Raw genomic sequence first — 57,671 nt, forward strand, 5'->3', positions numbered from 1 at the left:
CGCTGTTAAAGTACCTGATGGACTTGATCCAATGGAAGCATCATCAATTACTTGTGCTGGAGTGACCATGTATAAGTCATTGAAGGTTGGAGAAACGAAGCCAGGGCAATGGGTTTCTGTTGTCGGAGCTGGTGGACTAGGTAATTTGGCAATTCAATATGCACATAACGTGTTTGGAGCCCGTGTTGTAGCGGTGGATGGAAATCCGGAAAAATTGGAAGCTGCTCGTGAAAACGGGGCCGAATTGTTGATTAACCGTAAGACGGAAGATGTGCCTGCAATTATTCAAGCGAAAACAGGTGGTGTCCACAATGCTCAGGTGACGGCCGTAAATGCCCAAGCTTTTAATCAAGCAGTAGAATCACTACGTCCAATGGGGAAGTTGGTAGCGGTGGCTTTGCCACAAGGTAACATGGATTTGAATATCGTGAAGACTGTATTGGATGGTATCACGGTTAGTGGATCATTGGTGGGAACGCGTACAGATCTAGCGGAAGCCTTTGAATTCGGAGCGCAAAAGAAAGTTAAGCCAATTGTACAACGTGCGGATATTCGTGATATTAATGATGTTATCGATGAAATGCACAACAATAAGATTACTGGGCGTATGGTCTTTGACTTTACATCATTGTAATGGCGTAAGTTTTAAGCGATAGTGAAAACTATCGGCTTTTTTGTTGACAAAATAATCTAGGTATAATATTATTCTTTGTATAGTATATAGTGTATCGGATATAACATTTAAGAAAAGATATTTTGGAGGATGTATCATGGCTAAGATTATTAAGTTTATTGCAATTGTTGGTGTGCTAGCGGCTGGAGTAGCTGGTGGTATGTATTACAAAGACACGTACATGGGGCAAGCGTACTACACGCAAGTTTCAACAAATGTGCAACCAACTACGATGAAGGATAATTCTGGAAAGTCTATGGGTGAAGTCTTTACTTATAATGAAAAAGCCTTTAATGATAAAGGGGAAGCCCGTGATCTAGAATGGAATGCATTTGAAGATAAGGCGTTTCCTGTTGGTACATGGGTGAAAGTAGACGCAAGTAAGAAGCGTACAATTGGATATAAGGTTATTAAGCAAAACGAAGTTCCTGAAAAGGCACAAAAAGCACTAGGTGCGTAGAAGTAAATAGAAAAAGCCGTAGTTACTTAAGTAACTACGGCTTTTTTCATATTAAGCGATGTTAATTAACCTTCAAATACCCAAGTAGCATTGTCCTTGGCCAAAAATTCATCTGACGCAGCAGGTCCCATTGAACCTGAAACGTAGTTAGGGAATTCAGCGTGTGAATTGTCCCAAGCTTCTTGTACGGCATCAACGAACTTCCAAGCAACGGCAACACCGTTCCAGTCAGCGAAGTTAGAACCGTTTCCGTCCATCGCATCGTGAATCATACGTTCGTATGGTTCAGGAGTGATAGCCTTGTCTTCTGCAGGTACTTGCCATTCCAATGTAACTGGACGTAGGGCGAAGTCTTCAGCAACCTTCTTAGCGTTCATCGTGAATTCAACCTTACCAACTGGGTCGATTAGAATTGACAAAACAGGGTTTACCAAAGCATCACCGGCCATACCGAAGATGTTAGCATCCTTCTTGAAGACAACGTCAACACGTGTTTGCTTAGCAGCTAGACGCTTTCCTGAACGGATGAAGAAAGGAACACCTTCCCAACGATCCATATCGAATTGTAGCTTACCAGCAACGAATGTGTTGTTTTGTGATTCAGCAGGTACGTCAGGTTCGTCCAAGTAACGACGTTGGCTACCATCGGCTGATTCACCGTATTGACCACGAACGAAGTTTTCAGCAACTTCATCTGCTGAGTAAATCTTCAATGCGTTAAAGGCAGCGTTCTTAGCAGCACGGATATCTGTATCAGTAAATGATGCAGGCTTTTCCATGGCTAGCCAACCAATGATTTGCATTGTGTGGTTTTGGATCATGTCGCGCAAAGCACCAGATGTATCGTAGTAACCAGCACGTTCTTCAACACCAAGTACTTCTGACAAAGTAACTTGGATGTTGTCGATGTAATCCTTGTTCCATGCAGCATCGATCAAGTTGTTTCCAAAACGAAGTGGTGCAATGTTTTGAACCATTTCCTTACCTAGGTAGTGGTCGATACGGAAGATTTGATCGTCATCAAATGCAGCAGACAATTCTGCTTGCAATTCTTCGGCTGTCGCGTATGATACACCGAATGGCTTTTCAATCATCAAACGGTTGTATTCACCGTTTTCAGTCAACAAACCTTCTGACTTCAAGTACTTAGCAATTGTACCGAAGAAACGAGGTGCCACAGACATGTAGAAGATACGGTTACCCTTCAAGTTGTACTTGGCATCCAATTCGTTGTTCAAGTCAAGCATTGGCTTGTAAGCCGCAGGGTCTGTAATATCTTGATGTACGTAGTAGAAATGTGAAATGAATGCTTCAGCATTTGCTTCGTCTTCTACGAAATCAGCGATTGATTCGCGGACCATTTGGTGGAATTCTTCAGTCGTTAAGTCTTGGCGCGCAGCACCGACTACGGCGAAGTGTTCTTGAAGGAAGCCCTTCTTGTATAGGTTGTAAACTGAAGGGTATAGCTTACGCTTAGCAAGGTCTCCAGTTCCACCGAAAAATGTTAATAATGTTGTAATTTCTTCAGGCACGATAACGACTCCTTTGTTAACAAAAAAATAATGATTCCCATAACCAAATCGTCCAATGTTAAATTGGGCATTTACATTGTCTATTATAAACTTTTTTTGATGTAAACGCTATCTTAAAATTAGCGATAAAACTGATAGATATAGGGTTATTTTGATACATTTTGATGGATAAAAGAAAAAAGAGAACAACATCTGTTGTTCTCTTTTTAAATGTCTGTGTTTAATCATGGAAAGCACGCGTCGTGTTGATAGCCTTATGCCATCCTTTACGTAAGCGATCACGCTTTTCTGTTGTCATGTTAGGCACGAATTGGCGTCCTTGTTCTAGGTACTGTTCCATATCGGCAAGGTTGTGCCAGAAACCAATTGTACGACCGGCTAAAAAGGCGGCGCCAAGTGCAGTTGCGTCTTCATCCATGGCACGATTGATTTGAATATCTGCAATGTCTGCTTGGAATTGCATCAAATATGGATTTCGAGAGACGGAACCGTCCGCTAATAATGATTTTAATTCAATTTCTGAATCCAAAGTCATGGTTTTTAAAATGTCCGCAGTACTGTAGGCGATAGATTGTAGTGTTGCTTTAACAAAATCATCTTTTGTTGTGCCTAAAGTTAGACCTAATGCTGTGCCTTGAGCGTGTGGATCCCAGTAAGGGGCACCTAATCCATTAAAAGCTGGTACAACATACACTTCATCTTGGTTTTCTGAACGTTCGGCTGCGCGCCACGCATCAACTTGCGTATCAATAAGACCGAGTTGATCATTTAACCATTGTAGTGCTGTTCCGGCAGAAAAGATTGATCCTTCTAAAGCATGTACAGGATGGTCGCCAACATGATAAGCGATGGTAGAAACCAAACCGTGCTTAGAATGAATAGACTTATTACCAGTGTTCATCATCAAAAAGGCACCAGCACCATACGTTGCTTTAACATCACCATCTGATAACCCTAATTGACCGACAAGTGAGGCGTTTTGGTCCCCAATCAAACTAGCAATAGGGATTTTCGTGCCGAAAAATTGAACAGGGCTTGTTTCACCCACGATTTCACTACTTGTTCGGATTTCTGGTAACAGGCTGCGAGGAATATTGAATAGCTCTAATAATTCATCATCCCACGTCAATGTTTCTAAATTCATTAACATTGTTCGGGATGCATTAGTTGTGTCTGTTACGTGAGTGGTTCCACCAGTTAGTTGCCAGGTTAGCCAAGTGTCGACCGTTCCAAATGCAAGTTCTCCCGCTTCAGCCGCAGCTTGTGCGCCAGGTACGTGGTCTAAAATCCAACGAATTTTAGTCGCTGAAAAGTAAGGGCTAACCGGTAGCCCTGTTCGTTCTTGAATGAAATCATGATGACCGTTTTGAATTAATTCTTCAGCAATATCTTTGGTTTGTACGGATGCCCAAGAAATTGCGTTATAGATTGGTTGGCCGGTTTGGCGATTCCAAATCATTGTGGTTTCGCGTTGGCTAGCGATAGCGATAGCTTTAATTTCCGTTGCGCGGATACCGGAATTAATCAAGGCATCAGCGATAGCGGTTTGGACTGATCCCCAGATGTCCATGGGGCGTTGTTCTTGCCAACCAGCCTTCGGCACGATTGGTGTTAAAGAAACTGATGTGTTTACGACGCGTCGGGCGTTTTGATTGAATAGGGCGGCGCGTGTTCCGGTCGTCCCTTGGTCGATTGTTAAAATGAGTTCAGGGCGTTCGATTGCCATGGTTGTTTCTCCATCCCAGTACATGTACTTTTTAATTTATAGAACTCAGTATACCAAATGAAAGGGTTTTCACATAATCTAATTTAAATTCAGGGGTGTTGGGGCTGGTTGAGAGGTGATTAAGTGCGAATTATCAGCCTATTTTTCGTGTTTTGCTTATAAAACAGATGATTAAATGAACGGATATGCTATAATTAGACCACTTATTATAAAAATAACCGAACGTTCGAGGAGCAACAAAATGAAAACAAGTCGCAGTGGTCGCTTAGTCGACATGACATATTATTTATTGGAACGTCCTCGCACACTTGTGTCGCTATCATACTTTTCTGATCGATACGACAGTGCGAAGTCATCCATTTCTGAAGATTTAACAATTCTAAAAAAGACGTTTGAAGAACGTGGAATTGGATTGTTGGAAACAATCTCTGGTGCCGCTGGTGGTGCTCGTTTTACACCATATATGTTGCGTGAAGAAGCTGATGAATTTATTTCATCTATGACCAATGCAATTGATGATGACACACGTGTCTTGCCAGGTGGATATGTTTATTTGTCAGACTTGTTAGGTGATCCACGCATGTTGAATCATATCGGTCGCTTGATTGCGACGCAATATTTGCGTGAACCTATTGATGCAGTTATGACAGCTGCTACAAAGGGTGTGCCGGTTGCACAAGCTGTTGCTAATGAATTGAATGTGCCATTTGTTATTGTTCGTGACGACACGAAAGTGACGGAAGGACCTACCATGTCAGTTAATTATGTAACTGGACAATCACAGCGACTAGAAAAGTTGGAACTATCACGTCGCTCATTGCCAATGGGATCACGTGTTTTGATTGTGGATGACTTTATGAAGGCTGGAGGAACTATTCGTGGAATGGCTTCTTTGGTTAAGGAATTTGAAGGACAAGTTGTCGGGACAGCTGTTGTCGCAGAAGGTTACGCTGAGAGTCGTGTGATTGATAAGTACACATCATTGGTCCGTGTCGATGCAAACCAAGAAAATGGTGGTGTGACGGTAGCGCCTGGGAATTATGCAACTGAAATTTACATTGGTAATGAACCAATTGGATTGCGTAACGTGTAGTGACCTCAACTAGGAAACAGAAAAAAGGGGAGAAAATAATATGGAACGTCATGTCATTATTTTAGCTGCGGGTAAGGGAACTCGTATGAAGTCAGACTTACCAAAAGTTTTGCACCAAGTAGGTGGAAAGCCAATGGTAGAACTAGTGTTGGAAACAAGTCAAAAAGCCGGTGTTTCAGAAATTGTAACGGTTGTTGGTCATGGCGCTGAACAAGTTGAAGCGGTTATCGGTGACCGTAGCGCCATTGCACTACAAGCAGAACAATTAGGAACAGGGCATGCCATTTTAATGGCAGAACCACAATTGGGTGGTAAAGAAGGGATGACATTGATTGCGTCTGGGGATGCGCCTTTGTTTACTATTGATACATTTGAAGCTTTGTTTGCAAGTCATGCGGCTTCTGGTAATGCGGTGACTGTATTGACAGCGGATGCACCAAATCCAACAGGATACGGACGTATTATCCGTGACGAATCTGGTAATGTTTTGCGCATTGTAGAACAAAAAGATGCCAATGCGGCTGAACAAGCAGTTCATGAAGTAAACACAGGGGTTTATGTGTTTGATAATAAGCTTTTGTTTGAAAGTTTGCATGAAGTGACAAATGACAATGCGCAAGGTGAATACTACCTACCAGATACATTGGAAATTTTGCGTAAGCAAGGCCAAACGGTTGGTGCTTTCCAAATGGATGATTTTGATGAATCAATGGGTGTAAATGATCGTGTTGCCTTGGCGCAAGCAAACCGTGTTTTGCGTGATCGTATCAACACGATGCACATGCGTAATGGTGTTACATTGACTGACCCAAGTACGACTTACATTGAAGGTGATGTTGTTATCGGACAAGATACAATCATTGAACCAAATGTTATGTTGCAAGGAAATACAACGATTGGTAGCCGTGTTGTCTTAACAGCGGGCACAAAGATTGTTGATTCTGTTGTTGAATCAGAGGTTCGTATTGACTCATCTTACATTGAGTCTTCAGTAGTAAAGTCTCACGCAACGATTGGACCTTACGCACACTTGCGTCCTAAGTCAACAATTGAAGAGTCAGCCCATGTTGGAAACTTCGTAGAAGTGAAGAATGCGACATTAGGTGTTAACTCTAAGATGGGTCATTTGACATATCTTGGGGATGCGACCGTCGGTGAAGACGTAAATATCGGAGCCGGAACAATTTTTGTTAACTACGATGGTCTACACAAGGCCCATGCTACTGTAGGGGACCGTGTATTTATTGGTTCTAACACAAAGATTGTGGCACCAGTAACGATTGGAGACGAGGCGGTTACGGCTGCAGGGTCAACAATTACTGACGATGTACCATCTCATGCAATGGGGATTGCGCGTACGCGTCAAACAACTAAAGAAGATTATTGGAAGCGTACACCGTTATTTGAAAAATTCGGTCAATCTGAACAATAATTACAAAAAGTTCAAGTCGAATAGCTGACTTGAACTTTTTTATTATTCTCATACTAAAATCAGATTGAAGAAATGTGCGAAAGAGGTTAAAATAAAAAGTGACAAAGAACGTATAAATCACATAATTTATGGAGGCAGATATGGCGACCTATGGCGACGCTCATTTGAAAATTTTTTCATTAGGCAGTAATCGGCCGTTAGCTGAGAAGATTGCTGAATCAGTTGGCGTGGAGTTATCTGAAATTAACTTGGCGCGTTTTAGCGATAATGAAATTCAAGTTAACATCGATGAATCTGTACGAGGGGACAATGTGTACATCGTACAACCTACATCAGCTCCTGTTAACGACAATTTGATGGAGTTGATGATTACCATCGATGCTTTGCGTCGTGCAAGCGCAAAGTCAATTAACGTTGTTATGCCTTATTACGGGTATGCACGTCAAGATCGTAAGGCACGTTCACGTGAACCAATCACGGCGAAGTTAGTTGCAAACATGCTACAAATGGCAGGTGCAACACGTGTTCTTGCATTGGATTTGCACGCAGCGCAAATTCAAGGATTCTTTGATATTCCAGTTGATCACATGTTAGCCTCACCATTGTTGGCAGAATATTTGGTGACGTCTGGAATTGCTAATAACAACACAGTTGTTGTGTCACCGGACCACGGTGGTGTAACACGTGCACGTGCATTAGCAGAATTGATCGGTTCAGAAGAACCGATTGCGATTATCGATAAGCGTCGTCCTAAGGCGAATGTTGCTAAGATCATGAACATCATTGGTGATGTTAAGGGCAAGCGTGCCATCATGATTGATGACATGATTGATACTGGTGGAACTATTTCACAAGGTGCTCAAAAGCTTATTGATGAAGGTGCGTCAGAAGTGTATGTTGTTGCAACACACGCTATTTTCTCTGGAAATGCACCTAAGATTTTGGAAGAATCAGCGTTTGAAAAGGTTATCGTAACTGATTCAATCTTCTTGCCTGAAGAACGCCACTTCGGTAAGTTGGTACAAGTAAGTACTGCTGGTTTGATTGGTGAAGCGATTAAGCGTATCAACGAAAATCGTGCCGTTTCACCGTTGTTTAAGACGCGTTTCCATGATGAAAACGCAGAATTTACAACAGGAAAGCAATAATCTTTGAAAACCTGAAATTAGGCAACTGATTTTCAGGTTTTTTTGTATCCATTTTTTATAAATGAAATGAGGAATTTCTGATGTTTAAAGATACTGATTTTAATGTGTTTGATGACCCAACCTTAGACGGGCGTATGGATAAAATTCGTACAATCATTGACCCGACGTTTGAAGAATTCGCAGCAGCGGCATTGCCAATGCTGTTAGCTGACGGGCAAGAATGGTATGCGCATGTCGCAAAACACATTATGCGTAAGACGAACCCGGTTGATAACACTTGGGTGGCTTTTGCACCTAATAAGCGTGGTTATAAAATGATGCCTCATTTCGAAATGGGGATGTGGGCAGATCATATCTACCTATATATTGCCGTTGAAGAAAACATGAAACCAAAGCAAACGGCAGAAATTGTACCTAAGTTACAGGCTGTCGCACCGTTGGTTGCTGAATTACCATCGGCGTTTTCAATCAGTCAACAACACATGATTAATGCAAATGTACCATTAGAAGAGTATGCGGCAACTTTGGCACGATTTGAAAAGGTGAAGTCTGCTGAGGTCTTGGTTGGAGTGCGTATTGATCGTGGAGATGACCGTTTTGGGACTGAAAAATTGCAAGAAGACCTTCTGTCTGCGCTACAAGCGTTGTTGCCTATTTATGAAGGGTTAAAGTAAGCGTGTACTTTGTGTTTTTACAAAAAACACGCTTGCTAATTCTTGTAAAAATGTGTAAACTTATCTTCTGTGAGTATCGGTGAATTGTCACTGTGCTCCTTGCTGGCTCATGAGAGTCAGCCATAGACCAAAAGGAGGATTATATAATGGCATACGAATTAACGTACATCATTCGCCCTGACATGGACGCAGACGCTAAGAAGGCGTTGGTTGAGCGTTTTGACAAGATTTTGGCGGATAACGGCGCAACGGTGGCTGAGTCTAAGGACTGGTCATCACGTCGCTTTGCATACGAAATTGATGGTTACCGTGAGGGAACTTACCACATCGTCAACTTCACTGCTGAAGATTCAGCTGCACTTAACGAATTTGATCGTTTGGCCAAGATCTCAGAAGACATCTTGCGTCACATGATCGTTAAGCGCGATCTTGCTGAAGCTTAATTTAAATTAAGCAATTAATGCTTTTGAACAAATCTAGAAAGGAACTTTCCGATGATTAATCGTGTTGTATTAGTAGGGCGTTTGACGCGTGATGTTGAATTACGCTATACAACTTCAGGTGCAGCGGTTGGTACATTCTCATTGGCGGTTAACCGTCAATTTACGAATGCCAACGGTGAACGTGAAGCGGATTTTATTAACTGTGTTATCTGGCGCAAGTCAGCAGAGAATTTTGCTAACTTTACTTCAAAGGGATCTCAGGTCGCTGTTGAAGGACGACTACAAACACGTAATTACGAGAATCAACAAGGACAACGTGTCTATGTGACTGAAGTTGTTGTTGATAACTTCTCATTGTTGGAAAGTCGTGCTGAAAGCGAGCAACGTCGTGCTTCTACTGGAAACACAGCGCCTGCTGGTAATCAAAACAATAACTTTGGTGGTCAACAAAACGCCAATGCACAACAAAACCCATTTGGTGCACCTGCATCAAACGGCGGAAATGTGTTTAACGCGTCTAGTTCATCAAATGATCCTTTCGGTGGTGGTCAAGAGATTGATATCTCTGATGATGATCTACCGTTCTAAGCGAAACTTGTCTAACGACAACAGTCTATATATAGGAGGAATCAATCATGGCACAACAACAACGTCGTAGCGGTGGACCTCGTCGTCGCCGTAAGGTTGACTTTATTGCAGCCAACCACATCGAATACGTGGATTACAAGAACACTGAATTGTTGGAACGTTTCATTTCTGACAATGGTAAGATCTTGCCACGCCGTGTAACTGGTACATCAGCTAAGAACCAACGTAAGGTGACTGCTGCTGTTAAGCGCGCACGTATTATGGGTCTTTTGCCTTTCGTTGCAGAAAACTAACATAAATTAAAACACCAAGTCTTCGGACTTGGTGTTTTTTTGTTGGATTTAATAGATAGGTGATGTTGAAGTATTGCAAGTGTATCGCGAGTCTCTTGTTAGATGTCGTGAAACGGCGTAGTAGACGCTGTGAGAGGGTTTTGTATCATTAGTGAGAGAAGAGAAGAGAAGAGAAGAGAAGAGAAGAGAAGAGAAGAGAAGAGAAGAGAAGAGAAGAGAAGAGAAGAGAAGAGAAGAGAAGAGAAGAGGTAAATGTTTTGAAAGCACAAAAAAACCACCAACCGAAGTTGATGGTTTAAAGGATGGACAAGCTGGGGCTCGAACCCAGGACCCACGGATTAAGAGTCCGTTGCTCTACCAGCTGAGCTACTTGTCCAAAACGTTTGTTGTTTTAACAACAGATATTAATATATCACCTTTTAAGCTTGATGGCAAGCTTTTTTTAAAGGTTTTTACAAAAATAATTTTTGAAGTAATCTCGGTTATTTTTGAATGGACAAGCTGGGGCTCGAACCCAGGACCCACGGATTAAGAGTCCGTTGCTCTACCAGCTGAGCTACTTGTCCAAAACGTTTTGTTGTTTTAACAACAGATAATAATATACAATTTTTTGAGCGTGTTGACAACCCTTTTTTTGAAAAAAATTCAAAATTTCTTAAATTGGCTCATATTGGCCCATGATGATATAATATGAACAAACACACCGACCGTCTGGGAGGACTTAAATATGACAAAAATTTTAGTAGTTGATGACGAGAAGCCAATCTCGGACATTATTAAATTTAACTTGAGTAAAGAAGGCTATGACGTTGTTGTAGCAATGGATGGTAAAGAAGCTTTGGAAGTATTCGAAGTGGAATCACCTGACTTAATTTTATTGGATCAAATGTTACCTGAAGTAGAAGGAACAGAAGTATTGCGTCAAATTCGAACAACTTCTCAAGTTCCTATCATTATGGTGACGGCTAAGGACTCTGAAATCGACAAAGTTCTAGGATTAGAGATGGGGGCAGATGATTATGTCACCAAGCCATTCTCAAATCGTGAATTGTTGGCCCGTGTAAAAGCGAACTTACGTCGACAGGCTCCAATGGCAGTTGCAGTAGATGAAGTAGAAGCTGGAGATATCAAGATTGGTTCATTGATTATTCATCCAGATGCATATATGGTTGCTAAAGATGGTGAAGACATTGAATTGACTCACCGTGAGTTTGAATTGTTGCACCATTTGGCAAAGCACATTGGTCAAGTGATGACCCGTGATGATTTGCTACAAACGGTTTGGGGATTTGATTACTTTGGAGATGTCCGTACAGTAGACGTTACCGTACGTCGAATTCGTGAAAAGATTGAAGAAGCACCAAGTCATCCACAAATTTTGATGACGCGACGTGGTGTCGGATACTACCTCAAGGTGGCTGAAGACGCTTAAGGCGTGCGAAGTTGATAACGAGCGCTTTGCATTTAGCAAGCGCTCGTTTTTAGATATAGGGGTTAGTTATGAAACGGAAATGGAAAGGTTGGAATTGGCATCGGATTTTTTCGTCAATCTATGTCAAAATCGCAGTAGTATTCACATTGACGCTATTGGTGACGTTAGAAGTTATCGGTACGTTTTTTGTTAAGCAATTAGAAAATCAAAATTTAGAACAACTGCGTACGCAGATTGCGTTAAAACCATATGTAACCGATTCGTTGACTGAAGATTTGTCGGAGAATAATGACGAGGCGATGCAACGAATGTTGACGTCTATTAATAATCCGGCTATTACTGAAATTTTGGTTATTGACTCAAGTGGTATTATTCGTGCGACTAATAATGTTAATAGCCAAGATCGTATTGGTAAGAAAACAACACATACAGATGTTAAAGCAGCTTTGGCAGGGAGTGATTACAATCGCACGCCGATTGAATTACGAGGCGATGAACGTTACCAATTGACAATCCGTCCGTTAATTCATGCATCTAATGGGCAGAATCGAACGGTTGGTGTGGTTGTTGTTCGTGCTAATCTAAAAAGTGTTTACGATAACTTGAATAATATTTCGATGATTTTCCTTTCGGCGTCTATTTTGGCGATTGTATTGGGATTTGTTATGGCGATTATTATTTCACGCAGTTTGGCGCGTCCAATTACAGAAATTAATGATCGAACCGTTCGTATTGCGCGTGGTGACTATTCAGGAACTATTGAAGTTCGTACGAATGACGAAATTGGTCAATTAGCACAAAATGTTAATACTTTGGCATCTCGTATTGAAGAAACCACTAACTCTATTGATTTTGAACGCCGTCGATTAGACTCCGTTTTGGAATACATGACAGATGGTGTCTTAGCTACTGATCGACGTGGAAATATCAATATGATTAATTCTATGGCGGTTCGTATGCTGGGAGTCGAAGACGGGAATGATGCAATTGGTAAGTCTATCCTGTCATTGTTGGGGATTGAAGACGAATACACTTTGCGTGATTTACTAGGTGAGCAACAAGAATTGATGCTAGATTTGAGTGATGCGTCAACGACTTTGTATCTAAAAGCGTACTTTAGCTTGATTCAACGTTCATCTGGATTTATATCTGGGTTAGTAATCGTGCTGCATGACGTTACTGAGCAATACAAGATTGAAACAGAACGACGTCAATTCGTTTCGAATGTGTCGCATGAATTGCGTACCCCGCTAACGTCCGTGAAATCATATGTTGATGCTTTGCAAGAAGGTGCCATAGAAGACGAAGAGTTATCTCGCAACTTCTTGAGTGTTGTTGAAGACGAAACGTCACGTATGATCCGAATGATTAATGACTTGTTGGAATTGTCTCGTATGGATTCCTCAACGCTAAAGTTGGATTCAGAATATGTCAATATTGGTGAATTATTTAATTATATTTTAGACCGATTTGATATGATCATCGCGAATGATGAACAACCAGAAAAACGTTATACCATTTCGCGTGACATTTCATCTGTACCTATTTGGGTAGAACTTGATCCTTCGAAATTTACACAAGTGGTTGATAATGTGATGAATAATGCGATTAAGTATTCTCCTGATGGTGGGGTTATTAGCGTTGAGATGGTGGATCATGGTAATCGTGTTGTGCTGAGTGTGAATGACCAAGGATTGGGAATTCCAGCAGCAGATTTGAAGCATGTCTTTGACCGATTCTTCCGTGTTGATAAAGCACGTTCTCGTGCCCAAGGAGGAAGTGGATTAGGGTTGGCTATTTCAAAGGAAATTATCGAACGTTTTGGTGGTCGCATCTGGGTGGAATCTGTTGAAGGACGTGGGTCAACATTCTATATTTCATTGCCGTATGAAGCGTACGATTTAGGCGAGGATGACTGGGATGAATAGGCGTAAATGGCGTGCTTTATTAAAACAATATTTGTTGATTGTGGTACTGATGATTTTAGTGGCCGTGAGTTTGATGTTGTCATTTGGTATCTGGAGTTCTCTAGGGGACCGACCATTATACATTGCGCCTAGTGAATCAGCGGATTCAGATAAGCGATTGGTGTCGGAAAAAGACATCGTGTCCGTCTATGACTTTGATAATGTTGTGGTTAATCAAAAGGGTAAACAACAACTCGTGATGAACTCGCGTAGTATTACGCGTGAAGTTTTAGCGGTAATGGGTGACTGGCAGATTAATACGGTTACTGCGGAAAAGTTAGATGAAAAGCAATATCTAAAATTGATGAACGAAAAAAATACTGTCTTATTGGGATATCCTGACCAAGTTGTAGGTAGTTTAGTCGAATCACGATTAAACTTGGGGATTGGATTGACAGATGATGATCGTGTTGACCGTGTGCAATTGCCACTGAGTGGTAAGGGACAAGTTCGTTTCTTTAACGACCGAACACGTGATGTTTACACGGCTTCTATCATGACGCCTGGAACGTCGTTGGACGACATTAAATGGCCTAAAAATATGACAGATGTCAATTTTGAATGGCGCCAAAATCGTTTGCGTATGAACTATTTATCTGAAACGAAATTGAAGACAAAGAGTTATTTGTTAGATGAATCTAAACGAGCTGATGTTGTGGCTACTGCCTTTAAATCCGCGCGTGTTACACCGTATTTGGTAGATACGCCGGATGATAAGGTTGAATATACTGATGGTGATACGCGACGTTTGGTGTTGAATAAACAGTCTGGAAATGTTGAAATGACGGAATACGATAGTAAGACAATGCCACGTGCGATGAGTAGTAATATGACTCATGCATATGACACGTTGGTTGCGTTGAAACAAGTTCCGGAAAACATGTATTACTTTGAAGAGTTAGAGGACGGAATGAAATTGTCATATCGTCTCTACGTTGAAGGGTTGCCGATGTTTATGTCAGAGAATTTTGATTTTGGAACAATTTCGGTTACGTATGAATCCAATCGTCAAACTGTAGATTATTCTGTTTATGGTATTCAGGTGCCGTTACCTGATAAAAATGAAAAGACGATTACGTTAGATAATACTGAAACGGTGATGGAGAAGTTAACTGATGCTGGTGTTGATACGAAAAAAGTTCAAGGGTTAACGATGGGTTATAGTTGGCTTGAAAACGACGAAGAAGGTTATATCACATTGCAGCCAGCTTGGTTTGTACAAATGAAGGATGAGTGGCTACCTGTGACATTCTATACAGGAGCTGTTTAATATATGGAATAAGTGGGGAGGAAAGCAAATGAATATCAGAAAAATGTTGTGGACCTTTCTATATTTGTTTCTAATTGTGGATGGCATTTTGTTGTATCAATGGGTCAGCGTCAATGACACGGTAGTGGACCCAGCATCTGCGAAAAATATTCAACAAGAAATCCGTATGGATGGTATTTCATTTGATTCGCTAGATGCACATGTACCATCAGGAGCCTATTACTCAGGTGAAGATGGTGGTTCGTATTTGAATAAACAAAAAAATCAAATTTCAGATGATTGGCGAGTGAATGTATCTGGTGAGAAGTTACGTGCGACGCCTAAAGAGCCTGTTGACTTAGGTGACAGCATGAATAGTGCGAAAGAAACCTTGGAGAAATTAGTGTCGGATGAACGGAATGTCATTTCCGGTGAAGATTATGTGTATGATCCTGAATTAAGTAGTAATGATAATCAAGATGGTTTGCGTGTGATCGTTTTTTCTCAGAAAATAGGACAAGAAACTTTTGTATCATCCCGTGGACAAATTCAGTTCAGTTTTGATGAATATTTCAATCTAAAAAGTTATACACAGACATATGTGACGGGAATTCAGCTTTTGAGTGAAGTGCCCGCAATTTTGTCGGAACGTAGTGCCTTTTTTAATGCGTATCAATTTAATGAAATTCCAAATAACTCGACATTGGATTGGCGAAAGCCGGGATATGCAACTTTGATGGATGTCCGTGGTGAAACAATTTATATTCCTGTTTGGACGTTTTCATTAACAAATGCGGCAGGTGAGAAAACGATGGTTCGCATTAATGCGTTAAATGGTTCGTTGATAAAGAATTAGCAGTATAGAGAAGAGGTTGAATGTAGTGAGTGATTTTAAAGCCTCGATGTTAGCGTCGAGTAGTACGGGTAATGTGACGTACGTAGAAACCCCAGGGCGAAAAGTTTTATTAGACGCTGGTTTATCTGGTAAAAAAATTGAGGGGTTAATGCAAGAGGTGGATCGTTCATTGGCGGATGTAGATTCTATTTTTGTCAGTCATGAACATTCAGATCATATTGCGGGAGTTGGTATCTTGTCGCGTAAATATGACATGGATATTTATGCGAATGAGGAAACCTGGGCTGCTATGGCACCTAAGATTGGTAAGATTGCGCCGGAACATATTAAAATCTGTCGTCCTGGTGAGGTTATTGACTTGGGTGACTTGGAAGTTGAAAGTTACTCCGTATCGCATGATGCGGCTAATCCACAATTTTATTCTTTTCACCACGCAAATAAGACGTTTGCAGCGTTGACAGATACTGGGTATGTCAATGACCGTATGTTGTCATCATTACGCAATGCAGATGCGTTGTTGTTTGAATCTAATCATGATTATGAAATGCTACGCATGGGGAGTTATGCTTGGTCTTTAAAACAACGTATTTTAGGTGATAAAGGCCACTTGTCTAATGAAGATGGTGCGTTGGCGTTGGCTGAAGTTATTGGTTCTAGGACGAAGAATGTCTTTTTGGGGCATTTGAGTCAGGAAAATAACCAACAAGAATTGGCGTATTTGACGGTTAAAGGGATTTTGGAAGCGAAAGACTTTGCGGTTAATCACGACTTCTTGATGCATAACACAGAACCTCTGTCTGCATCAAGATTAATTGATATTTAATAAGCCGTTTTAAAATTTTAAGATTAATTTGAAAAATGTATGCTTTTTAGCTTGTTACCCAAATTAAGGTATGCTACAATAAATCTTGGGAACGGGAAGTTTTATCAATATGAGTAGTCCTTACGAAATTAAGTAAGGGTTAAAAATCGGGAGCATCAAGAAATTGGTGCTTTTTATTTTAAATAATAAGGATCTGCCACTGATTGTGGCAGGTCCTTTTTTTGTTAAGCCAGCTTAAAGGGAATCGACCTACCATGAACTCATACGAAACGAAGGGGAGTGGAAGTGACATGAAAAAAACGATGAAGACAGTCGTTATTGCGCTGTTGGCTGGATTGATTGGTGGTGGACTTTCTGTAGGGCTTGGTGCTTATTATGGTGTCTTTGAACCTAAAACAGAAAAAGTAGTTAATTCATCAGATACGAAAGTAGCAGATACAGCAGTGAAAGATGATTCGAAAGCAACGCAAGCCTTTAAATCGGTGTCTGGTGCAATTGTGTCAGTTATCAATCTCCAAGGTAGCCAAAATAGTGATGAGTTGTTAGAGACGGCGTCAGAGGGGTCAGGGGTTATTTATAAGAGCTCTGGTCGTGATGCGTATGTCGTGACGAATAATCACGTTGTAGATGGATCTAAGAAAATACAAATCTTAATGCAAGATGGAACGAAAGAACCGGCCGAATTAGTTGGGACAGATGTTGAAACTGATTTGGCGGTGTTGAAGATTTCGAATAAAGCGGTGAAAGATGTCGCTAAATTTGCAAATTCTGATCAATTGCAACCTGGTGAAACAGCATTGGCGATTGGGTCTCCATTAGGATCGGAATACGCTACTTCTGTGACGGAAGGAATTATTTCTGCGCCAAAACGTGAAATTGAAACGCAAGCACCGAATGGACAACGTCTAGGAAAAACAACGGTTATTCAAACTGACGCAGCGATTAACCCAGGAAACTCTGGTGGTGCATTGGTTAATCTGGCGGGGCAAGTTGTTGGGATTAATTCAATGAAGTTGTCAACGTCACAATCCGGAACGGCAGTTGAAGGAATGGGATTTGCGATTCCAGCGAATACGGTTGTGAAAATTATTGAAGCATTAGAAAAAGATGGTAAAGTCACACGACCAAGTTTGGGTGTTTCTTTGTATGATTTGAGTAATATTTCTTCGGTCGATCAAGCGGATGTATTAAAATTGCCAACGAAAGTGAAGACTGGAGTTGTTGTGATCAAGACGACCCGCGATGGTTCAGCTGAAAAGGCTGGGCTGAAAAAGTTTGATGTCATTACGAAGTTGAATGATATTTCAGTTTCTGATGCAAATGACTTACGTAATGCGTTATATAAGTTCGATGTGAATGAAAAAATCACCGTAACATATTATCGTGATGGTAAAGAACAGACGGTTCAATTGCAGTTACAGTCGAATTAATACACAGACTCACATAAGTTTTAAAAAATAAGTTGGTTCGGCTTTTGGATAAACGTTATACTTAATGTTGTCAACGATAGTTGAACACCATTACTCCCCGAGGTAATGTAACAATTATGTGGTCCCCACCACATAATTATAGTTAGGTTGTCCCCGAAAACGACCTAACAGATATTGTGGCCACAACCCCCTTGTGGTCATGAAAAAGAAAAAACCTAGCCCAATTGGACTAGGTTTTTTCTTTTTGTGCAATTTTATACAGTTGTGTAGTTTAAAGCGAAATCGTAGTGACCAATAAGGTCGTCGCCTGACTTAAGAGCGTAGGCGACATGGCATGTACCATCGGTTGTGTTGATTGATAATGCGCTTGTGTGAATATCAAATACGAAGTTACCGACTGCAGTGCGGTAGTGAGTTGTTGTAGGTTGTGTTAAATCAAACGTTAAGCGTGCGTTCGCAGCACCTGAACGACGAATTTGCAATGTGTTATCGTCTGCAAGTTTGATGGTCACGTTTGTCTGTAAAGTGGTGTCATCAACAGAGGTTTCTTCAATGTAACGGATGTAGGTTGCGTTGGCCATCTCGGTAGCAGTTCCTGAGGTAACTGTTTCGATGGTTTCGCTTTGGTTTTCTTGTGTGATTTTACTGATGGCAGTTAGGGCGATGGCAGTTTCTTGCGGCATGGTGAGCTCCTTGGTGTGAATATTATAGAGTTTATTATACGCTCGTAGCCGATGAATAGTAAGGTATGGTTGGTGATAAAGCCAGACAAGGAAGTGGGGATGATGATATAATAAGGCTTTAAGAAGCGTTTTAATGTTTATTACATAGTAATTGCGATGAAAAAGGAGGCAGACAATGGCAGAAGTTAATAAAGAAACAATTTTTCGTGACCCAGTTCTGAACTCAGTTGTCGTCAAAGATCAACTTATTTTAGATTTAATCGGCACAACTGAATTTCAACGTCTACGCCGAATTAAGCAATTAGGCAGTGCAAATTCTGTTTTCCACGGTGCGGAACATTCTCGTTTTTCCCATTCGCTAGGTGTATACGAAATTGCCCGTCGTTTTTCAGAACAATTAGCAGAATTTCACGCGACTAAAGTCCCTGGTGATGGTTTGTGGGACCCGAATGAGCGTATTGTGTTATTGAGTGCAGCGTTGCTGCATGACTTAGGTCACGGACCATACTCACATACATTTGAGCATATTTTTGGTACAAATCATGAAGATTATACACGCGCAATTATTACTGAGCCAGGAACTCAGATTAATACGGTGTTGAAAGCATATGATCCTGAACTACCGCAAAAAGTGGCAGATGTGATTAATAAGACATATGCCAACCGTCAAGTGGTGCAATTGATTTCTAGTCAAATTGATGCGGATCGAATGGATTATTTGTTGCGAGATGCGTATTATACCGGTGCGACCTATGGTGAATTTGATTTAAGTCGAATTATTCAGATGGTGCGCCCTTACGAGGGTGGAATTGCGTTTGAAGAAAAAGGATTGTATGCCATAGAAGATTACGTTGTTTCACGTTATCAAATGTATGTACAAGTGTACTTCCATCCGGTTTCTCGTTCGTTGGAGATATTATTGACGCATTTATTAGAGCGTGCGCAATATCTCTTTGAGGAAGATGCCAAATCAACACGTATTGATAAGAATTTTATTTCGCCTGCTTTACAAGTCGCGTTTAAGCACCAGGATGCAATTCCGGTGTCAGAATACCTGCGTTTAGATGACAATGTCTTGTTAGCTGACATCAGCCAATGGCGATTCCATTCAGATGCGGTGTTAGCAGACTTGGCGACTCGTTTTATTGATCGTCATCCGTTGAAGTCAATTGAAGTGACTGATGAGACCCGTCATTTGTTACCTACGTTACGAGCGTTGATTAACGACGCGGGGTTTGAACCGCGTTACTACACGGCTGAGAATGATAGTTTTGATCAACCGTATAGCGATCATCAACTCCAAGGGAAGAGTCCAAAGACGCAAATTGAGTTGATTGCACAAGATGGTACCCTGACTGATCTATCAAATGGTAGTGCAGTTGTCTCTACCTTGATGGGGCGAGCTTTTGGGGATGCACGTTTCTTCTTCCCTAAGGAAATGTTACAAACGGATGCAACGGGTGATTTGATGGCGGATGTCTACACTGATTTTCAGCGATATGTCCGTAATGGACGCCTAGTTGTGCCAACTGATAAGTAATAATTATTAATGAAATAGAGGGTTTTGGGATGATTAAATTAGTAACAATTGATATTGATGACACATTGGTAAATTCTGCCAAAGAAATCACGCCTCGTGTTAAGGCTGCGGTTCAAGCAGCAACTGCAGCTGGTGTGAAGATCGTTTTGACAACAGGTCGTCCCATTACAGGTGTGCAAGCATACCTGGATGAATTGGGATTGAACAATTTGGAAGACCAATATGTGGTGACATATAACGGTGCTATGATTCAAACGACAGCAGGGACAACAATTGGTGGAAATCCTTTGAATCATGCGGCCTATGTTAAGTTAGCTGACTGGGCTGTTGAACATGACTACTATATTCAAGTTGAGAGTTCAGCAGAAGCATTTACGCCAAGTCGTAAGGTGAACCCAGCAGCGAGTGGTGAAAATTACATGATTAACATGCCATTGAACATCGTTGATGTGGCAGATATGGACCCAGAATTAGCCTATGTTAAGTTTATGTTCATTGAACCTGCTGCGCGTTTGCAAGAAGTTCGTGCTGATTTAGATAAGACTGATTTTGCACAAGAATTTACATTTGTACAATCAAGTACACAATTCTTGGAAGTTTTGAACCAAGCCGCAAGTAAGGGTAATGCATTGCGTACCTTGGCTGGACACTTGAATGTAGATATTTCAGAAACAATGGCTATTGGGGACCAAGCTAATGACCTAACAATGATTGAAGCTGCTGGTTTGGGTGTTGCCATGGGTAATGCGGTGCCTGCTATTAAGGCAGCTGCGCAAGAAGAAACAACAACGCAAAACGAAGATGGTGTCGGGGTTGCGTTGGAAAAGTTTGTTTTAGCATAAAGAGAATGCTTGACTAATTGTTGGTTGAGTGTTGCTCAAATGTGTGAGATATTGTATTATTAGACATTGAGTAAAACTGCGAAAGGACGTGCTTGATTTGGCGATTACACAATTTGAAGGTCAAAATAAGTCAGAATTATCAATGATTGAAGTGGCGCGGGCAATTTTGTCTGACCGTCACGAAACAATGGCGTTTTCTGATTTGTTAAATGAAGTTCAATCATTTACGGGAAAGACGGATGATGAAATCCGCGCCCGTTTGGCACAATTCTATACTGATTTAAATATTGACGGGTCATTTATCTCATTGGGAGATAATGTTTGGGGGCTACGTTCATGGTATCCTATCGATTCTATTGACGAAGCTGTCCACTTGGACCTTGAAGAAGAAGAAGCAACAGCAAAGCCTAAGAAGAAGCGTAAGAAGATTAACGCCTTCTTGGCCGACGTTGCGGATGATGACGATGTGATCGACTACAATGATGACGATCCTGAAGATGATGACTTTGGTGCGGTTGAAACGTCAAAGAATGAAGATGAAGACGCTGAAGCAGCGGATGATGATTCAGATGACGATTCAGACGACGACTTTGATGAAGTTGCGGGTGGTATCGGTGAAGAAATTGGTGGAATTGCACCAGTTGATGACGATTACGGCTCAGGTGACATCGAAAAGTAAAGTTATGAAGAATTTCTATGTTGACAAAACAGAACTTTATCTGTATTATTAAGTTCCGGGCTCTTGTATTTGATTACAAGCCATTTCAACTGTAGAAAAACAGCTCCCAAAGCATTTATGCGTTGGGAGCTTTTATTATTTATAAACAGACGGAGGAAAATTTAATGGCAACTAAATATATTTTCGTTACAGGTGGGGTTGTTTCATCTCTAGGTAAGGGTATTGTCGCAGCGTCACTAGGACGTTTGTTGAAGAATCGTGGATTTAAGATTGCGGTACAAAAGTTTGATCCGTACATCAACATCGATCCAGGAACTATGTCACCATACCAACACGGTGAAACTTTCGTAACGTACGATGGTTTGGAAACTGACTTGGACTTGGGTCACTACGAACGTTTTATTGACATCGCGGTTAACCGCTACTCAAACTTCACTGCTGGACGTATCTATTCTGAAGTTTTGGAAAAGGAACGTCATGGTGATTACGAAGGAGCAACTGTACAAGTTATTCCTCACATCACGAACATGTTGAAGGAAAAGATGATGATGGCTGGTAAGACAACTGACGCCGACATCGTTATTACTGAAGTTGGTGGAACAGTGGGTGATATCGAATCATTGCCATTCGTTGAAGCTTTGCGTCAAATGAAGCGTGAAGTTGGTGAAGAAAATGTATTCTACATCCACACATCATTGATTCCGTTCTTGCGTGCGGCTGGTGAAGCGAAGACAAAGCCTACACAACATTCAGTTTCTGAATTGCGTTCACTAGGTATTCAACCAGACATGTTGGTTGTGCGTACTGAAAACCCAATTTCACAAGACATGCGTGATAAGTTGGCATTGTTTACAGACGTTGCGCCAGAAGCTGTTATCGAATCATTGGACGTTGATATCTTGTATCAAGTTGTTTTGAACATGCAAGAACAAGGTATGGATGATGTTGTGTTGAAGGGATTGCATTTGGATGCACCAACAGCCGACATGACTGACTGGACAAACATGGTTGATGGTATCCGTAACTTGTCAAACAAGGTTAAGGTTGCGTTGGTTGGAAAGTATGCTGATTTGCAAGATGCATATATCTCAGTTAACGAAGCTTTGCGTGCGGGTGGATATGCCATTGATACAGCTGTTGAAATCAATGCGATTAATTCAGAATTGATTACAGATGAAAACGTTGAAGAATACCTAGGGGATGCTGATGCTGTGATGGTTCCTGGTGGATTTGGAACACGTGGAACTGAAGGTAAGCTAGCAGCTATCAAGTATGCTCGTGTAAACAACGTACCATTCCTTGGTGTATGTTTGGGTATGCAACTAGCAACTGTTGAATATGCTCGAAACGTACTTGGATACGAAGGGGCTAACTCAATTGAATTAGATCCAGAAACAAGCCACCCAATTATTGCATTGATGAATGATCAAAAGGCAGTAACAAACATTGGTGGAACACTACGTTTGGGATTGTACTCAGAAATGATCAAGGAAGGTACGAAGGCGTTCGAACTTTACGGACAACAAGAAGTTCAACACCGTCACCGTCACCGTTATGAATTTAACATTAACTTCAAGGATGTCTTTGAAGAAGCAGGAATGGTGTTCTCAGCAACATCACCTGATGGTACTTTGATGGAAATGATTGAATTGCCAGAAAATGATTTCTTCATGGCTGCGCAAGCGCATCCTGAATTCCAATCACGTCCAAACCATGCAGAACCATTGTATGCTGGTTTGATTAAGGCTGCTTTGGACCAAAAGATGGCTAAAAACTAATTCACATGAAAGTTGGTAGAGAAATCTACCAACTTTTTTTGTGTATTTATTAAGTATTCAATTTTCTCTTAAATTTTAGGTGAAAATAAGGTACACTAGTAGAAGTGCCTAGTGAAAATTAATTCATTTATTAATGATAATGTCTGAGATTGTGACATTTAGATAATGAATGCCTTTTCGTCTTATATCTAGAGTGCACAGAATTATAGAACAAATAAAAATGAAAGCCTAATCGGCGCGGGCGTAATGTCTGCATTTAAGAGGATACACACAATGAAGAAGCTAGTTATTCGTGGGGGCCGCCCTTTGAGCGGTGAAGTCACAATTGGTGGAGCGAAAAACTCAACAGTTGCCTTGATCCCAGCGGCAATTTTGTCAGAAGATCCAGTTCGTTTTGATAACGTGCCTGATATCTTGGATGTTTACAACCTACAAGTTATTTTGGAATCAATGAACGTGAAGTCTGACTTTACGGATGGTGTCTTGACGATTGATCCAACACAAATCGTTGAAGCTGAATTGCCATCAACAGCAATCAAGAGTTTGCGTGCCTCATACTACTTCATGGGATCATTGTTGGGACGTTTTGGACGTGCGACAGTGACTTTCCCAGGTGGAGATAACATCGGACCTCGTCCAATTGATCAACACATTAAGGGATTTGAAGCCTTGGGTGCGACTGTTACTGAAGAAAATGACACAGTACATATCGTTGCTGAAAATGGTTTGAAGGGTGCACGTATCTTCTTGGACATGGTCTCAGTTGGTGCAACAATGAACATCATTTTGGCCGCTGTTCATGCCGAAGGAACAACAATTCTAGAAAACGCTGCTAAGGAACCAGAAATTATTGATTTGGCAATGTTCTTGAATAACATGGGTGCTGATGTGCGTGGTGCGGGAACAGATGTTATCCGTATTGCAGGAGTTGAACATCTTGGTTCACAAGCAACACACACAATTATTCCTGACCGTATTGAAGCTGGGACATACCTTTCAATTGCGGCTGCGCAAGGTGAAGGTGTCTTGGTTAAGAACGTGATTCCTGAACATATGGAAGCCTTCATTTCAAAGATGATTGAAATGGGAGTTGAACTTGATGTTCGTGATGACAGTATTTATGTGCCTGCTTCAAAGGACTTGAAGCCAATCACAGTGAAGACTGCACCATACCCAAGTTTCGCGACTGACTTGCAACAACCAATCACACCATTGTTGAGCCGTGCACAAGGTGAAAGTAAGATTGTTGAAACAATCTACCCAGCTCGTACACGTCACGTGCCTGAACTAAATAGTTTGGGGATGGTTATCGAATCAAATGAATCAGGATTGATTACAATTGGTCACACTGACAAGATGGAAGGAGCTGTTGTTAAGGCTGCTGAAATTCGCGCCGGAGCAGCTTTGGTGATCGCTGGATTGATGTCTGATGGTGAAACAATCGTTGAAGATGCAGAACACGTTTTGCGTGGATATGACCACATCATCACTAAGTTGACTAACTTGAATGCAGATATTGAAATAGTAGAAGACTAATTTAAATATGTGGTAAAAATCTCAAATCATAGGGTTTGAGATTTTTATTTTGCTTTGTTTATATTAGCCCTTGCAAAATGATGGATATAACGATAGACTAGACAAGTTACAAAAAAATCGTAAAACAACTAAGCGCATCACGGGCACCGGATTGTGCCTAGCTTGGATTGTTTAAAAACAATGTAGGACAATACACCCGGTATTGTCATCGGAGGAAAAATTTTGAAGTTTTCAGAGTTGGGTCTAACAAAAGACCTATTAACAGCCATTGAAAAGCATGGTTATGAAGAAGCAACACCTATCCAAGAAAAGACAATTCCATTGACTTTGGATGGAAAAGACGTCATTGGTCAAGCCCAAACAGGTACTGGTAAGACAGCTGCCTTTGGTCTACCAATCTTGGAAATGATTGACACGACAGATACTAAGCCTCAAGCCTTGGTTGTCTCACCAACACGTGAATTGGCAATCCAAACACAAGACGAATTGTTCAAGCTAGGACGTGAAAAGCGCGTTCGTGTACAAGCTGTCTTTGGTGGAGCTGACATCCGTCGCCAAATCAACGGTTTGCAACATGGTGCACACATCGTTGTGGGAACACCAGGTCGTTTGATCGACCACATTCGTCGTGGAACAATTGATTTGTCACAAGTTAAGACATTGATCTTGGACGAAGCTGACGAAATGTTGAACATGGGATTCTTGGATGATATCGAAGCAATCTTGAAGGCAGTGCCAGACCAACGTCAAACATTGCTATTCTCAGCAACTATGCCACCAGCTATCAAGCGTATTGGTGTGCAATTCATGAAGGATCCTATTCACGTCCAAATCGAAGCGAAGGAATTGACAACTGACTTGGTTGAACAATTCTACGTACGCGTTAAGGAAAGTGAAAAGTTTGATGCTTTGACTCGTATTTTGGACGTGCAACAACCTAAGTTGGCTATCATGTTCGGACGTACAAAGCGTCGTGTTGACGAATTGACTCGTGGTTTGGAACTACGTGGTTACAAGGCCGCTGGAATCCACGGTGACTTGACTCAACAAAAGCGTTCTCAAGTTTTGAAGCAATTCAAGAACCACGAACTACGTATTTTGGTTGCGACTGACGTTGCTGCCCGTGGTTTGGACGTTTCAGGTGTGGACTACGTCTACAACTTCGATATTCCACAAGACCCAGAATCATACGTTCACCGTATTGGACGTACTGGTCGTGCCGGAGCCGAAGGAACTTCTGTAACTTTCGTTACAAGTGCCGAAATGGACTACTTGAAGGACATTGAAAAGTTGACTAAGAAGCGCATGACGCCTTTGAAGCCAGCTACTTATGAAGAAGCTGTATCTGGACGTCTAGGTGCTGCAACTGATCGTGTTGAAAAGTTGGTTAAGCGTGCAAACGTAAGCTTGGCTGAAGAAGAAATCAACAACTTGGTTGAAAAGTACGACGCACAAACATTGGCTGCTGCCCTATTGGGTGCCGTAGCTGATATTTCAGATATGGAAACACCAGTTACACTATCACACGAACGTCCATTGCCACGTAAGCGTGGTGGACAAGGTGGTGGTCGTGGTGGATACCGTGGCGGAAACCGTAATGGTGGACGCGGTGGTGACCGTGGTGGAAACCGTCGTGAAGGTGGTCGTGGTGGATACCGTGGTGGAAACCGCAACGGTGGACGCGATGGTGGCCGTGACGGTGGATCACGTCGCGAAGGTGGAAACCGTAATGGTGGATCATCACGTCGTGAAGGTGGAAACGGTGGACAACGTCGTTCACGCGATTTCGTAATCCGTAACAACGATTAATATCAAATGAAAACCTCAAGTGTATACCACTTGGGGTTTTTTGTTTGTGAAAATCACGCTAAATAGTGCCACAGATAAAGGCCTGTATAGTATAATCAAGATAGAGGAATATTGTCATGATTTTAGGCCATGGAGTAGATGTACAATCGATTACAGCTGTTGCAAAAGTGGTGGAACGCCAAGCGCGCTTCCCGGCCACTATTTTGACTACGGCTGAAATGGCACTCTATGATCGAAAACGTGGCAAGCATCAAAATGAATTTTTGACAGGTCGTTTTTCGGCTAAAGAAGCGTTTAGTAAGGCTATCGGCACGGGTATGAGTCAAGGATTAGGTTGGCATGACTTGGAGATTGTTACTGGCGAGTCAGGTGAACCGGTGTTTGTTAAATATCCGAATCAAGAAGAGATTCGCGTTCATGTGTCTATTTCGCATAGCGCTGACACGGTCTTTACCTCAGTGATTTTGGAGCGAGAAGATGAAAGATAATGAAATGATGGGTGCGCCAATTGCGGTACATCGCCCGGCTTGGTTAGAAATATCTGAGTCAGCATTAATACATAACGTGAAATATGTTCGACAATTGACAGATGCGAAGCGATTTTGTGCGGTTGTGAAGGCTAATGCTTACGGGCATGGTTTAGCGCAAGTTGTACCAGCAGTATTGAAAGCTGGAGCGGATTGTTTAGCAGTTGCGACAATGGATGAGGGTATTTGGTTACGTCAATTTGGCGTAAGTGTTCCTGTGTTTATTTTAGGAATTACAGATGCGAAGCATGCACGTTTACTGTCAGAATATAATCTAATTCCAGCGGTAGCTACTAATGCGTGGTTACTTGAAGCTAATGAACAATTGCATATGGATGATGAGCTTCAAATTGCCCTTGTTGTTGACACGGGTATGGGACGTATCGGATTTACCGATAATGAACAATTATTGCAGGCTGCGGAATGGGTCAACGCCTCTGATAAAATGCGTATTCAATCTATTTGGACGCATTTTGCCACAGCGGATGAGACGAGCGATTCATATTTCCAGAAGCAATTAACTACGTGGCATGAACGTGTTGATGGGCTACCTTTATCAGACGATGTTTGGCGTCATTTGGCAAATTCAGCGACATCATTGTGGCATGAACAACCAAGTGATGACATGATTCGTGTTGGTGCGGCTATGTACGGATTTGATGCCTCGCAAGGAGCGCTTCCAAATCGTGATTTACAACCAGTGATGAGTTTGAAGGCGGAGCTTGTACATATTAAACATGTTCCGGCGGGTACTTCAATTTCATATGGAGCCACGTATACAACGGAAACTGATGAATGGATTGCTACGGTGCCAATTGGCTATGCGGATGGGTATCGTCGTGCTTTACAGGGAACATATGTATTATTGCCGGACGGACGTAAAGCGCCTGTTGTAGGGCGTGTTGCGATGGATCAAATGATGATTCGTTTGCCTGAAGAACTACCATTAGGGACGGTAGTCACGTTATTGGGGTCAGTCGACAATGAAGTAATTAGCTTGGAAGATTTAGCGGATGAATTAAATACAATTCCGTATGAAATTGCGACAAGTATGGCACAACGCCTACCACGTCGAGTTATTGAGTAGAATGAATTATTTAGGAGTAGTGATGGGATGGGTAAAGAAGTAGAAGTAAAAAGAGGCGATGTCTTCTTCATTAATTTAGACCCGGTTGTAGGATCGGAACAAGGTGGACAACGTCCAGCTGTGATTATTCAAAACAATGTGGGGAATCGTTATTCACCAACGGTGATTGTTGCGCCAATTACGGCACGAATTTCTAAGCCGAAAATGCCAACACATGTGGCATTGCCAGCTGAGACAAAGCTAACCGGAGTGAATCGTAATTCTGTTATTTTGTGTGAACAAATTAGAACGATTGATAAGCAACGTCTGCAAGATAAAATCGGTATGTTACCGGGGAAAATTGTGACGGAACTGAACAAGGCTATCGCAGTTAGTGTGAATGTATAAAACAATAAAAGGTATTGGGGAACCGATACCTTTTTTGCATACTTTGAAAAGGAGTCGACGATGGAAGAGCAAGAATGGCAGTTGGAACGTCAGCGTTTAGTAGTTGTGAATGAAGAATTGGCCACACAATTGGTTGATAGTGAGTTGGAATATGAGAAAGCTCATGCAGAAACTAGTGCCGTTGAACGAAATTATGGTGCGAATACGTCTATTAATACTCTTGAAGAAGACGATTCCATGGAAACCAACGCTGAAATTCAGCAACAACGTAATATTGTGGCACGTGTTACTGAAACCGAAAACATTATGCAGAAAAAGCTGCAAACATTGAAAACTTTGACGGGAAGTCCTTATTTTGGTCGCGTTAACTTAGTGGAAGATGGTTATAAAGAAAAATTATATATTGGTTTAGCGTCTTTGCAGGGAGAAGACGGTGACTTTTTGATTAATGATTGGCGCGCGCCGATTAGTGGAGTCTATTATAACGGGGTCTTGGGGAAAGTTACATATCCAACACCCGTAGGGGAACAAGAAGCGTTTTTGGAAAAGAAGCGTCAATTCACCATCGAAGACGGTGAAATTGTGAATATGTTTGATACGGATGTGACCATTGGTGACGAAATGCTGCAATATACATTGGGGCAACAAAACGATGACACAATGCATAATATTGTGGCGACGATTCAACAAGAACAAAATCGTATTATTCGAGATACGGAAAGTGATTTGTTAGTTGTTCAAGGAGTTGCTGGGTCGGGGAAGACGTCAGCGATTTTGCAACGAATTGCATTTTTACTTTTCCATGCACGTGAAGAATTAAACTCTGATCAAATTGTTCTCTTTTCACCGAATCGATTGTTTTCAAGTTATATTGCGGATGTTTTACCCTCATTGGGTGAACGAAATATGCGTCAGGTAACGCTACATGAATTTTTGAGCGCTCGTCTACAAGGGTTGCAAGTACAGACTCTGTTTGAACGTTATGAACATGCTGATGAAGTCGTACAAACAGCTCGACAAGCGATGACAACAGCCATAGAAGCCCCTGAATTGTATGACTGTTTGGTGAATTATTTATCTCAGGTACGCCCGCAAGAAGTTCGTTTTGCGGATGTTTATTTTGATGATGAAATTTGGTTTAGCGCCGATGAATTTAAAGAGGTGTTTGCTTCGTTCCCGGCAGCGTATTCTTTCGTGGAACGCATGAAAATGACGCAAGAGGTCTTTTTGGAGCGCCTGACGGAACAATATACTGAGTTAATCCATGATGAATGGGTTGAGTTGGGATTGGATGCATTGAGTAATCAAGAGTATCAAGCCCTACGATTGAATCAAGATGGTGATTTAATGGATGATGAGGATACTCATGCCATTCATGAAGAGGTTGCACAACGATATGTTGCTGAGCGCTTACGTAGTGTAGATGATGCAGTTTATAATTTTGCTTTTGTTGATGTATACGCGCAATACGCTGATTTTCTTGTGGCGCTTGGCGACATGCAATATGCAACTCTGAATGCGGATTGGTGGGCATTGAAGGCGGAACGCTATAGCCAACAATTAGAGCTGCATAAAATTGATTATGAAGATGCGATTCCGGTTTTGTATCTACGTGATTTAATGACTGGTGCTGGAACTAACCAATATATGCAGTATATCTTTGTGGACGAGATGCAAGATTATACACAATTGCAGATGTTGTATTTGAAACACGCCTTCCCGCGTGCGAAATTTACATTGTTAGGTGATGCAGAACAAGCGTTATTCCGTGCGGTAGAAACACCTAGTGAGCTCCTAGGAAAGTATAAAACAATCTTTGGTGATCAACGCGTAAGTTTCGTGCAATTAAATAAGTCGTATCGTTCAACGACTGAGATTATGGATTTTGCCAAAGCGTTGTTACCTGATGGGGATGAGATTGTTAGTTTTGAACGTCATGGTGCCAAACCTGAATTAAGTGTGTTATCTATGGATGATATTTCTGAAGAATTGGCCACTTTGATTGGCGATATTCAAACGAGGCAGCAAACTGTTGCGGTTGTGACTAAGACACAACAGGATGCGCATATTGTAGGTGAAGCGTTACGTCGTTTTGAGATTCAACATCAAGTTATTGAAAATGAAGATCGAACACGTGATGAACATGTCTTGGTTTTGCCGATTTATTTGGCTAAAGGATTAGAGTTTGATGCAGTTGTTGGATACGATGTTTCAGCTGAAAATTATCCAGATGATGAATCAGTTGGTTTGTTGTATACTTTGGCCTCTCGAGCAATGCATGAATTGCATTTGATTTCTAAAGGACCTGCAACACCATTGCTTGAAACGGTTATGTCGTATATAACTTTAAAGTGAAATAGTCGTTGAGATTACGTGTGAAAACTCTTACAATAAAAGAGACGAGTAACTCTACAGGCATGAAAAGGAAAATATCATGACAAATAAAAAAGTACTATTAACAGGTGATCGCCCAACTGGGCAATTGCACATTGGGCATTATGTTGGTTCATTAAAGAACCGTGTTGCGATGCAAAATTCAGGTGACTATACACCATTTATTATGATTGCGGATAAGCAAGCATTTACAGACAATGCTCGCGACCCAGAAAAGGTTCATAATTCAGTATTGCAAGTTGCGCTAGACTACCTTGCTATTGGGATTGATCCAAGTAAGACAACTATCTTTATTCAAACTTCTGTCCCTGCGTTGTCAGAATTAACAGAATATTTCTTGAATTTGGTGACAGTTGCACGTTTGCAACGTAACCCAACTGTGAAGGCGGAAATTCAACAAAAAGGATTTGGTAGTTCAATTCCAGCTGGATTCTTTACATACCCAGTTTCTCAAGCAGCGGACATCGCCTTGTTTAAGGGTGAAGTTGTCCCGGTTGGGGATGACCAAGAACCGATGATTGAACAATCTCGTGAAATTATCCGTACATTTAACAACTATTACGGAGATATTTTGGTTGAGCCAGAAGCAGTTTTCCCACCAAAGGGACACGGGCGTATTCCAGGGCTTGATGGGGATGCTAAGATGTCTAAGTCATTAGGAAATGCTATTTACTTAGCTGATGACGAAGAAACATTGTGGACTAAGGTTAAGTCAATGTACACTGACCCAACACACCTTCATGTGGAAGATCCAGGACACGTTGAAGGAAACATGGTATTCACATACTTGGATATCTTTGATCCTGATACTGAAAAGGTTGCGGAGTTGAAGGCTCAATACCAAGCTGGTGGTTTGGGTGATATGAAGATTAAGAAGTACTTGTTTGAAGTATTGAACAATGAATTGGGCCCAATTCGTGAACGCCGTGCAAAGTTAGCTGAAAATCCTGAAGCAGTTATGCAAATGTTAGCTGAAGGATCAGCTAAAGCGCGTGCTGCTGCTGAAGTAACCATGCAAGAAGTTCGTGATGCAATGGGAATTAACTACTGGAACTAAAGTAAGGATAAATGACATGGGAAGTTATTTAGCGATTGTTGATTTAGGATCTAACTCAACCCGAATGGTGGTCGAAGAACTACAAGGTGATGGTGAATTCCGAGAGTTGAAGCGTCGAAAGATTGATACGCGTCTTGCTGAAGGGATGCAAGAAAATGCAGGCGCTTTGACGACTGATGCAATTAACCGTGTCTTGGATGCCTTACGTGAATTTCAAGATGTTTACATGCAATATCCGAATGTTAAAGTTCGAGGAATTGCAACTGCTGCAGTACGTGAAGCAACAAATCAAAGTGAATTTTTAGCACATGTAAAGCAAGCGATAAATCTTGATATTCAAGTCTTGTCAGGTGATGAAGAGGCTTATTATGATTATTTAGGTGTTGTAACATCATTGCCAGACGTCGAAGATGCCTGGTTACTAGATACAGGTGGTGCTAGTGTTGAATTAGCTGATATTGTGTCGCAGGCAGATCAAAATTTAACAAGTTTACCATTTGGGGCTGTGAATTTATCTGAAAAATTCAATTTGAATTTGGAAACGGTTGAATTGTCTTCAGTTGAAAGTGCAATGAAATCTGTGCAGCAACAATATTTCGATTTAGGCTGGATTAAGCCGCAAGGAGACCGACCTGTGGTGCTTCTTGGTGGCGCAAACCGTGTGCTAGCTAGACTGGATCGTGAACGTAAAGGTCTTTCAAACTCAAATGATTTTCATGGGTACAGGATGCAGGCGGCTGATATTATCCAAATTTTTAAAGAGATGGTCTTGATGCCGTGCTCAGAACGTCGTGTATTGTTGAATAAAGATGCTAATCGTGCCGACATTATGTTGGGTGGGTTGGTGCCTTTAGTAGTGCTTTTGAATCAAACTGGGGCAAAAGAAGTTTTGTTTTCATCTTCTGGCGTACGTGAAGGTTTGTTGCAAGAATACAAAAAACAATACTGATAATATTTATATTATATAAAGGTTGCGATGGATGACGTCGTAACCTTTTTTATATGAAAAAATAGTTATATTGAATGTGTTTTTTCATATCGGTCTTTGTGAAAATGTGGAGAAAAATATCTGATATTATGTGAATTTATTAGTGAAAAACATTGAAAACGATATTTAAACTATATTATATAGATTATGTGAAACGTTTTACTATCTACTATTCAGACGTATAGTATCAAAAAATATTGAAAAAAGAATGTGAAATTGAAAAAAGGTTGAGGTAGCGCGTTTGTGAAAACAAATGCGCTTTTTTTTATGAAAGAAGAAAAACACAAGCTGGCGCACTCTCTAAAAGTAAGTTAATTTAATGTATGTTAATTTTTGCAAGGAATTGCAAAAACAAATCGAATGCCGTAAGGCAATACATATATAATTTGAAAACTTTATTGGGAGGGTAGACGAATGATTAACAAAATGAAAATTTCAGGACGTTTAATGACAGTAGTCGTTACAGTTGTACTTGGTTTATTTGTGGGGACACATGTTCAAGCGAATGTTATTGATGCCTCACCCTTCATGGATAAGGTTTCGACGAATGTGAAAGAATTCCACCCACGTGAAACGGGTGAAATTACAATTGAATTTAGTGAAAAGAATGGGCACACATTTAAGCCTGGAGATGAAATTGTCTTTAAGTTGCCAGCAGAATTAAAGGGATTTGGGCAAAATATGTGGCTAGACGATTTTGCGCAGGTGCGTGTCTTAAAGGATCGCGTTGTTGTGAAGTTTACTGGTAAGATTCATGACCGTAAGAATACTAAGATTAAGATTAGTTTTGGAGTAAAAGGTTCTGAAGATGTTGCACGTGGAAGTCATCGAGATGTGCCGCTTCATTTGGGAACGGCCATGGCTGATTACCCAAGTGTCTTGGTTCATGGATACCCTGAAGAAAACAACCAACAACAAGGTGATGTTGATTTTGCGTATAAGGGTGGAAGCGTTAACGAAGATGATGCTCGTTTGATTGACTGGTACATTGTTGTTAATCCAATGAATTTACAAGTTGCTGATGATGTATTTATTCGTGATGTTTTAGGATTTGGTCATGAACTGGTACCAGGATCAATTATGATTGATGGAGAGCCAGTGCCGGAAAAGCAAGATGTTTTAAATGCTAAGAAGCGTTCGTTTGATTTAGTGTTGAGCCAATCATTTGTAAATGGACGTGGTGTAGGTATTTTTTATCAAACACGTTTAAACAGTGTTGGGGAAAGCATGAAAAACCTAACCAATTCATTTACTGCAGATTTCCAGATTAAAAATGCTCGCAAGGATCAAATTACAGATTCTGCCTCAGTTAGTAACGTTTTGATGTCAGGATCTCTTGGTGGAGATATGGTGGAGCATCATGCTAACCAAGACGAAGAAGTTATTCCTGACGAATCAGGTAATCTAGAGACGTTGGAAGATGTTGAATCAGGCAATGCAACTGAAACAGAAGTTGAAAACCACGCAACGGAAAACGTTGAAACAAATCAACCAGAAATTCACGTTGATGTACGTGAAGAAGAGATTCCCGATGAATCAGATAAGTGGGAAGAACTAGAAGAGATCGAAACAAACAACGCGACTGAAACAGAAGTTGAGAACCACGCAACAGAAAATGTTGAAACAAACCAACCAGAAATTCACGTTGATGTACGTGAAGAAGAGATTCCCGATGAATCAGATAAGTGGGAAGAACTAGAAGAAATCGAAACAAACAACGCGACTGAAACAGAAGTTGAGAACCACGCAACAGAAAATGTTGAAACAAACCAACCAGAAATTCACGTTGATGTACGTGAAGAAGAAAAGGCTGATGAATCAGACAAGTTGGAAGAATTAGAAGAAATCGAAACAAACAACGCGACTGAAACAGAAGTGGAAAATCACGCAACGGAAAACGTTGAAACAAATCAACCAGAAATTCACGTTGATGTACGTGAAGAAGAAAACGTTGATGAATCAGACAAGTTGGAAGAACTAGAAGAGATCGAAACAAACAACGCGACTGAAACAGAAGTGGAAAATCACGCAACGGAAAATGTTGAAACGAACCAACCAGAAATTCACGTTGATGTACGTGAAGAAGAAAACGCTGATGAATCAGACAAGTTGGAAGAATTAGAAGAAATCGAAACAAACAACGCGACTGAAACAGAAGTTGAAAATCACGCAACGGAAAATGTTGAAACGAACCAACCAGAAATTCACGTTGATGTACGTGAAGAAGAAAATGCTGATGAATCAGACAAGTTGGAAGAACTAGAAGAAATCGAAACAAACAACGCGACTGAAACAGAAGTTGAAAACCACGCAACAGAAAACGTTGAAACGAACCAACCGGAAATTCACGTTGATGTACGTGAAGAAGAAAACGTTGATGAATCAGACAAGTTGGAAGAGTTTGATGAATCAGGTAATTTGAAGGATTTGGAAGACTACACTACGGGTGAAGATGATAACTTAGGTGTTCATCTTGAGACACATGAAGAGTTATTGGATGAATCAGACAAGTTGGAAGAACTAGAAGAAATCGAAACAAACAATGCGACTGAAACAGAAGTTGAAAATCACGCAACAGAAAACGTTGAAACAAACCAACCGGAAATTCACGTTGATGTACGTGAAGAAGAAAACGCTGATGAATCAGACAAGTTGGAAGAACTAGAAGGAATCGAAACAAACAACGCGACTGAAACAGAAGTTGAAAACCACGCAACAGAAAACGTTGAAACAAACCAACCGGAAAATCATGTTGACGTACGTGAAGAAGAAAATGCTGATGAATCAGACAAGTTGGAAGAATTAGAAGCAATCGAAACAAACAACGCGACTGAAACAGAAGTTGAAAACCACACAACGGAAAACGTTGAAACAAACCAACCGGAAATTCACGTTGATGTACGCGAAGAAGAAAACGCTGATGAATCAGACAAGTTGGAAGAATTAGAAGCAATCGAAACAAACAACACGACTGAAACAGAAGTTGAAAACCACGCAACAGAAAACGTTGAAACAAATCAACCGGAAATTCACGTTGATGTACGTGAAGAAGATGAGAATGTGACAGGGCATGAAGAATTACCTATGACTGGGTCAAAATCCAATTATTGGATCGTGTTACTAGGGGTTCTTATGATGTTTGGGCTTTTGTTTAAGCGTCGTATATTAAAGTAATTCCTAGGACATTTATTAATTTACGTGTTGGGTTTAGAATGTGACATAAAAAGCACCTAATTTTTTCGAATTGAAGAAATTAGGTGCTTTTCTTTTTTGAAAAACGAATATTTTGTAATTGGTATAGTCCGTAATGTGTGTTTTTTTGAATTTTTTGATGCTATACAGGTTTTTTGTTTTGTTTTCTGCTGCATACTAATTTATATGTTTTGATGTTGTTTTATGATGTGTTTGGATTCCTTTTGTGAATTTAATGTTGATTAAACGGCTCTGTGTAGCTTTATTGTATTTTTGTATACATTGTTCATATAGTTTATTGTAAACGGTGTCAATTATATGTTTTTATATCATTTGATGATTTAAATACGGTGTGCACTGTTTTAATATTCACGATTTTATTTTAAAAATAAATTACTTTGTCCTATGTAAACATTGATTTATAGCGGTTTTTTCTTCTTTTTTGATGTTTTTTTTTAAAAAACCGAAAATTTAAAAACTGGTATATGTTGTCTAGGCACTGTATCTTTAATTAAGTTGATAAGGACATATGAGTATCACATAGAAAACTTATTAAAAAATATTTTAAAAATAAATGTATGAGGAAGTAGTAATATGAAGAACGCAATGATCACACGACCAATTTGGGTTGTTATGGCAGTATTTAGTTTTGTGATTGCAATGTTTGTAGGTGTGAGCGCACATGCAAGTGTAATCGATTCATCTCCATTTGTGGATAAAATCACGTCATCTCAAAATGTATTCCAACCACGAGAAATTGGTGAGATTAGTATGGAGTTTAGTGAAAAGGAAGGACATGAATTCCAACCGGGAGATGAACTTGTTTTCACTCTTCCAGAAGAATTTAAGGGTTTCGCTAACAAGATGATGTTGGAAGACTATGCGGAAGTTATCGTTGAAGCAAACCGCGTACGTGTTATCTTTAATGATAAGGTTACAAAGAAAAACCACATTAAAGGAAGTTTGAAGTTTAGTATTAAAGCTACTGAAAATATTGAACGCGGAACATCAAAGGAAGTTAACCTAGACTTAGGTACTAAGGCTAACCCATTCCCTAACGTAACCGTGCATGGATATCCTGTTGCGAACGAAGGTGATGGTGGTAATCAAACTGCGCCTGACTTTGCTTACAAGGGTGGAAACGTTAATGAAAACGATGCAGAATTGATTGACTGGTACATTGTTGTGAATGCAGGCCGTTTGCAAGTGTCAGGAGATACACTAGTCCGTGACACGCTTGGTAAGGGTCACGAATTCGTAGAAGGGTCAATCACAATCAATGGGCAACCGCTGACTGCAGAACAAGGTAAGTTAGTTGTAAACGGTAATTCATTCGAAATGACTTTGCGTGATGCAGCTGTTAGTGGAAACACAATCGGAATTAACTACCAAACACGTTTGACTGAAGATGGTAAGAAGCAAAAGACGTTGTCAAATGACTTTAAGGCTGATTACCAAATCTTGAACGAATCACCAACTTCAATTGAAGGGGCATCAAGTGTTAAGAATGTTTTGATGTCAGGTGCCATTGAAGGTGATGAAGAAGAAGAAAAGACACCAACTGAAGAAACAGAAGAAATTCCATTTGAAGAAGTCGAAGAACTTGAAGAAGTAACACCAGATCACGGAAACGTTACTGAAGAAGAAGATAACATGCATAATGTGGACGAACCTAAGAAGGAAGAGATTCACGTTGATGAAACTGAAGAAGAAGTACCATTTGAAGAATTGGAAGAACTTGAAGAAGTAACACCAGATCACGGAAACGTTACTGAAGAAGAAGACAACATGCATAATGTGGATGGATCTAAGGAAGAAGAAATTCACGTTGATGGAACTGAAGAAAATGTACCGTTTGAAGAAGTAGAAGAACTTGAAGAAGTAACACCAGAAAATGGAAACGTTACAGAACAAGAAAACAATGCAAATGAATCAGCTGAAGTAACACAACCAGAAGTTCACGTTGCGCCAGAAGAAACAAAGCCAACTCCAGAAGTAATCGAACCTAAGAAGGAAGAAAAGGTTACTCCTAAGAAGGAGAACAAGACTACTCCTAAGGTGACTGCACCTAAGAAGGAAAACAAGACTACTCCTAAGACAGTTAAGGCAATCGTTCCTGCTAAGAAGGAAGAAAAGACAGTTGCGCCAGTATCAAAGAAGACTGTTGCTAAGTCAGAAACTGTTAAGGCTGCAGAATTGCCAAACACAGGTTCAGAAGATAACAAGTTGTTTGCAGTTGTTGGACTAGTATTGATGGCATTTGCTGGATTGTTGTTCCGCCGTCGTTCAGCTAAGTAATTAGTCGTTGCATATCTAATGAAATTTTTAACACATAAGTAAGACCACATACGTCTTAGGGTGTATGACACATAAAAAGCTCTAGCAAATATACTTGCTAGAGCTTTTTTCATTGCATGATAAAGATAGTTATTTAACAAACAAGTGATATAATAGTATCTAATTAAATGATGGAGGCGAATGTTATGACAACAGAGCAAGGTAAGTGGTTATCAAATTCTTTAAAGTATGAAGATGCTTTACTAACAGATTTGAAGGAAATGTTGGCAATTGAGTCAGTTCGTGATGATGCGGCAGCGACTGAATTGGCACCGTTGGGACCTGGTCCCGCAGCGGCTTTGGATAAGTTTGTTGCTTTAGCAGAACGCGATGGATTCCGTACAGGAATGTTTAAGAACCTAGTAGCATATGCAGAAATGGGACCAGAAGATGCAGAAGAATCTGTAGCCGTTATTGGTCACTTAGATGTTATGCCGGCCGGAGACGGTTGGACTAAGGATCCATTTACACCTACTATCGAAGATGGTCGTTTGTATGCTCGTGGCGCATCAGATGATAAGGGGCCTACTTTTACAGCGTACTATGCAATGAAGATGCTTAAAGACATGGGTGTTCCTTTGAAGCGTAAGATCACTTTTGTTGTGGGAATCGATGAAGAATCTGACTGGACTGGAATGGATGAATTCTTTGCAGAATATGGGGAACCAACAATGGGATTCTCACCTGATGCAGAATTCCCAATCATTAACGGTGAAAAGGGAAATGTTTCAGTTGTAACTCGCTTTAGCGGTGAAAATGGATCAGGTGATTACTTGGTTTCATTTGCTGCTGGTGAACGCCCAAACATGGTTCCAGGAACTGCGATTGCGGTTGTTAAGACTGATGCAGCAGCTGCAATGGTTGAATCTATGGAAGCCTACTTGGCGGCTGAAACTCGTGTAACAGGAGAAGCTTCTGTGGATGGTGATCAAGTAACATTTAAGTTCTTTGGTCGTCAAGTTCACGGTGCTAAGCCTGAAACTGGTTTGAATGCTGGGACATTCTTGGCGAACTTCCTACAAACTAAGAATTTTGATGCAGATGCAGCTGGATTCTTGGCTTTGCTAGGGGATAAGCTACATGATGATACAGTAGCTGAAAAGATTGGTGCAGCAACTCATGATGATTTGATGGGTGATTTGTCAATGAACGTTGGTATTCAACGTTTTGCTGCTAACGAAGATGGATTTATTGATGCTAACTTCCGTTACCCTCAAAATATTACAGCCGCACAAATCGAAGCTGATTTGCGTGATGCCTTGCCAGCGAAGTTTGCTGCAAGTGTTGCAATTGAAGGACACGGAATGACGCCGCACTACGTACCAGGGAATGATCCTCTTGTAGAAACGTTGCTACGTGTTTACCGTGAACAAACAGGATTGCCTGCAGGAGAACTTGTTATCGGTGGTGGAACATTTGGTCGTCTATTGAAGCGTGGAGTTGCGTTTGGAGCGATGTTTGAAGGTGTACCTGATACAATGCACCAAGCAGATGAATTCTACCCAGTAGCTGATTTGACACGTTCAATGGCTATTTTTGCACAATCAATGAACGATTTGGCTAATTATTAAGAAACTAATGATTGCTTGATGAGTAATGAATAATTAGGAGTGAAATTCAAAGGGATTTCACTTCTTTTTTTATGAGCTTTTTAAGGTGAAAACTGCTAAAATAAATGCAAATAATCAAAAAAATCGGGGGAAAACCAACATGTGGAAAAAGGTTGGAACAATTGTGTTAACCACTGTGGTATTGGGTGGTTTGGTGGGGACTAGTCATGTTTCTGCGATGGCAACTGGAGAGCAACAACGTGCGTTAAATAAGCCATATGTTGTATATGGAGATGCGGCACAGCAAAAGCATCAAATTGCACAAACGTTAGGTGTGACATCGAACTATACACAACTAACGACTAAAGGTAGTGATGCTGCGTATCTTGGCTTGCAAGGGGTAAGTGATAGTGTCATGATTAGTTCGGTTGCGTTGGCACCAGGAAAAGCAGGTGCAGGAACATTGGTTAATATTGAAGCGTTTGAAGCGAAGAACAATATTACACAAGTTACAGCCCAACAATATGCAATGGCGGCGACGATGGCAGGTGTTAAAGATGTTATTATCACTGTTACAGCTAATGTACCTGTTTCAGGAGAAGCAGCGTTGGCGGGTGTCTATAAAGCATTAGAAGCCGATGGTGTAGATTTAAACAATGAAAATACAACCGCAGCGAATGATGTTTTGTCATCTACATCAGCAGCCATTTCAGAAAATGCGAATGATGGTAAGTATGCGGGAAAACTAACATCGGCAGTAACACAAACAACTAGTGATTTAGCTGCGGATAAGCAAGCAGGTAAAAATATTACGATCAACATTATTATCGACAAGTTGATTGTTAATTTGGATAAGCAAGGGATTAAAGACCAAACAGGTGAAGCAAACATTAATGCAATTGCGAATTCAATTCAATTAGTCAATAATGCACCGATTTCAGATTCAGCGGACTTTGTGAAGTCAGCGAATAACTTAGCGGATACTTTATCTAATTCTGCTGGTGATTTGATGGCAAAAGCAAAAGACTTTGCGAATTCTCAAGACGCAAAAGAAGTTGCGAATTGGTTTACGATTAATATCTGGGAACCAGTTAAGAATTTCTTTAGTGGACTCTTTGGTGGTAATCAATAATTGAACAAATGTGATATCCTATTGGTGACAATAGGATATTGTTGTTTATTGCCAATGTATCGGTGATATGGAAAGAGAAAAGGTGAAGAATTTGCAACGTCGCGTCTTTGTAGTAACAGGAAATACAGGAACAGGAAAGACAACTGTTACAAAGTACCTGAATGAATTTTATGAAATGCCAAAAGTGATTACACACACTACACGTCCGCCTCGTGAAGGTGAAGAAGATGGCGTGGACTATTATTTTGAATCAAATGATAGTTTTGATCGTAATCATTTTTTGGAAGAAGTGAGTTACAGTGGTTATAAATATGGTTCTTCTGTTGAAGGGCTAGAGCGTGCGTGGGAAAAGAATCAATTAATTACAATTGTGCTAGATCCAATGGGCGCTGTGACTTATTTACAAGATTTACCAGAAGGTGAAGTTGTTGTTATTTATCTAGATGTCAGTGAACGAGCAGATTTGCTGGAACGTCTGGAAAAGCGTGGAGATGATGTTGAAGCAATTGCACAACGATTAAACAGTGAAGAATATCAACGTGATTTAATGATTTTGCCAGGATTAAAAGAACGCGCACATGTCGTGATGAATGATGATTGGGATGCGGCGCGTTCAGAAATTGATGAGATTGTACAATCGGCGATTAGAGTCTAACGTACAAGGAGGTATGTCATGAAAAAAAGAACACCACCATTTATTACTCCCGTTGCCTTGTTGTCACTCATAATTGCATTGAGTGCAGGGAATGCCGTGGTAAATGTTTCAACTAACACTCGTAATGGTGCGCCGGTTAAGGAAACGTCTGAGAAAAAGGATACTTCTTCTTTGAGTACGGAATCCGCTAACGAGGAAACAACTTCAAATAATACGACTAGTGAAACTTCAAGTGCAGTATCGAAGAGTCCGAATGACATCTCTGAGTCTGAATCAACTGTTAGTGGACAGAGTAATTCAGAATCTTCCGTGTTACCATCTGAATCATCATCATCGGTGACTTCAAGTTCATCTAGCTCAGAAGTTGTCGCAGACGTTGCGAAGAAGGAGGCGGAGTAATATGTTTTCGCTTTTAGATCTTTTTAATAGCTATTTTAGTGTCTTTAACGTAAATTCTCGGTTAAAGGGTCGCATCTATACGATTATCGACTTTTTTGGAGTCGCTTATTTGGCTCATCTAACATATGCGTATTTCAAGAATCAAGCATATATGCAAGGTGCGTTGTTGGGTTTGGCGATGTTGTTGATTTTTTACGTGGCACTTATTAATTTCATGTATTACTTTACAGAAAAATCTGTCAAATGGGATATTTCACCATTATTTGCGAAATATGTAGCCAATCCAGACGCTGCCGCAGGGAATAATGTCCAATTTGTACCAGCGAGTGGGTTGTATAGAACGGAAGATGTATTACCAGCGTTGGTCATATCTGAAGGGGAGCACCAAAAATATTTAGAAGAAATTGTAAATAAATTGGACGAACATGGATTGATTGAAGATGCATATGATAATCTTTCGGTTAAAGAGCAAGTCAAAGTTCTGAAAAATGGGAAAAACGTTTTATATGCGAACAATCGGATAGAGTTACCCTTTTATCGTTTGGAAAACGATGGTAATCGATTGATTGTGGTCGGTGGACTAAATGAAATGACGGCGCAACAATTGGGCCATGTTGAACAGGTTGGATTACAACCTGTTTCGATGGCTATGAAGCAATACGACTTTTTCGTCGCAACCGTTGGTATATCAGGCGGTACGGCTCATGAAATGGGTCGTAATGGGCTGTCTGAAGTGAAATATCCATACGAATTAAAGGTCGAATTAGCATACAAAAATAAAGAAGTCTAGCCAAAAGGCTAGGCTTTTTTTAATGCCTAAAAATGTAAACTTATATCACATACTGATTGACAATGTTCGGAATTTTGAATACTATGGGATAAAGTTCACTGGAAACCTCACAATGGTAGTAGTGATGTTTAATTAATAGAAAAAGCTAACGGTTGTTAGCGAGGAGGCCCAAATGTCAATGATCGAGTTTAAAGATGTCGAAAAGTATTATGGAAAGTTCCATGCTTTGAAAAACATTAATTTAGAAATCGATGCAGGTGAAACAGTGGTCTTGCTTGGCCCATCTGGGTCAGGTAAGTCAACATTAATTCGTACAATTAACGGACTAGAAACAATTGAATCAGGTCAATTAATTGTTAATGATCGTGATTTGGCAGATGAACACACGGACTTGAATATGATTCGTAAAGATGTGGGAATGGTATTCCAACATTTTAATCTATATGCAAATAAGACAATTATTGAAAATATTATGCTTGGCCCTCGTTTAGTTTTGAAGCGTGACGAAACTGAAAACCGTGAAATTGCAATGGCTTTGCTAGAACGTGTTGGATTGGCTGATCAAGCAGAAAAGTTCCCATCAGCGCTTTCTGGAGGACAACAACAACGTGTTGCGATTGCGCGTTCATTGGCAATGAAACCTAAGGCCATCTTATTTGACGAACCAACATCAGCGTTGGATCCGGAAATGGTTAATGGTGTTTTGAAAATTATGCGTGAAATCGCGGAAGATTCTTCAATGACCATGGTCGTTGTGACACATGAAATGGGATTTGCTAAGCAAGTTGCAGACCGTGTTATCTTTATGGCAGACGGTGAAGTCTTAGAAGATGCGCCAACTGCACAATTCTTTGAACATCCAAATGAACCACGTGCACGTCACTTCTTGTCACAAATTGTGCATTAGGGGGCTAGTTATGAAAAGTAATACAAAAAAGCTATTCACTTGGGGCGCAGTTGTATTGGTCGCTCTAGGTGCTTGGGCAGCAGTTAACCAATTGAGCGCAAATAAAGCACGTGCGTCACAAAAGAACGTTGCATATGATCGTGTGATGGAATCTGACGTTATGACTTGGGGAATAAAAGGGGATACAAAATTAATTGGTGTGATGGACATTGCGTCTGGTGAATACCAAGGATTTGAAGTTGACCTTGCTAAGGAATTAACAAAGCGTATTAACCCAAATGCAAAAGCTGAATTAACACAAGTTACAGCGGGTACACGAGTACCAATGTTGTTGAATGGAAACATTGATACCATTATTGCCACAATGACGATTACAGACGAACGTAAAAAGGTCGTTAATTTCTCAGATCATTACTTTAAGGCTGGGCAATCAATCATGGTACCAGACAATAGTAAGATTAAGTCGGTTGAAGATGTGAATTACAAAGGCGCTAAGATTTTAGCCGTAACTGGAACTAATTCAGCTGAGAATATTAAGGAATTTGCACCTAAAGCACAAGTTGTTGGTTTACCTGATTATGCGACAGCTATGACTGCGTTGGAATCAGGGCAAGGAGATGCCATTACTAGTGACAACACAATTTTATTTGGATTAGGCGCTGATAAGCCTAATTTGAAGATTGTTGGTGGCGCGTTTACATCTGAAGAATATGCAATGGCGTTTTCAAAGAACGAACCTAAGTTGGAAGCCGCAACAAACAAGGCTTTGGCCGAAATGCGTGCAGATGGTAGCTACGATAAATTAGCTGAAAAATGGTTTGGTGAAGTACGTGGACTTGATTGGAAGGAGGTAACTAAGTAATGTGGACACTATTTACAGAACACTCAGATGCCTTCATAACAGGATTTGGTTGGACAATCTTGGCAAGTTTAATTGCTTTGGTTGGTGCCACTGTCTTAGGGACATTATTTGCCTTGATGCAAGTAATGCCAAACCGCTTTGCGAATAAAGTCGCAAATATTTACGTAGAAATTGTTCGTAACATTCCTTTGTTGGTGATTACAATGTTTTTCTATGTTGTTGTCGCACGTGTGTGGCATTTGGATGGATTTGCGTCAGGAACGTTAGGGCTAACATTGTATAGTTCAGCGTTCATCGCCGAGACTGTGCGTGCCGGAATATTGGCAGTACCAAAGGGGCAATTAGAAGGTTCAATGTCTAATGGTTTGAACTGGTATCAAAGTATGTGGCATGTTGTATTGCCACAAGCCTTTAAGTTGGTTATTCCCCCATTGGGAAATCAATTCATCAGTTTGATCAAAAATTCATCAGTGTTGGCTTTCGTCGCAGGAATGGATTTGATGTATCAAGCCAATGCAATTTCGCAAACGACTTTTGATACATTCGGTCCATATATTATTGTGGCTGTATTCTATCTAATCCTAACGATGCCGTTAAGTTACTACATGCGTCATCTAGAACATAAATTAGTCGGCGGGGGTAACTAACATGCAAGATTTTCTACAAGCATTTTCATGGTTGAACCTACGCTTCTTATTGATGGGACTATGGGTGACGATTCAAGTTTCCGTTGTTTCAATTGTATTTAGTTTTATTATTGGATCATTGTTGGGGATTATTCGTTACTTGAATATCCGCGTCGTATCACCAATCGTCGGCTTTATTATTGATATTATTCGAAACTTGCCGCTATTGTTGATTATTTTCTTTACGTACTTTGCATTGCCAAAGATTGGTATCCATTTTAATGTCATGGCATCTACGATTATTGCGCTGACGGTGTTTGAATCAGCGATGATTGCTGAAATTGTGCGTTCAGGTATTATTGCAGTACCGAAGGGACAATTAGAAGGTGCACGTTCTAATGGTTTGAATATGCGTCAGACGTTGATTCAAATTCTGTTACCACAAGCGTATAAGAAGATGATCCCACCATTGGTATCACAGTTTGTGTCATTGATTAAGGACACATCATTGGCAACTATTATCATGTTGCCGGATGTAACATATCGTGCGCAAACAATTTATGCACAAAATCCAAATCAAATCGTGCCGATGTTTATCATGTTGGCTTTGTTGTATTTTGTGTTGAACTACACTATTTCTCAATTCGGACGTTACATGGACCGACGAATGAAGGCATAGTAACAATTTGAGATTCTTGTTTTTTGAGCGAGGGTCTCTTTTTTTATAACCATTTTTCTGAAACTGTAGTTAATTTCATTTATAAAATATATATATGTAGTTAATGTTAGATTTATTTACAATATTCAACAGCTTTGTGGTGTTTTCTTAGTATGGTATTAAGAAGCACGGGGGACCGCACTAATATGGAGGGGTATATATGAAGTCGGGAATGAAAAAATTTACGTATATAGCTTTAGCGGCATTGGCCGTCGGGGGTATTGGCACAGCTATTACGAGTTCAGTTGCGAAAGCTAAATCAACCCAAAACGATGATATGATTCGTTGGGTTGATAAGGCACCGCTAACAACAATGGATCCATCGAAAGTGTCAGCCAATCAAGATTTTACTGGTATGACAGCGGTGAGTGATGGTTTGTATCGTCAAGATATGAAGGGAGTACCGGAATTATCTTTGGCAGAATCAGTAGATACGAATGATGCGAAAACGGTGTATACCTTTAAACTACGACCAGATTTGAAATGGTCAAACGGGGATGACCTAACGGCACATGATTTCGTATATGGTTGGCGTCGAACAAACGATCCAACGACAGCGGCTGAATATGCCTACTTGTTTGAAGGTATTAAGAATGCTGATAAAATTCAAACCGGTAAAATTACTGATTTGACACAATTGGGTGTAAAAGCACTTGATGATCGTACATTGGAAGTGACGTTAGACCAACCAATGGCAGCGCTGAAAGATTTGTTAACAATGCCGCCATTCTTCCCACAAAACCAAAAATTTGTTGAAGAATCAGGTAAGCAATATGGATCAGAAGCAAAATATGTTTTGGCATCAGGACCATACACAATTGAAAATTGGTCAGGAGCAAGTGATGAATATTACTTGAAAAAGAATAAGTTCTACTATGATAGTGACGTTGTGAAGACAAATGAAATTCGTGTTCGTTCTGTCCAACAAGGAACAGGATATAACCTGTTCCTGTCAAATGCGACAGATTTCGCTGAACTATCAACATTGCAAGCAACTGGATCGAAACATGATCGTGCTTACATTAATAATCCAGGTGGTTCAACAGCATACATTCAAATGAACCGTAAGCAAGTGAAGGCTTTGGACAATGTCGACATTCGACGTGGATTATCATACGCCATTGACCGTGAAACATTCACGGACAAGGTGTTAGGTGGAACAGCAATTCCGGCGGAAACATTAGTGCCGAAGGGATTGGTTACAGACCCTAAGACAGGTAAGGACTTTACAGACCTTTCAAAGACAGATGGCGCAATTGGATATGACCTAGAAAAGGCACGTCAATTGTTTGCGAAGGGAATGCGCGCTGAAGGATTAACAGAATTAACATTAGAATTAGCAACTGATGACACAGATGCTGCTAAGAACTCAGCGCAATATCTACAATCACAATTGCAAGAATTAGAAGGGCTAACAATCAACATTAAGATTGTACCGTTCAAGCAACGTATTGCAATGCAAGAAACACGCACATTTGATTTGATTATTACCATTTGGGGAGCTGACTATGCTGACCCATCAACATTCTTGGACCTATTCCAAACGGGCGGTTCATTTAATGGAGGTTCTTGGTCAAATGAGGAATATGATAATTTGATTAAGAAAGCTATTATAACAGATGCAAGTGACGCCGAAAAACGTTACCAAGATTATGTTGAAGCAGAAAAAGTTTTGACTGATCAAGTGGGAGTTATTCCAATGTATCACCGATCAACGCCAGCCTTAGAGCGAACTGACATTGAAGACATGGCGTACCATGCTGCTGGTGCAACATTTGACTTCAAATGGATTAAGCGTGTCAAGTAACCTGCCTTTTCTCATTGTTTTTTAATTTAAACTCCAGTATACTATTCGAAATACATTAGAAATCTCTCATAAATGAAAATGGTGGAGGGTAGCATATGAACTGGGGAATGAAGAAAATAACAACAGTTGCAGCGGCAATCGCTGTGTTTAGTGGAGTCGGTGTCGTAGGTGTCCATGCCGCGGTTAAAAATAATAATATGATTCGTTGGGTGGATAAGGCACCTCTATCAACGATGGATCCATCTAAGGTGTCCGCTGCACAAGACTTTAATGGATTGACAGCAACGGGGGATGGATTAACAAGACAAGATAAAGATGGTGAACCAGCATTAGCGTTGGCGGAATCATATAAGACAAGTGAAAAAGGGACGGTTTACACATTTAAACTTCGACCAGATTTGAAGTGGTCGAACGGGGATGACCTAACGGCCCATGATTTTGTCTATGGTTGGCGCCGAACAAACGATCCGAAGACTGCTTCTGAATATGCATATCTATATGCAGGTGTGAAGAATGCAGAAGCCATTCAAAGTGGTGAAGAAAAAGACCTAACCAAGCTAGGGATTGAGGCGTTGGATGACCGTACATTGAAGGTGACATTGGATCAACCAATGCCTGCATTGTTAGATATTATGACAATGCCTCCTTTCTTCCCACAAAATGAAGCATTTGTTGAAAAGGCGGGAAAGAAGTATGGAACAGAAGCTAAGTATGTCCTATCTTCAGGTCCGTTTGTATTGAAGAAGTGGTCAGGATCAAGTGATGAATATTTCTTACAAAAGAATAAGTTCTACTATGATAGTGATGTTGTGAAGACGAAGGACATTCGTGTTCAAGCAGTACAGTCAGGAACAGGATATAACTTGTTTATGTCTAATGCGACAGACTACGCAGAACTATCAACACTACAAGCTAATGCATCAAAGCATGATCGTTCATTTTTGAATAATCCAACTGCGACGACAGCCTACATTCAAATGAATGAAAAGAAGGTAAAGGCGCTAGGTAATACGGATATCCGTCGTGCACTATCATATGCAATTAATCGTGAAGTCTTTACTGATAAGGTGTTAGGTGGAACGGCGCAACCGGCGACAACTTTGACACCAAAGGGACTAATTACAGATCCGAAAACTGACAAAGATTTCACTGAAATTTCAACGGTGGAAGGCGCAGTTGGCTATGACTTGAAGCAAGCAAAAGAACTTTTTGCGAAGGGAATGCGCGCTGAAGGGTTAACAGATTTGACATTGGAACTAGTTACTGATGACACAGATGCAGCGAAGAGCTCAGCTCAATTCTTACAATCACAATTGCAAGAATTAGATGGTTTGAAGATTAACATTAAGATTGTACCGTTTAAGCAACGTTTGGCTTTGACACAAAGTAAAGATTTCGACCTAGTCATCTCACTTTGGGGTGCGGATTACCCGGACCCATCATCATTCTTGGACTTGAACCTGACTGGTGGAGCATTTAATGCCGGTGGTTGGTCAAATGAAGAATATGATGCATTGATTAAGAAGGCGAACACAACTGACGTTAATGATGAGAAAAAGCGTTACCAAGATTATGCAGACGCTGAAAAGATTAGTTTAGAAGAGATGGCTGTTATTCCAATGTACTACCGTGCAACACCTGCGTTGCAACGAACAGACATTGCGGACATGGTCTACCATCCTGCGGGAGCTCTCTTTGATTGGAAATGGGTATATCGTAAGTAAGAAAGTTACATGTTGGTTTTTGCAAAGGTAATCACACAAAGAAAGGTTTTCTGCGATGTTTAAATATATTCTAAAAAGACTCGGCATTATTTTGCTGACCCTCTTTATTGTTATTTCGGCAACATTCTTCTTGATGAAGTTGATGCCAGGGTCACCGCTAGCGAATGCTGAACGTTTGGCACCAGAGCAACGAGCGATGATCGAAGCGCAATATGGATTGAACAACCCGTTGTGGGTGCAATACTGGGACTACTTAACAAATGCGTTCCGTTTGAATTTTGGGGATTCATTCCAATTCCAAAATCAACCCGTTATGAAGTTGATTGGGGAACGAATCGGACCCTCAATTCAATTAGGACTTGAAGCCTTGGTATTCGGTGTGATTGCCGGTATTGGACTAGGAGCTTCTGCCGCAATGCACGCAAATACAAAGCGTGACACATTGTTGTCAATTATTGCGGTGCTAGGAGTTTCTATCCCATCATTCGTGTTTGCCACATTGGCACAATACTTTGTTGGATTGAAGCTAGGTTGGTTGCCAATTGCTGGTTGGGATGGATTCATTTACACAATCTTGCCAGCCGTAGTATTGGGAATGGCGCCATTAGCGATTACAGCACGATTCATTCGTACTGAAATGGTGAACGTGATGAATTCTGATTACATTGAATTAGCACGTGCTAAAGGATTGTCACGTAACGAAGTGGTTTACAAGCACGCATTACGTAATTCATTGATTCCGTTGGTAACATTGATTGGACCTATGGCAGTTAATTTGATGACTGGATCAATCGTGGTTGAGCAAATCTTTGCGATTCCTGGAATTGGTGGACAATTCGTTTCATCAATTTTGACGAATGATTACCCAGTTATCATGGGAACAACAATTGTGTACTCAATGATGTTGATGGTGGTCTTGTTGATTACTGACATCTTGTACGGATTGATTGACCCACGTATCCGTTTGAACAAATAAAGGAGGCAACTATGGCTGAACAATATACAAACCTAAATGCAGCTGATTTCCAGTTGCTTCCGCAAAAGTCAACTGCGGACTTGGATGCAATTCAAACCAAAGATGTGAGTTTCCGTAAGGATGCTTGGCGTCGATTGAAGAAGAATAAGGGAGCCTTCATCTCATTGTGGGTTCTGATTGTGATTTTCTTTGCTGCCTTTGCGTCAGTGCCATATGCGACACCTGATGCGATTGCTAAGCAAGATGTGATGCAACAAAACTTGCCACCAAAGTTACCAGGAAATATTCCTGGTTTGGACGGTAAGGTTAAAGAAGGTGGCGAAGTTGTTGATAAGTACGAAGCAGCTGGTGTACCATCTGATACATTCTACCTATTTGGAACTGACCAATTTGGTCGTGACTTGTTCAAGCGTGTCCTATATGGAACACGTATCTCACTAGAAGTTGCTTTGATAGCTGCTTTGATTGACTTGTTCATCGGGGTAACCTATGGAATCATCTCTGGATGGAATGGTGGCCGACTAGATACGTTGATGCAACGTATTGTTGAAGTGCTATCATCAATTCCTAACTTGGTTATCTTCGTGTTGTTGATTTTGGTTATGCAACCAGGAATGTTCTCAATTGCGTTAGGAATTGGGTTGACGTCTTGGATTGGAATGTCCCGATTAGTCAGAGCCCGGGTGCTTTCAATTAAGGAGCAAGATTACATCTCTGCTGCGCGTACATTAGGATCATCACCATGGCGTATTGGTGTACGTCACTTGATTCCAAACTTGTCATCAACAATTATTGTGCAATTGATGTTTACAATTCCATCAGCTATTTTCTTCGAAGCCTTGTTGTCATTTATCGGACTAGGAATTCCTATCCCTATGGCGTCACTTGGAACTTTGTTGAATGATGGAACTAAGGCATTCTTGTTCTACCCTTACCAATTGGTTGTGCCAGCCGTGATTCTATCAATGATCATGATTGCCTTTAACTTACTTGGTGACGGATTACGAGATGCATTTGACCCACGAACACGACGTTAGGAGGCCGAAATGTCAGAACGTATTCTTGAAGTTGAAGATTTAAAAATTAATTTCCATACAGACAACGGTGAAGTCCAAGCGATTCGTGATATTTCATTCGCGTTGAACAAAGGTGAAACACTAGCAATTGTTGGTGAATCTGGATCTGGAAAGTCTGTTACAACACGCGCCATCATGGGATTACTTGCCAACAACTCAGAAGTTGTGAAGGGAAATATTACTTTTGATGGTCGTGAAATCATCCATATGGGTGAAAAGGAATTACAAAAGATTCGTGGTTCTGAAATTGCCATGGTTTTCCAAGACCCAATGACATCATTGGACCCAACGATGAAAATCGGGATGCAAATTGCCGAACCATTGATTAAGCACCAAGGATTGTCACGTAAAGAAGCATTGGCACGTGCACTAGAAATGATGAAGGATGTTGGTATTCCAAATGCTGAAGAACATTTGAATGATTACCCACACCAATTTTCAGGTGGAATGCGTCAACGTATTGTTATCGCAATTGCATTGATCAACCGACCTGATATTCTAATTGCGGACGAACCAACAACAGCGTTGGACGTTACGATTCAAGCGCAAATTTTGGACTTGATGAAGGAAATTCAAGCTGAAACAGAGTCATCAATTATTTTCATTACCCACGACCTTGGTGTCGTAGCGGGAATGGCTGATCGTGTAGCCGTTATGTATGCTGGAAAGATTGTTGAAATTGGGACAATTGATGAAGTGTTTAACTTCCCACAACATCCATATACATGGGGATTGTTGAATTCAATGCCAACTGTGGATACGCAAAGTGGGCAACTACAAGCAATTCCAGGAACGCCACCAGATTTGGTACACCCACCACATGGGGATGCCTTTGCGGCGCGTAATAAGTATGCGTTGTCAATTGATAAGAAGGAACAACCACCTTACTTCCAATTAACACCAACTCATTTTGCAGCAACTTGGTTGTTGGACGAACGTGCACCTGAAGTAGAACTACCAGCGGAAATCCAAAAGCGTTGGGCTGCATATATTGCGGAAAACCCAGATGCTATGGCACAACGCGAAACGGCCAAGCCGGTTCGTTCAGACGCTATCTTAGCAGAATAGGAGAGACGCGATGGCAGAAGAAAAGAAGAAGTTGATTGAAGTTAAGAATGTTGACATTACATTCAACGCCGGGCGTAAAAATGAAACGAAGGCTGTTCAAAATGTATCCTTTGATATTTACGAAGGGGAAACGTTTGGATTGGTTGGAGAATCAGGTTCTGGTAAGACAACTATCGGTCGTGCAATTATGAAATTGCAACCAATTTCTGGGGGGCAAATTTTGTCTAAGGGACAAGATATTGCGACGATTAAGAAAAAGGCAGATCGTAAGGCGTTTAATAAGCAAGCGCAAATGATTTTTCAAGATCCGCAAGCCTCATTGGACTTGCGAATGAAGGTTAAAGACATTGTTGCTGAAGGAGTAGACGCCAATAACATGGCTCGTAGCTCAGAAGAACGTGATGAAATTGTGGCAAAGCAATTGGAAACAGTTGGTTTGAATAAAGAACATGCTAATCGTTACCCCCATGAATTTTCTGGAGGACAACGTCAACGTATCGGTATTGCTCGTGCGTTAGCGATGGAGCCACAATTTATTATTGCGGACGAACCAATTTCTGCCTTGGACGTTTCGATTCAAGCGCAAGTGGTTAATCTGATGCAAGACTTACAAAAGAAGAAGAAATTGACGTATTTGTTTATTGCGCATGATCTTTCAATGGTTAAGTATATTTCTGACCGAATTGGTGTCTTGCACTGGGGACAAATGCTTGAAATTGGTCCTGCGGATGAAATTTACGATCACCCACTACACGATTACACACGCTCATTGTTGAGTGCTATTCCGGTGCCGGACCCGGCCGTGGAGAAAGCGCGTGTGCCATTGGTTTACGATGCAAGTCGTGAAACAGACGGACAAAAGCGTGAACTAGTTGAAATTGCACCAGGACACTTTGTGTCTGCGACACCAGAAGAAATTCCGATGTATGAAGAACGTGCACGTGAAGCTGGTTTGATCTAATCAAAAAGCACTATCCGCGAGGGTAGTGCTTTTTTGTGTCCACCTTTTGTTTCGTGGTATAATATTCGTTAATATAAAACACGATAGTAAGGAGTCATATTCTAGTGAAAACAGAAAAGAAAAAAACAGAATTGCCACTCGTGTTTCAGAACAGAAAATTAACTTTTGTTGCACTATTAGTTGCACTATTGGGGATTATTGGTGTTGTACTTGCCTTTATGATCAGCTGGATTATTGGTGCCGTGTGGGTTGTTATTGTACTGGGTGCTTTGGCAATTATTTTTTACACATTAAAAGATGTTAGTGAAGATACAAGTAACTATATTAGTAATTTGTCATATCGTGTGGAGCGTGGTGAACAAGAAGCGACGTTGCAAATGCCGGTGGGGATTTTGCTTTACAACGATAAAGGTTATATCAATTGGGTAAATCCGTGTCTGCAAGCGTGGGCAGGTAAAGACTATTTGGTAGGGGAACAACTAGATGTTGTATCTCCTGAGATGGTTAAAAATATTGATAAGTGGATTGAAACGCGCGACAAACAGGCTAATGGTGATGATTTGCCATTGGAACTATTTGATAAGCAATTCAAGATGCGTGTGCAGACAGATATTAAAGCAGTCTATCTATTTGATGTTTCCGAAAACGTCGAATTACAACAAACATTATCCGATCAACAATTGATGGTGGGACAAGTGTCTGTTGATAATTACGCGGAAGTAAGTGAGCGTCTAAATGATACGGATGCATCAGCATTACGTACATTTGTGACGCGTTCATTAACAACTTGGATGGCTGGGCATGATATTTATACACGTCGAATTACGGCAGATAAGTATATGTTAATTGGGTATCAAAAGGGATTAAATGAAGCCGCGGAAGATAAATTCACCATTTTAGACAATGTTCGTGAAGCAACTTCTGCACAGAACATGCCTGTTACCTTGAGTATGGGGATTTCATATGGTGATATCTCAATTGATAAATTGGCAACCGAAGCACAATCTAATTTGGATTTGGCCTTGGGACGTGGTGGAGATCAGGTTGTTATTAAATCTGATGATTCAGATGCACAGTTCTTTGGTGGAACGACTAATCCAATGGCAAAGCGTACGCGTGTCCGTGCCCGTGTTATCTCACAAGCATTAGGAGATCTAATTAGTCATGCGGACCAGGTGTTCATTATGGGACACATCAGGCCAGACATGGATTCATTTGGAGCTGCCTTAGGGGTAAGACGTATTGCAACGATGCATAATCGTCCGGCATGGGTTGTATACGATGAAAATGACGCTGCTCATTCTGATATCCAGCTGTTGTTAAAGGAAGTTAAAGAAGAAGAGGGTGAAGATTACGCTATTTTGTCTTCAAGTGAGGCAATGGCGCAATTAACATCGCACAGTTTGTTAATCATGGTTGATCATTCAAAGCCATCAATCACCGAAAGTACCGATGTTTATGATGCTTTGGAAGATAATGTGGTCGTGATCGATCATCATCGTCGAGGTGAAGAATTCCCTACCCAAGCACAATTGGTTTATGTGGAATCTTATGCTTCATCAACAGCTGAGTTGGTGACAGAATTGTTCGAATACCAACCTAATAATGTTCGTGGATTAACGCGCATCGAATCAACGTCATTATTGGCGGGGATTCAAATTGATACAAAGTCATTCACGGTTAGTACTGGAACACGTACGTTTGATGCGGCGAGTTATTTGCGTTCAGTTGGGGCAGATGGTCGTTTGATTCAAAAGTTCATGAAGGAATCATTGGAATCTTATCGTGATAGGTCACATTTGATTGAGCGTGTAAGTTTGCGCGACCAAGCAGCCGTTGTTATCGGTGAAGATGATGTGAAGTACGATTCAGTTATTGCAGCGCAAACCGCCGATGAATTGATGCAATTGATTGGGGTTCACGCATCTTATGTCATCACACGTCGTGACGATCAAACCGTTGCCATTTCTGCGCGTTCAGATAGTACAGAAAATGTACAAGTTGTCATGGAAAAGTTGGGTGGCGGTGGTCACTTAAATAACGCGGCAACACAAATGCAAAACATTTCAGTTGAAGAAGCATATACGCAATTAACTGCAATCTTAGATGAGCAAAATAAGCCATCTAGTGATGCAGAGTAGAAGGAGATAGTATTATGAAGGTTATTTTTTTGGAAGATGTTAAGGGTCGTGGTAAGAAGGGTGAAGTTAAGGATGTTCCTGATGGATACGCCAACAACTTCTTGATTAAGAACAAGAAGGCTGAGCCTGCAACAAAGCAAAATGTGTCAGCTAGCCAAGGTAAGAAGAAGGCGCATGATCGCGAATTAGCCGAAGAAAAGGCTGAAGCGCAAACATTGAAGGAACGTCTAGAAGCTGAAGATGTTGTCGTTGAAATGCAAGCTAAGGCTGGAACAGACGGACGTTTGTTCGGTGCTATTTCATCAAAGCAAGTTGTTGAAGCTGCCAACAAGCAATTGGGGATTAAGCTAGACAAGCGTAAGATGGATATGAAGGAACCAATCAAAGCGTTGGGATACCGTACTATCAGCATTAAGTTGCACAAAGATGTTGATGCTGACTTGCGTGTGCACGTATCAGAAGCATAAAACATCAGATAAATAGCGCCTGAAGGAGAGAACATGATGGCTGACTTTGCAAATTCCCCAGTTAATGGGGCGCCGCATGATTTAAACGCGGAACAAGCCGTATTGGGCTCAATTTTTATTTCAACTGATCCAACCGATTTGATTGCGCAAATCTCAACAACATTAGCGCCGGAAGATTTTTTCCAAACGAGTCACCGTTTGATTTACGCGGCGATGTTAAGTTTGGATGCGAACCAATCATCTGTTGATGTTATCTCTGTTAATAATGAATTAGACCGTATTGGCCAACAAGAGAATGCAGGTGGTATCACATATCTGACTGAATTAGCAGGTGTTGTGCCTATTGCAAGTAATGCACCTTACTATGCCGAAATTGTTAAGGAGAAATCTGTCCGCCGAAACTTGATTGATACTTTGCAAGATGGAACGCAAGGTTCGTATGAGGGGATGTCTAGCGTTGAAGACTTGGTTGCTGATATCAGTACTAAGTTGGACACGTTGGGGTCTGGTGGTGCGACAGCTGACTTTAAAAACATTCGTGATGTTGCGGAACGTTCATTCCAACAAATTGAACAAAATTCGCGTACAAACGACCCAATTACAGGGTTGGCATCAGGATATCCAGCATTAGATGCATTAACAACAGGTTTCCATGGTGGTGAAATGATCATTGTGGCGGCACGTCCTGCCGTTGGTAAGACAGCGTTTGTCTTGAATATCGCGCAAAAAGTAGCAGTAGCAAACAATGACTTACCGGTTGTTGTGTTTTCACTTGAAATGCCAGATACATCATTGGTTAATCGTATGTTGGCCGCTGAAGGGAATATTAATTCCCAGAACATGCGTACAGGTCAATTAGCTGATGATGAATGGCGAAACTTGACTGTCGCAATGGGGACGTTATCAAACACGAAAATCTTTATCGACGACACTGCCGGAATTAAAGTTACGGAGATTCGTTCTAAATTACGTCGTTTGCAAAAGAAAGAAGGTCAGCTAGGGCTGGTTATTATCGATTATTTGCAATTGATTGAAGGAACTGGATCAGAAGGTCGTCAACAAGAAGTGTCTGCCATTTCTCGTGCAATTAAGAAGATGGCTATGGAATTAGATGTACCGATTATTGCATTGTCACAGCTATCACGTAGTGTGGAACA

General features: G+C 40.8%; 50 protein-coding genes and 2 tRNA genes (2 of these 52 cut by a window edge). 47 read left to right on the top strand and 5 right to left on the bottom strand.

What is annotated here, in order from left to right; all coding sequences use genetic code 11:
* Positions 1-634: the 3' portion of an alcohol dehydrogenase AdhP gene (adhP, locus tag WS08_RS00280; protein WP_038527980.1), read on the top strand. 413 nt of this gene lie to the left of the window's left edge; only the last 634 of its 1,047 coding nucleotides appear in the window; its start codon lies off the left edge, out of view; the stop codon is at positions 632-634.
* A gap of 136 nt (positions 635-770) precedes the next feature.
* Positions 771-1,133, top strand: coding sequence for a YxeA family protein (locus WS08_RS00285; RefSeq protein ID WP_038527983.1), 363 nt, complete (start codon positions 771-773; stop codon positions 1,131-1,133).
* A gap of 65 nt (positions 1,134-1,198) precedes the next feature.
* Here the strand turns inward: WS08_RS00285 and zwf are convergent, their stop codons facing one another.
* On the bottom strand, positions 1,199-2,665 hold the full coding sequence (gene zwf, locus WS08_RS00290) for a glucose-6-phosphate dehydrogenase (RefSeq protein ID WP_009495705.1): 1,467 nt from the start codon (positions 2,663-2,665) through the stop codon (positions 1,199-1,201).
* Positions 2,666-2,885: 220 nt separating this feature from the next.
* Positions 2,886-4,391, bottom strand: coding sequence for a glycerol kinase GlpK (glpK, locus tag WS08_RS00295; protein ID WP_009495704.1), 1,506 nt, complete (start codon positions 4,389-4,391; stop codon positions 2,886-2,888).
* 241 nt (positions 4,392-4,632) lie between these two features.
* Between glpK and purR the strand changes: the two genes are divergently transcribed.
* From purR to rpsR, 7 genes are all read left to right on the top strand, one after another.
* Positions 4,633-5,484, top strand: coding sequence for a pur operon repressor (purR, locus tag WS08_RS00300; RefSeq protein WP_009495703.1), 852 nt, complete (start codon positions 4,633-4,635; stop codon positions 5,482-5,484).
* 40 nt (positions 5,485-5,524) lie between these two features.
* Complete coding sequence (gene glmU / locus WS08_RS00305) at positions 5,525-6,916, top strand: bifunctional UDP-N-acetylglucosamine diphosphorylase/glucosamine-1-phosphate N-acetyltransferase GlmU (protein ID WP_009495702.1); 1,392 nt, start codon at positions 5,525-5,527, stop codon at positions 6,914-6,916.
* Positions 6,917-7,056: 140 nt separating this feature from the next.
* Positions 7,057-8,064 (top strand): ribose-phosphate diphosphokinase, encoded by a 1,008-nt coding sequence (locus tag WS08_RS00310; RefSeq protein ID WP_009495701.1) that lies wholly within the window; start codon positions 7,057-7,059, stop codon positions 8,062-8,064.
* A gap of 80 nt (positions 8,065-8,144) precedes the next feature.
* The gene (locus WS08_RS00315; protein WP_009495700.1) at positions 8,145-8,738 is read left to right on the top strand and encodes a DUF1054 family protein; all 594 of its coding nucleotides are present in this window, start codon (positions 8,145-8,147) and stop codon (positions 8,736-8,738) included.
* 146 nt (positions 8,739-8,884) lie between these two features.
* The gene (gene rpsF, locus WS08_RS00320) at positions 8,885-9,181 is read left to right on the top strand and encodes a 30S ribosomal protein S6 (RefSeq protein ID WP_009495699.1); all 297 of its coding nucleotides are present in this window, start codon (positions 8,885-8,887) and stop codon (positions 9,179-9,181) included.
* A 51-nt stretch (positions 9,182-9,232) separates the two neighbouring features.
* Positions 9,233-9,769 (top strand): single-stranded DNA-binding protein, encoded by a 537-nt coding sequence (gene ssb / locus WS08_RS00325; protein ID WP_009495698.1) that lies wholly within the window; start codon positions 9,233-9,235, stop codon positions 9,767-9,769.
* A 47-nt stretch (positions 9,770-9,816) separates the two neighbouring features.
* Entirely contained in the window at positions 9,817-10,062 is a 246-nt protein-coding gene (gene rpsR, locus WS08_RS00330) for a 30S ribosomal protein S18 (RefSeq protein ID WP_009495697.1), read from the top strand.
* A 303-nt stretch (positions 10,063-10,365) separates the two neighbouring features.
* On the opposite strand, the gene WS08_RS00335 is transcribed toward rpsR, so the two are convergent.
* Both WS08_RS00335 and WS08_RS00340 read right to left on the bottom strand, forming a co-directional pair.
* A tRNA-Lys gene (locus WS08_RS00335) sits at positions 10,366-10,438 on the bottom strand.
* Positions 10,439-10,555: 117 nt separating this feature from the next.
* Positions 10,556-10,628, bottom strand: a tRNA-Lys gene (locus WS08_RS00340).
* Between the two features lie 161 nt (positions 10,629-10,789).
* Here WS08_RS00340 and yycF point away from each other — a divergent pair.
* From yycF to WS08_RS00370, 6 genes are all read left to right on the top strand, one after another.
* Positions 10,790-11,494, top strand: coding sequence for a response regulator YycF (yycF, locus tag WS08_RS00345; RefSeq protein WP_009495696.1), 705 nt, complete (start codon positions 10,790-10,792; stop codon positions 11,492-11,494).
* Between the two features lie 68 nt (positions 11,495-11,562).
* Entirely contained in the window at positions 11,563-13,422 is a 1,860-nt protein-coding gene (gene walK, locus WS08_RS00350) for a cell wall metabolism sensor histidine kinase WalK (protein WP_009495695.1), read from the top strand.
* Positions 13,415-14,731, top strand: a complete 1,317-nt coding sequence (gene yycH / locus WS08_RS00355; protein ID WP_009495694.1) for a two-component system activity regulator YycH — start codon at positions 13,415-13,417, stop codon at positions 14,729-14,731. Before walK ends, yycH begins: the two co-directional genes overlap by 8 nt.
* 28 nt (positions 14,732-14,759) lie before the next feature.
* Positions 14,760-15,566: a two-component system regulatory protein YycI gene (gene yycI, locus WS08_RS00360; protein WP_009495693.1), complete on the top strand. Its 807-nt coding sequence runs from the start codon at positions 14,760-14,762 to the stop codon at positions 15,564-15,566.
* A gap of 46 nt (positions 15,567-15,612) precedes the next feature.
* On the top strand, positions 15,613-16,389 hold the full coding sequence (locus tag WS08_RS00365; protein ID WP_038527995.1) for an MBL fold metallo-hydrolase: 777 nt from the start codon (positions 15,613-15,615) through the stop codon (positions 16,387-16,389).
* Positions 16,390-16,679: 290 nt separating this feature from the next.
* A complete protein-coding gene (locus tag WS08_RS00370; RefSeq protein WP_038536379.1) occupies positions 16,680-17,819 on the top strand; it encodes a S1C family serine protease in 1,140 nt (379 codons plus the stop codon).
* 254 nt (positions 17,820-18,073) lie between these two features.
* On the opposite strand, the gene WS08_RS00375 is transcribed toward WS08_RS00370, so the two are convergent.
* Complete coding sequence (locus WS08_RS00375) at positions 18,074-18,502, bottom strand: YwiB family protein (protein WP_009495690.1); 429 nt, start codon at positions 18,500-18,502, stop codon at positions 18,074-18,076.
* Positions 18,503-18,677: 175 nt separating this feature from the next.
* Between WS08_RS00375 and WS08_RS00380 the strand changes: the two genes are divergently transcribed.
* The 32 genes from WS08_RS00380 to dnaB form a co-directional block, all read left to right on the top strand.
* Entirely contained in the window at positions 18,678-20,042 is a 1,365-nt protein-coding gene (locus WS08_RS00380; protein WP_009495689.1) for an HD domain-containing protein, read from the top strand.
* Between the two features lie 29 nt (positions 20,043-20,071).
* The gene (locus WS08_RS00385) at positions 20,072-20,884 is read left to right on the top strand and encodes a Cof-type HAD-IIB family hydrolase (RefSeq protein ID WP_009495688.1); all 813 of its coding nucleotides are present in this window, start codon (positions 20,072-20,074) and stop codon (positions 20,882-20,884) included.
* Between the two features lie 97 nt (positions 20,885-20,981).
* A complete protein-coding gene (gene rpoE, locus WS08_RS00390) occupies positions 20,982-21,563 on the top strand; it encodes a DNA-directed RNA polymerase subunit delta (RefSeq protein WP_009495687.1) in 582 nt (193 codons plus the stop codon).
* A 164-nt stretch (positions 21,564-21,727) separates the two neighbouring features.
* Positions 21,728-23,341 carry a CTP synthase gene (locus WS08_RS00395; protein WP_009495686.1) on the top strand — a complete coding sequence of 538 codons (1,614 nt, stop codon included), beginning with the start codon at positions 21,728-21,730 and terminating at the stop codon, positions 23,339-23,341.
* A 273-nt stretch (positions 23,342-23,614) separates the two neighbouring features.
* Positions 23,615-24,877, top strand: coding sequence for a UDP-N-acetylglucosamine 1-carboxyvinyltransferase (locus WS08_RS00400; protein ID WP_038528001.1), 1,263 nt, complete (start codon positions 23,615-23,617; stop codon positions 24,875-24,877).
* Positions 24,878-25,099: 222 nt separating this feature from the next.
* Positions 25,100-26,686, top strand: a complete 1,587-nt coding sequence (locus WS08_RS00405; protein ID WP_009495684.1) for a degradosome RNA helicase CshA — start codon at positions 25,100-25,102, stop codon at positions 26,684-26,686.
* A gap of 116 nt (positions 26,687-26,802) precedes the next feature.
* Positions 26,803-27,174 carry a holo-ACP synthase gene (gene acpS / locus WS08_RS06955; RefSeq protein WP_009495683.1) on the top strand — a complete coding sequence of 124 codons (372 nt, stop codon included), beginning with the start codon at positions 26,803-26,805 and terminating at the stop codon, positions 27,172-27,174.
* On the top strand, positions 27,164-28,300 hold the full coding sequence (gene alr, locus WS08_RS00415; protein WP_009495682.1) for an alanine racemase: 1,137 nt from the start codon (positions 27,164-27,166) through the stop codon (positions 28,298-28,300). Before acpS ends, alr begins: the two co-directional genes overlap by 11 nt.
* Before the next feature lie 27 nt (positions 28,301-28,327).
* The gene (locus WS08_RS00420) at positions 28,328-28,687 is read left to right on the top strand and encodes a type II toxin-antitoxin system PemK/MazF family toxin (RefSeq protein WP_009495681.1); all 360 of its coding nucleotides are present in this window, start codon (positions 28,328-28,330) and stop codon (positions 28,685-28,687) included.
* Positions 28,688-28,747: 60 nt separating this feature from the next.
* Positions 28,748-31,042 (top strand): RNA polymerase recycling motor HelD, encoded by a 2,295-nt coding sequence (gene helD, locus WS08_RS00425; RefSeq protein ID WP_009495680.1) that lies wholly within the window; start codon positions 28,748-28,750, stop codon positions 31,040-31,042.
* A gap of 79 nt (positions 31,043-31,121) precedes the next feature.
* Positions 31,122-32,138, top strand: coding sequence for a tryptophan--tRNA ligase (gene trpS, locus WS08_RS00430; RefSeq protein WP_009495679.1), 1,017 nt, complete (start codon positions 31,122-31,124; stop codon positions 32,136-32,138).
* Positions 32,110-33,087, top strand: a complete 978-nt coding sequence (locus WS08_RS00435) for a Ppx/GppA phosphatase family protein (RefSeq protein WP_242840319.1) — start codon at positions 32,110-32,112, stop codon at positions 33,085-33,087. The genes trpS and WS08_RS00435 overlap by 29 nt, the downstream gene beginning before the upstream one ends.
* Before the next feature lie 453 nt (positions 33,088-33,540).
* Complete coding sequence (locus WS08_RS00440; protein ID WP_038566597.1) at positions 33,541-36,300, top strand: LPXTG cell wall anchor domain-containing protein; 2,760 nt, start codon at positions 33,541-33,543, stop codon at positions 36,298-36,300.
* 612 nt (positions 36,301-36,912) lie between these two features.
* Positions 36,913-38,616: a collagen binding domain-containing protein gene (locus tag WS08_RS00445; protein ID WP_009495675.1), complete on the top strand. Its 1,704-nt coding sequence runs from the start codon at positions 36,913-36,915 to the stop codon at positions 38,614-38,616.
* Between the two features lie 185 nt (positions 38,617-38,801).
* Complete coding sequence (pepV, locus tag WS08_RS00450) at positions 38,802-40,226, top strand: dipeptidase PepV (RefSeq protein ID WP_009495674.1); 1,425 nt, start codon at positions 38,802-38,804, stop codon at positions 40,224-40,226.
* A 139-nt stretch (positions 40,227-40,365) separates the two neighbouring features.
* Complete coding sequence (locus WS08_RS00455; protein ID WP_009495673.1) at positions 40,366-41,337, top strand: DUF1002 domain-containing protein; 972 nt, start codon at positions 40,366-40,368, stop codon at positions 41,335-41,337.
* A gap of 91 nt (positions 41,338-41,428) precedes the next feature.
* Entirely contained in the window at positions 41,429-41,992 is a 564-nt protein-coding gene (locus tag WS08_RS00460) for an AAA family ATPase (RefSeq protein WP_100223538.1), read from the top strand.
* An 18-nt stretch (positions 41,993-42,010) separates the two neighbouring features.
* On the top strand, positions 42,011-42,391 hold the full coding sequence (locus WS08_RS00465) for a hypothetical protein (protein WP_009495671.1): 381 nt from the start codon (positions 42,011-42,013) through the stop codon (positions 42,389-42,391).
* A gap of 1 nt (position 42,392) precedes the next feature.
* Positions 42,393-43,181: a DUF6681 family protein gene (locus WS08_RS00470; RefSeq protein ID WP_009495670.1), complete on the top strand. Its 789-nt coding sequence runs from the start codon at positions 42,393-42,395 to the stop codon at positions 43,179-43,181.
* 172 nt (positions 43,182-43,353) lie between these two features.
* Complete coding sequence (locus WS08_RS00475) at positions 43,354-44,088, top strand: amino acid ABC transporter ATP-binding protein (RefSeq protein WP_272480952.1); 735 nt, start codon at positions 43,354-43,356, stop codon at positions 44,086-44,088.
* A gap of 10 nt (positions 44,089-44,098) precedes the next feature.
* The gene (locus WS08_RS00480) at positions 44,099-44,950 is read left to right on the top strand and encodes a transporter substrate-binding domain-containing protein (RefSeq protein ID WP_009495668.1); all 852 of its coding nucleotides are present in this window, start codon (positions 44,099-44,101) and stop codon (positions 44,948-44,950) included.
* The gene (locus WS08_RS00485; protein WP_009495667.1) at positions 44,950-45,597 is read left to right on the top strand and encodes an amino acid ABC transporter permease; all 648 of its coding nucleotides are present in this window, start codon (positions 44,950-44,952) and stop codon (positions 45,595-45,597) included. The genes WS08_RS00480 and WS08_RS00485 overlap by 1 nt, the downstream gene beginning before the upstream one ends.
* A gap of 1 nt (position 45,598) precedes the next feature.
* Positions 45,599-46,255 (top strand): amino acid ABC transporter permease, encoded by a 657-nt coding sequence (locus WS08_RS00490; protein ID WP_009495666.1) that lies wholly within the window; start codon positions 45,599-45,601, stop codon positions 46,253-46,255.
* Positions 46,256-46,454: 199 nt separating this feature from the next.
* The gene (locus tag WS08_RS00495) at positions 46,455-48,101 is read left to right on the top strand and encodes a peptide ABC transporter substrate-binding protein (protein ID WP_009495665.1); all 1,647 of its coding nucleotides are present in this window, start codon (positions 46,455-46,457) and stop codon (positions 48,099-48,101) included.
* Positions 48,102-48,196: 95 nt separating this feature from the next.
* Complete coding sequence (locus tag WS08_RS00500) at positions 48,197-49,825, top strand: peptide ABC transporter substrate-binding protein (RefSeq protein ID WP_009495664.1); 1,629 nt, start codon at positions 48,197-48,199, stop codon at positions 49,823-49,825.
* A 55-nt stretch (positions 49,826-49,880) separates the two neighbouring features.
* Positions 49,881-50,801: an ABC transporter permease gene (locus tag WS08_RS00505; RefSeq protein ID WP_009495663.1), complete on the top strand. Its 921-nt coding sequence runs from the start codon at positions 49,881-49,883 to the stop codon at positions 50,799-50,801.
* An 11-nt stretch (positions 50,802-50,812) separates the two neighbouring features.
* A complete protein-coding gene (locus WS08_RS00510; protein ID WP_009495662.1) occupies positions 50,813-51,838 on the top strand; it encodes an ABC transporter permease in 1,026 nt (341 codons plus the stop codon).
* Positions 51,839-51,847: 9 nt separating this feature from the next.
* Positions 51,848-52,945, top strand: coding sequence for an ABC transporter ATP-binding protein (locus WS08_RS00515; RefSeq protein ID WP_009495661.1), 1,098 nt, complete (start codon positions 51,848-51,850; stop codon positions 52,943-52,945).
* A 10-nt stretch (positions 52,946-52,955) separates the two neighbouring features.
* Positions 52,956-53,906, top strand: a complete 951-nt coding sequence (locus tag WS08_RS00520) for an ABC transporter ATP-binding protein (protein ID WP_009495659.1) — start codon at positions 52,956-52,958, stop codon at positions 53,904-53,906.
* Positions 53,907-54,010: 104 nt separating this feature from the next.
* Positions 54,011-56,047: a DHH family phosphoesterase gene (locus WS08_RS00525; protein ID WP_009495657.1), complete on the top strand. Its 2,037-nt coding sequence runs from the start codon at positions 54,011-54,013 to the stop codon at positions 56,045-56,047.
* Positions 56,048-56,061: 14 nt separating this feature from the next.
* On the top strand, positions 56,062-56,514 hold the full coding sequence (gene rplI, locus WS08_RS00530; RefSeq protein ID WP_009495655.1) for a 50S ribosomal protein L9: 453 nt from the start codon (positions 56,062-56,064) through the stop codon (positions 56,512-56,514).
* Between the two features lie 36 nt (positions 56,515-56,550).
* Positions 56,551-57,671, top strand: partial view of a replicative DNA helicase gene (dnaB, locus tag WS08_RS00535; RefSeq protein WP_009495653.1) — the 5' portion only. Its footprint extends 298 nt past the window's final position; the window shows 1,121 of its 1,419 coding nt (coding positions 1-1,121); the start codon lies at positions 56,551-56,553; its stop codon lies beyond the right edge, outside the window.

Origin of the sequence: Weissella tructae, assembly GCF_000732905.1 — a bacterium.
GTDB classification, from domain to species: Bacteria; Bacillota; Bacilli; order Lactobacillales; family Lactobacillaceae; genus Weissella; species Weissella tructae.

What these genes read in the sequence shown, in the direction of transcription:
- WS08_RS00515 (WP_009495661.1), top strand. Translation starts at nt 51,848, where the DNA reads ATGTCAGAACGTATTCTTGAAGTTGAAGATTTAAAAATTAATTTCCAT.
- trpS (WP_009495679.1), top strand. Translation starts at nt 31,122, where the DNA reads ATGACAAATAAAAAAGTACTATTAACAGGTGATCGCCCAACTGGGCAA.
- WS08_RS00500 (WP_009495664.1), top strand. Translation starts at nt 48,197, where the DNA reads ATGAACTGGGGAATGAAGAAAATAACAACAGTTGCAGCGGCAATCGCT.
- alr (WP_009495682.1), top strand. Translation starts at nt 27,164, where the DNA reads ATGAAAGATAATGAAATGATGGGTGCGCCAATTGCGGTACATCGCCCG.
- WS08_RS00520 (WP_009495659.1), top strand. Translation starts at nt 52,956, where the DNA reads ATGGCAGAAGAAAAGAAGAAGTTGATTGAAGTTAAGAATGTTGACATT.
- WS08_RS00455 (WP_009495673.1), top strand. Translation starts at nt 40,366, where the DNA reads ATGTGGAAAAAGGTTGGAACAATTGTGTTAACCACTGTGGTATTGGGT.
- WS08_RS00495 (WP_009495665.1), top strand. Translation starts at nt 46,455, where the DNA reads ATGAAGTCGGGAATGAAAAAATTTACGTATATAGCTTTAGCGGCATTG.
- WS08_RS00370 (WP_038536379.1), top strand. Translation starts at nt 16,680, where the DNA reads ATGAAAAAAACGATGAAGACAGTCGTTATTGCGCTGTTGGCTGGATTG.
- walK (WP_009495695.1), top strand. Translation starts at nt 11,563, where the DNA reads ATGAAACGGAAATGGAAAGGTTGGAATTGGCATCGGATTTTTTCGTCA.
- WS08_RS00470 (WP_009495670.1), top strand. Translation starts at nt 42,393, where the DNA reads ATGTTTTCGCTTTTAGATCTTTTTAATAGCTATTTTAGTGTCTTTAAC.
- WS08_RS00480 (WP_009495668.1), top strand. Translation starts at nt 44,099, where the DNA reads ATGAAAAGTAATACAAAAAAGCTATTCACTTGGGGCGCAGTTGTATTG.
- rpsF (WP_009495699.1), top strand. Translation starts at nt 8,885, where the DNA reads ATGGCATACGAATTAACGTACATCATTCGCCCTGACATGGACGCAGAC.
- ssb (WP_009495698.1), top strand. Translation starts at nt 9,233, where the DNA reads ATGATTAATCGTGTTGTATTAGTAGGGCGTTTGACGCGTGATGTTGAA.
- WS08_RS00285 (WP_038527983.1), top strand. Translation starts at nt 771, where the DNA reads ATGGCTAAGATTATTAAGTTTATTGCAATTGTTGGTGTGCTAGCGGCT.
- WS08_RS00395 (WP_009495686.1), top strand. Translation starts at nt 21,728, where the DNA reads ATGGCAACTAAATATATTTTCGTTACAGGTGGGGTTGTTTCATCTCTA.
- rplI (WP_009495655.1), top strand. Translation starts at nt 56,062, where the DNA reads ATGAAGGTTATTTTTTTGGAAGATGTTAAGGGTCGTGGTAAGAAGGGT.
- WS08_RS00435 (WP_242840319.1), top strand. Translation starts at nt 32,110, where the DNA reads ATGCAATGGGAATTAACTACTGGAACTAAAGTAAGGATAAATGACATG.
- pepV (WP_009495674.1), top strand. Translation starts at nt 38,802, where the DNA reads ATGACAACAGAGCAAGGTAAGTGGTTATCAAATTCTTTAAAGTATGAA.
- WS08_RS00400 (WP_038528001.1), top strand. Translation starts at nt 23,615, where the DNA reads ATGAAGAAGCTAGTTATTCGTGGGGGCCGCCCTTTGAGCGGTGAAGTC.
- WS08_RS00380 (WP_009495689.1), top strand. Translation starts at nt 18,678, where the DNA reads ATGGCAGAAGTTAATAAAGAAACAATTTTTCGTGACCCAGTTCTGAAC.
- WS08_RS00385 (WP_009495688.1), top strand. Translation starts at nt 20,072, where the DNA reads ATGATTAAATTAGTAACAATTGATATTGATGACACATTGGTAAATTCT.
- WS08_RS00310 (WP_009495701.1), top strand. Translation starts at nt 7,057, where the DNA reads ATGGCGACCTATGGCGACGCTCATTTGAAAATTTTTTCATTAGGCAGT.
- WS08_RS00505 (WP_009495663.1), top strand. Translation starts at nt 49,881, where the DNA reads ATGTTTAAATATATTCTAAAAAGACTCGGCATTATTTTGCTGACCCTC.
- glmU (WP_009495702.1), top strand. Translation starts at nt 5,525, where the DNA reads ATGGAACGTCATGTCATTATTTTAGCTGCGGGTAAGGGAACTCGTATG.
- yycH (WP_009495694.1), top strand. Translation starts at nt 13,415, where the DNA reads ATGAATAGGCGTAAATGGCGTGCTTTATTAAAACAATATTTGTTGATT.
- WS08_RS00490 (WP_009495666.1), top strand. Translation starts at nt 45,599, where the DNA reads ATGCAAGATTTTCTACAAGCATTTTCATGGTTGAACCTACGCTTCTTA.
- purR (WP_009495703.1), top strand. Translation starts at nt 4,633, where the DNA reads ATGAAAACAAGTCGCAGTGGTCGCTTAGTCGACATGACATATTATTTA.
- WS08_RS00375 (WP_009495690.1), bottom strand. Translation starts at nt 18,502, where the DNA reads ATGCCGCAAGAAACTGCCATCGCCCTAACTGCCATCAGTAAAATCACA.
- WS08_RS00445 (WP_009495675.1), top strand. Translation starts at nt 36,913, where the DNA reads ATGAAGAACGCAATGATCACACGACCAATTTGGGTTGTTATGGCAGTA.
- WS08_RS00440 (WP_038566597.1), top strand. Translation starts at nt 33,541, where the DNA reads ATGATTAACAAAATGAAAATTTCAGGACGTTTAATGACAGTAGTCGTT.
- WS08_RS00510 (WP_009495662.1), top strand. Translation starts at nt 50,813, where the DNA reads ATGGCTGAACAATATACAAACCTAAATGCAGCTGATTTCCAGTTGCTT.
- yycI (WP_009495693.1), top strand. Translation starts at nt 14,760, where the DNA reads ATGAATATCAGAAAAATGTTGTGGACCTTTCTATATTTGTTTCTAATT.
- WS08_RS00420 (WP_009495681.1), top strand. Translation starts at nt 28,328, where the DNA reads ATGGGTAAAGAAGTAGAAGTAAAAAGAGGCGATGTCTTCTTCATTAAT.
- acpS (WP_009495683.1), top strand. Translation starts at nt 26,803, where the DNA reads ATGATTTTAGGCCATGGAGTAGATGTACAATCGATTACAGCTGTTGCA.
- yycF (WP_009495696.1), top strand. Translation starts at nt 10,790, where the DNA reads ATGACAAAAATTTTAGTAGTTGATGACGAGAAGCCAATCTCGGACATT.
- rpsR (WP_009495697.1), top strand. Translation starts at nt 9,817, where the DNA reads ATGGCACAACAACAACGTCGTAGCGGTGGACCTCGTCGTCGCCGTAAG.
- WS08_RS00315 (WP_009495700.1), top strand. Translation starts at nt 8,145, where the DNA reads ATGTTTAAAGATACTGATTTTAATGTGTTTGATGACCCAACCTTAGAC.
- WS08_RS00475 (WP_272480952.1), top strand. Translation starts at nt 43,354, where the DNA reads ATGTCAATGATCGAGTTTAAAGATGTCGAAAAGTATTATGGAAAGTTC.
- WS08_RS00365 (WP_038527995.1), top strand. Translation starts at nt 15,613, where the DNA reads ATGTTAGCGTCGAGTAGTACGGGTAATGTGACGTACGTAGAAACCCCA.
- glpK (WP_009495704.1), bottom strand. Translation starts at nt 4,391, where the DNA reads ATGGCAATCGAACGCCCTGAACTCATTTTAACAATCGACCAAGGGACG.
- helD (WP_009495680.1), top strand. Translation starts at nt 28,748, where the DNA reads ATGGAAGAGCAAGAATGGCAGTTGGAACGTCAGCGTTTAGTAGTTGTG.
- WS08_RS00465 (WP_009495671.1), top strand. Translation starts at nt 42,011, where the DNA reads ATGAAAAAAAGAACACCACCATTTATTACTCCCGTTGCCTTGTTGTCA.
- WS08_RS00485 (WP_009495667.1), top strand. Translation starts at nt 44,950, where the DNA reads ATGTGGACACTATTTACAGAACACTCAGATGCCTTCATAACAGGATTT.